The sequence below is a fragment of the Rufibacter hautae genome (assembly GCF_008271695.1).
Classification (GTDB): Bacteria; Bacteroidota; Bacteroidia; order Cytophagales; family Hymenobacteraceae; genus Nibribacter; species Nibribacter hautae.
Map to the genome: position 1 here is coordinate 346030 of NZ_VKKY01000001.1, position 57671 is coordinate 403700.

Below are 57671 nucleotides of genomic sequence, written 5' to 3' on the forward strand. Positions count from 1 at the left end.
CCATTGCCGTGGGCGATGAGGTCACGCTGGAACCCGAGGGCGGCGAACAGCAGGGCGTCATCACCGAGATCGCGCCGCGGCGCAACTACATAATCCGGAAATCAACGCACAAGGCGCACCACGCGCACATTGTGGCCTCCAACCTGGACCAAGCCTTTCTGGTGGTCACGCTGGTCTCGCCGCGCACGTCCTTCGGGTTTATTGACCGTTTTCTGGTCACCGCCGAGGCCTACGACATTCCGGCCACGCTGCTCTTCAACAAACTGGATCTGTATGACACAGAAGCGCAGGACTACATGAAACAGGTGATGCAGCTCTATAGCCAGATCGGCTACCCTTGCTACGCACTCTCGGCGCATTCTGGCCAAGGTTTGCCCCAGGTGCAGAATTTGTTGGCAGAGAAGGTTTCGCTGTTCACGGGCCACTCGGGCGTAGGCAAAAGCACCCTGGTGAACGCCCTGGTCCCTGATCTGGATATTAAGACCTCGGAGATATCGGCGTTCTCAGACAAAGGCGTGCACACCACCACTTTCGCGGAGATGTTTGAGGTGAACCCCGGCACTTACCTTATTGACACTCCGGGTATCAAAGAGCTGGGTGTGGTGGAGATGAAGCGCGAGGAGATTGCCCATTACTTCCCCGAGATGCGTGAGCGCCTGAACAAATGCAAATACAACAATTGCGTGCACCTAAACGAGCCGGGCTGCGCCGTGCAGGAAGCCGTGAAGAAAGGCAAAATCGCGCTACCCCGTTACGAAAGCTACCTCAGCCTGCTGCAGGACGACGACTCGCACCGATAAAAGAAGTCCTGAGTGCTGAGTCTTGAGTTCTGAGTTTGGTTAATCGTTTTGGTCCTCTTTTGAGGAAAGAAGCCCCTAAACACCTCGCTTAAGTCATTCAGACTTTCTACTCCCCTGGTGCGCTTCCAGCAAGTCCAGAATCTCCAGGAAATGTCCCTGCATGGGAATGTAGGCGCGGCTGGGTGCAGGGCTCTGCAGGTCATCCCGCAAGCGTGGCAAATGCAGGTATTCAATTTCTGTGATTTCTTCCTGCTGCACTTTGAAACCGGTCACTGGCAGATTGGTCTTGTAAAGGAAAATGCCCACGTGCTCGCGGTCCAGCAGGTTTGCCTTTTCGTCCTGTCCGTCTACCGAGGTAACGGTGACCAGTTCCAGTTCATCGGGCCACACCGAGATACCTAATTCCTCCGACAGCTCTCGTAAGGCACAGCTTTCATAGGTTTCCTCCGGGCTCAAGTGCCCGCCAATACTCACGTCCCACAGCGAGGGAAATAAATCCTTGCCTGCGCTGCGCCGATGGCAGAGATAGCCTTTCTCGGGATGCAGCACATAGATTTGGGAGGTGCGGTGCCAGTGTCCCTGAACGTGGACTTCCCGCCGAGGCAGATTCTGGTGCAAAGGTTGGTTCAGGTTGTCAAAAATGGCGAGGTATTCCATGAGGTATATGCCGGGTTACTAACTGATAAAGGGTAATCCTAACCAAAGAGCATTTACGCTTTCCTTAGCCTTGGCAGTCTTGCCGTTTCAGGCTTGGTTTTCTGGAAAAGGCCATAAAACGTAAACAACAGGAGCGGTCATGCGCATCGGCCAAAGGCCACGAAATTTACGTATCTTTGCGGGACGGGCGGCAGGCATTTTCTGTCGTGCGGTCCGTGGTTCATTTTAAAACGCATATTTATTTCTATGAAAACCGCAGAAATCCATACCGCTAAAGGTGTCATGAAAGTAGAGTTCTACGACCAGGATGCCCCTAAAACCGTTGAGAACTTCACCAAACTGGCCAAAGAAGGTTTCTATGATGGTCTGTCCTTCCACCGCGTGCTGCCTGATTTCGTGATCCAGGGCGGCTGCCCTAACTCACGCGAAGGCTCCAAAGGCATGGCCGGCACCGGCGGACCAGGTTACAAAATCGACTGTGAACTCACCGGCGGCAACCAGTACCACGACCGTGGTGTGTTGTCTATGGCGCACGCGGGCCGCAACACCGGCGGATCTCAGTTCTTCATCTGCCACAGCCGCAACAACACCGCCCACCTGGACCGCAACCACACCTGCTTCGGGAAAGTAGTGGAAGGACTAGACGTGATCGATGACATTCGCCAAGGTGATAGAATCGAGAAAATCGTGGTAAACGAGGCGTAATATGGTTAATTGTCGATTGTTGATTGTTAACTGTTAAAACGATCAGCAATTAACAATCAGCAATCAAGACTCCGTTTTGCGGCTGCTTTTCTGAAAACAGCCGCAAAACGGAGTTTCTATTTATACCCCCAGATGACTCAGCACGAAGGCGGTGAGGAAACCCAGCACGGTGATGATGCCGGTGAAATCATGGGTCACCTCAAAGGCCTCGGGGATCATGGTATCGGTGATCATGGCCAGAATGGCACCCGCAGCCAGCGCCGTAGTCGCCGCGATGATGTTAGGAGATAGGTTACTGAAAACGGTATAGCCCAGCAGCGCCGCCACCCCGGAGATCAACGCGATGCCGCCCCACACCCCGAAGATGTACGCTTTGGACCGCTGTGCCTTCTTCATGCCTACGGCGCTGGAAAGTCCCTCGGGCACGTTAGACAGGAAAACCGCCGCCACTACCGCAAAACTCACCTTACTGCCCGAGATCATACTGATACCAATGGCGATGGACTCCGGCACGCCGTCAATGAGCGCCCCAATGGCCAGGGCCAGGCCGCTGCCTTCATCCTCGGCCTCAGACACCTGCTGGTCTCCAGAGCGTTTCCGGTTATGGGCACCCCGCTTTTTCAAGAGCCAGTTAGCGGCCGTGTACACCACTGCCCCCGATAAGAACCCGATGGCCGCGGCATCGAAACCGCCCTGCTGAAAGGCTTCGTCCATGAGGTCAAACGCCAGCGCCGAGATCAACACGCCTGCCCCGAAGGCCATGATGCTGGAAGAAACTCGCACAGAGACCTTCGCGAAATACCCAATGCCCGCTCCTAAGAGCAAAGCCGCACCACCCAGCAACCCCCACAAGGTTGCCTGTAACCAGATTGGCATAGTTCTTCTGTTTAGCTTGATTCAATGGCCACCGCACCACCGGCGGACTAGACTTCGTACGGGTGACTTCCAGGATGGTTGAAGCAGAACATGAAACGGCTTTCGCGCAAGATATTCATATTTACCACAACTGAATACGGGCTGCCAGAAACCAGAAAGCCGAAGCAAATTGCCCCGGCTTTTTGGTTTCTCATTTATGGCCTGTTTTCAGGAAAACGGTTTAAAAACGGTCATTGTCATCGTCCTCATCTTCATCCGTGAGGGAGAAGCTGCCGCCCGAGAACATGCTGCTGAGCAGGTCTTTGAACTGAAGTCCGGCGGTGAGGCGGTTGCGGGAAATAAGGCTGTACTCGGCCAGGCCGTGTAGGCAGAACTCCATCCAGAAAAGGTGCTCAGCTTCGCTTTTAGGCGTAGGCTGAAACTTGTTCACCACCTCAGAAAGGCCCGGCACTTGGTTCAAAACGCGTTTGTACTCGGCGTCTGAGGCGTCGTTGAGCAGATCCAGGGTATGGCCGTCTGAGAACCAGCCAGATACTTTTTTATACGGGTCTTTTTCTTTCTGCTTCTTGAACTTGTCTGGGTCTGGGAAGTAGTTGAGAAACTGCGTTCTAATGGCTTTGCCCATCAGGCGATAGGCCACGCCGCCAGCTCCCTCTTGCTCGCCCTCGTACACCAGTTCCACCTTGCCCGTCACGGCCGGCACGGCGGCCAAAAAATCCGCGATGCGCACGTGGGTACTGGCCTCGGCGTTGAGCAGCACGCGCCGTTCAGCGGCACTTACCACACTCTCGTAGGCCGAGATGGTCAGACGCGCCGAGACCCCGCTTTTGGCGTCTACGTACTCGCTCTCACGGGCCTCAAAGGCAATCTGCTCTACCAGGTCATGGATGAGCTCGTGGCCTTTCACGCGCTCCTGCTGCACCCCGGTGATGCGGGCTTCCTGCTTGGTGATGCTTTTCCCAATCTCAATGGATTTAGGATAATGCGTGATGATCTGAGAGTCGATCCGGTCTTTGAGCGGCGTCACAATGGAACCACGGTTGGTGTAGTCCTCGGGGTTGGCGGTGAACACAAACTGAATGTCCAGCGGCAGCCTGATCTTGAAACCCCTGATCTGGATATCGCCCTCCTGCAGGATGTTGAACAGCGACACTTGGATACGGGCCTGCAAATCGGGTAACTCGTTGATCACGAAAATGCCGCGGTGCGCCCTCGGGATCAACCCGAAGTGGATCACGCGCTCATCTGAGTACGGCAACTTCAAGGTAGCCGCTTTGATAGGGTCGGCGTCGCCGATGAGGTCCGCCACGGATACGTCTGGGGTGGCCAGCTTCTCGGTGTAGCGCTCATCGCGGTGCAGCCAGGCAATGGCGGTCTCGTCGCCGTGGTGCGCGATTTGGTCCAGGGCGTAGCGCGAGAGCGGCTGCAAGGGATCATCGTTCAGCTCAGAACCGGCCACCACGGGCACGTACTCATTCAAGAGCTGTACCAAAAGCCGGGCGATTCTGGTTTTGGCCTGACCGCGCAAGCCCAGCAGGTTGATATGATGACGGCTGAGGATGGCGCGCTGCAGGTCTGGGATCACGGTCTCCTCGTACCCGAAGATACCGGGAAACACTTCCTCGCCGCTGCTCAGCTTTTTGATAAGGTTGGCGCGCAGTTCTTCTTTCACACTTTGCGGCTCGTAGCCGGCGGCCTTGAGCTGGCCCAGGGTCTTGATTTTTTGCAGTTGCTCTGCAGGTATATCTGAATAAAGCATGGGTTAAATTGCTGGTGGTTTGGGATGGTTGGCTGCTTTGGGCCTGTTCTGTGAAAAACAGCCGCAAAACAGAAAGTTTATGTGTAGGTTTATCTTTTAACTGTATCGTTTGTGAAAACTTATTCCCTTCTCTATGCGGTGAGCGCGTTGCTGGCCGTTCTTGGCGCCGCCCTCCGGATCACGCATGTGTTGGACCGCCCATATTTCTATGGATTGATAGCCATCTGTATCGTTCTGGGCACCATTGGCAACGTGCTGCGCCACAAAGACCTGAAACGGAAATAACCTACCTACGCGGCGGCGGCTGTTTTAGGTCTGTTTTCTTACAAACTGCCCCAAAACGGGTTAATGGAGAATTCGCTCCGCGCCTGGTTTCTACAGCCGTTTCTTCTTGTTGCGGCCGTAGTCACGGAACACCAGGTCGCCCAGGCCTTTGAGACTGCTGTAATACGCCTGCCCGTTGTTCACCTGGGTAAACTCCTCCACAAACTGCTGCAGGTACGGGTCTGAGGCAATCATGAACGTGGTGATGGGAATACCAATTCTTCGGCACTGAGCCGCCAGGTTCAGGGTTTTGTTCACCACTTTCCGGTCCAGCCCGAAACTGTTCTTGTAGTACTTCAATCCTTCTTTGAGGCAGGTGGGTTTGCCGTCGGTGATCATGAAGATCTGCTTGTTGGCGGTTTTGCGGCGGCGCAATAGGTCCATGGCCAGTTCCAGCCCAGCGACGGTGTTGGTGTGGTACGGCCCCACCATGAGGTACGGTAGGTCTTTCACCGTGATCTGCCAGGCATCGTTCCCAAACACGATAATGTCCAGGTTGTCTTTGGGGTACTTGAGTTTCACCAGTTCGGCCAGGGCCATGGCTACTTTCTTGGCGGGCGTGATGCGGTCCTCGCCGTACAGAATCATGGAGTGCGAAATGTCAATCATGAGCACGGTGCTGGTCAGGCTCTTGTGCTCGCGCTCGGTCACCTCCAAATCCTGCTCGGTGAGAAAGAAATCATCGCCGATGCCGTGCTCAATCTGGGCGTTCCGGATGGACTCGGTGAGCTCTATCTGCTCGGGCGCATCCCCGAAACGGAACTCGCGCCGATCGGCGGAGGGTTCATCGCCAATGCCGGTCTTGGGCGTGGTGTGGTTGCCTTTGCCGCCTTTCTTCAGCTTCCCGAAGATCTCCTCCAGGGCGCTTTTCCTGATCTTCTGCTCGCCTTTGGCCTGTAGTTTGAACTGCCCATCGGGGCCTTTGTCATCTATGTAGCCGTTTTTCTTGAGGTCCTCAAAGAAATCGCCCAGCCCGTAAGAATCATCGGTGAGGTTGTAGCGCTTGTCCAGTTCGCTCATCCAGGACATCGCCTCGGCTACGTCGCCGGCGGTAAGGGTAATCAACTGAAGGAAAATCTGGAGCAAGGATTCAAACCCCTTGTCCTTGGGTTCCTCCGGCACGAAATCAGTAAATCTATATCCGGCTGCCATGTGCTTCTAAGTATATTTCCTTTAACAACGTGTAAACGAAAATGTTTCTTGTGAAAGGTAACCTTCTAAAATGAAAGGAGTAAACCTTACTAATTAGTCCAATGAAATTACTCTTATAATACCATTTTTATTACCATTATGCGTGCTATCTGGAAAAATACGATTCTGGCGGAAAGCGATACCACTATAGAAATAGAGGGGAACCACTATTTTCCGCCCTCCTCTCTGCGCTGGGAGTACTTCAAACCCAGCGACCGGCACTCTGTTTGCTCCTGGAAAGGAGAGGCTTCTTATTACAACGTGCAAGTAGGCCACTTTGAGAACCCAGACGCCGCCTGGACCTATCCGCAGCCTGCTGACAAAGCCAAAGACATTGGGGGGTTCATCGCTTTCTGGAAAGGCGTACAGATAGTAGGCAAAAACTAACCACCTTGCCTTCTTAACCTTCTAAGTTTTATTTGATAGTGAATGGGAAACAGAAACGCCCCGCAGCAGTGCGGGGCGTTTCTGTTTTGTTTTATGGAAAAGAGGCCGAAAACGGCGCTTCTTAGCTGTCAATCCACTTGAACTTGTACTGCAGTTCTGGTACGCGCAGGCGGTCTGCCACGCGGCGCAAACGGTTAGGAAGGGCCATCAAATAATCACGGGCGCGCTCCCCAGCCTCGTTCAGGCCGGTCATGCTGGAGATTTTCCACTCTCTGATGAGGGTTTCCATGATCTCCACGTAGTCTGATGAGGTGTACACGCCAATGCGCTGGGCGGCATCGGTGAAGTGCCCGAAGGTCTGTCCCTGGTCAATACCCAACTCGCGCAGGTAGTGGGCCGGCATCACAATCTTCTTGCGCATCATGTCCTCAAAAGCGATCATCATCTCTGACGGATCCACCTCGAAGATCTTTTTCACGAAGGTTTTGTAGGCCTTGGCGTGGCGTCCCTCATCGGCGGCGATGTAGTTACAGATTCTTGACAGCGTGGTCTCGCCGGCTTGCTTGGCCAGAGCGCCTACGCGGCGGTGCGATACGTTGGTGGCCGTTTCCTGGAACGAGGTGTACACGAAGCTGCGGTACGGATCATCATCGGTCTGGATGTCCATGCCGTCGGCGATGAGGTATTGGGTAGAGGCTTCCATCTGGCGCATGTCAATCCGGCCCGACAGGTACAGGTAGCGGTTGAGCAGGTCGCCGTGGCGGTTCTCCTCTGAGGTCCAGCCGCGGTTCCACTTCATCCAGGAACTGTTAGGGTTGGTGTTCACCTCCTTGATGCTCATGATCCAGCTCTCATAGGTAGGCAGCGCCTCCTCGGTGATGGTATCGCCAATAAGCACCGCCAGCAGGTCATAGGAAAGTCCCCGGGCACGCTCCTTAAGGTCCCGCACTTCGTCAAAGAAAGAATCAAAGCGGGCGTCCGGCAGAAAGTCCGCAGGTTGCCAGCTGTCTTCCACGGTTTTGAGGAACTCTGGCAAGGCGGTGTCCAGGAATTTCTCCACATATATCATCACCTCTGAACGGGTGGCTAAGGCCTTTGAAATCATACACTAGTTAGATATGGAAGAACAAATATATTACTTTTTCAGAAACTGCGGGGCAACGGCTTTTAATCTACAGCCAGTCAAGATCGCCTTTTAAAACTAATGCTTACGTAAAACCGGGTCTAGGGTGTCAGTATTTACCTCTTACTGGGAAAACAGCCCGTTTTTTTTATCTTTGAATATACCAATCTGCCCCTATGCCCTTGCCTTTGTTGAAGAAAGTGCTCCCCGCCCACGCGCGGCTCACGTTGAGAAAGCTCTACTGGCTTTCCAGGAGCTGGCTTTACGCGGGCCGCAAGGTGTACTGCCTGCTCTGCGAAGGCTCCTTCCGCACGTTTCTGCCCTTCGGGACCGAGCGCCGGCCACAGGCCCTTTGCCCCCGCTGCCATACCGTGGAGCGGCACCGCCTTTTGTGGCTGTTTTTGCAGGAAAAGGTGAAAATTACGGAAAAGCCGCTGGAGGTTTTGCACATGGCGCCGGAGCCCAGGATGCAGACGCGCTTGAAAGGCCTGCTGAACCTGCGCTACCGCAGCGCCGACCTTACCTCGCCGGTGGCCATGGACCACGTAGACATTCAGGCCCTGCCCTACCCCGATGGCCTCTTTGACCTGATTCTCTGCTCCCACGTGTTGGCGCACGTGCCCGATGACGCGAAGGCCCTGCAGGAACTCCGCCGGGTGCTTAAACCCGATGGGCAACTGCTGCTCCAGGCCCGCCTGCACCCCCACGCCCAGACGCTGGAAAACCCCCAGGCCCTCACGCCTCAGCAGCGCCTGCAAGCCTACGGTCAAGCCGATAGGTTCCGGAACTTCGGCCAGGATTTCGGGCAGCGAGTAGCCGCGCAGGGGTTCTCCGTGGAGGCCATGGAGTACGCGCTCTCCCGCACGCCTGAGGAACAGACCCGCCTGGGGCTGGGCAAGAAAGAAATCATCTTTGTCGCGACGCCGCTGGTCCATGAGGCTAAGTAAAAGGGTCAGCCAGATCTTACCGGTACTCGCGCCGCTCCTGCTCAAAACAGTGGGCCCTTTGAAGCACTTCGCCTGGCGCCTCCGGCCCAAACCGGCTTTGCCCGTTGCTGAACCCACCCCTGACATGATCCCGCAGCCGCTGGAAGGCTACACCGACAAGCTGTTCTATCTCCCCGGCGAGACTATGTCTTTCCACCTCAAGGCCCTTCACCAAGGAAACCAACTCCTGCTACAACGGTACGTCTCTGATGAAACATGGGAGGAAATTACCACCCATACTTTTGCTGCGATTCTTCAAAAAGAGGCATTAAACGAAGCCCAGGAAGGCTGCCATTGGACCATCGGCTGGGCCTTTGAACTACCTTCTACTGCTGCCCCGGGCTACTACCGCGCTTTGCTCACCAACCTAGCCCTGGAAAGTACCTCCGAAATCCATTTTCTGGTGGGTTCGTCTTCGCCTTCTTCCAAAGTAGCGGTGCTGGTTCCCGTGACTACCTGGCTCGCGTACAATGCCTACGGCGGACAGTCGCTGTACCGGAACGCCTTGGGCGATGGCTATGCGCCCTTTGTTTCTGCCCTGCGGCCCAACACCGCCCTTTCCTACGCCTGCACCCAACCGCTGCAGCACAACCTCCGGATAGAGGCCAACATTTTCCACTGGTTTTCCCGCCACTACGGCGCAGACCTTTACCCCGATTTCTACCTGGAAGCTCACCCTGATCTTTTCCGAGATCACCAGATCCTGGTGCTGTCCTATCATGCCGAGTATTTCTCGGAGAAGATGTATGCCGGGCTGAGGGATCTGGTTTTCGGGCAGAGGAAATCTTTGCTGGCACTAGGCGGAAACCAGGTGTACTGGCAGGCAAGATGGCACCAGAACTTCACGCAATTGGAGTGCCGGAAAGACGGCTCCTTTTTCAAAAACGAGCCCAAAAGAGGTACTCTCTGGCGGCACACTCCCCAACCCGAGGCGCAATTGCTGGGCGCCCAATTCTCTGAACCCGGCATGGGCACCTTCGCGCCGTACCAGGTTCTGCAGCCGGAGCACTGGTTATTCACCGGACTTCAGTTGAAGAAAGGAGATCTTTTCGGAGAGAAGGGCTTGGACAGCCTTCCCATCTGCGGTGACGAAACCGACAAAACCACCTGGAGCACCCCTGCCCATGCCGTGGTACTGGCCAAAGGCCTGAACAAAGCATCTGGGAAACAGCCTACCACGTACCAGGGAAAAGAGGGTACCTTGGACGGTACCGGCGGCGGCGAAATCACCTTCACCGAGTTCTCCGCAGAGCATGCCGTCCTGAACACCGGGTCCATCCACAGCGGCTCTGGTTTGGGCACAGACCAGGTTTTCACAGCCTTGGTTCAGAACTTTATGCAGCGGTATGCCCGTACTTCCAGCGATGGTACCAGCGCCGGATAAACTGCAGGGGGACTTTCTTCTGGGTAAGGACTTGCAGAAATCTATACGTCAGCGTCATGCCTTGTTCCTCTTCCAATAACCGCAAAAGCTGGGTAGCCTCCGAGTAATTGGCCGTGAGATACGCATGCCGCGCCTCGTACCGTATCCTTGCCTGAAGCGCCTCTTTTTCCCGGGGAGTTCTAACCAATTTCTGCGCCTTCTGGATGACCTTCACCGTGGAGGCCAGTTGCTTGTCGCCTTTCTGGTACACCTGGCGGGACAGGGAGCGCGGATGCATCCGGCGCTGGCACAAAGGCCGGTCCAGAAAATGGTACTGCCAATATCTGGATGACCTTACCCAGAAATCAAAGTCTTCATAGGCCAGCGAGGGATCATATCCGTGCAACTCCTCCAGCACCTGCCGCCGCATCATCATGGTAGGCGGACAGATAAAATAGCGGCCCAGCACCTCGGAAAAGACCTCACCTTGGGCAGGCAACGGAGTTAGGCTTCCCTCGGCGGAACGGGTGTAGAAAAAGCCCAGGGAGGCACCCTGTTCGTCAATGAGTTCGGCATCGGTGTAGACCACGCCGTAGGAGGCGGGCAACTGTTGAAACGCCGCCACCTGCCGGGCTACCCGCTCGGGATGCAGTACGTCATCGGTGGCAAAATCAATGATGAAATCGCCCTGGCTCAGTTGCAGCGCTTCGTTGAACGAGGCGCAATTGCCCAGATTCCGTTTGTGCTTGAGAAATCTGATCTGCGGATGCCGGCGCACGTACTTTTCAATAATTTCTACACTGTTATCGGTACTAAGATCATCTACCACCAGCACTTCTAGGTGCGGGTACGTCTGGGCAAGAACAGAATCCAGCGCCTCGTGCAGGAACGCCGCGTGGTTGTAGCAAAGGCAGATAATGGAAACCAGGGGTGAGGTCATGCTAAAGAAAAATAGGACCTAAACAGGTACAGGTGAAACGCCAGGTACAACCCATAGCGGAGGGCGTGCGCCATGGGTAAACCGTCTAACCCTAAAAGGGGCATGAGCCAGGCTACCAACCCAACGTACACCACCCCCGAGATGAGTTGCGTACAGATGTAGAGTTTCACCCGGGCTTGTACCGTAATGATGTACGAGAGCACCCAAGCCGTCATCTTCAGGAAATCACCCAAAAGTTGGTAGTCCATCAGGTCGCGGGCGGCCAGAAAATCCTCGTTGAACAGAAGCTGGATAAAGAAATCACGCTGCCACCAAAACACCAGCAGCCCTAACCCCACGGCTGGCACCAACAGGTAAAAAACACTTTTCACGTACTCTTTCAAGGCTTCGGGCTGGGGCAGCAACGCCGCGATCCTGGGGTAATACACCATGCCCAGAACGGAGATATACACCATGGTATAGCTATCAGAAATCTTCACCACCGACTGCCAGAGCCCCGTTTCCACCAACGAAAACTGCTCAATGGCCATCTCGCGCACCACAAAGTCCACCAGTTTGGCGCCCACCAAAGTAGACAAGGCCATGACCAGGAACTTGCCCAGGTCACGCAGCACCGATGGCTCCATTTTCACCTGCCAAGTCGGGACTAATCCTTTGTGGAACACCACAGCCATGCCTACCAAACCGGTTATAGATTGCCCTACCAGGAACAGCACCAGCGCCTGAGACAGCTTTACTTTCCCTACCGCACCCCACATAACGCCAACGCTGATCACGCTGGTCAACAGGCTTAGCCACACATATGGCCGCAAAGCCTGCCGGGCCAGCAGCACCGATAACCAGAAAAGCTGCAGCAGAAGCAGTACAAATAGCCCCAAGAGAAGCCAAAGGTTTCCGAATCCGGTTTGGGTTAGGAGGTCATCGGCGAAGCGCTCCAGAAAGAAAGTGGGAAACAGGAAAATAGCGCCCGCCGCGCCCAAAAAGGTGAGCACATTCAAGAATAATCCGGCCCAGAAATAGGCTCGGTAAGCCTGGCTTTTCACTTCATGCTGCGCCAGGTGGCGGATGAGGCCCACATTTACGCCGCTGTTGGGCAAGGTGGTCAGCAAGGCGATGAGGTTTTGGAAATGGGCCAGCAACGTGATGCCGTGCGGACCGTAGTACACGGCAAATAACTTATTGACCAGGAGCGAACTGCCTGCCCGGGCCACCGTGGAAAGCCCCGACCATACCGAATTACCCAAAAATTGCCGCAAGTGCTGCTTTCGCGCCATGGTGCAAACTACGAAGAAATTACCGCAATCTGCCTCAGGCCGATAATTGCCTCTGTTTGCCTAAGGTAGTTTCAAGGCAGATTTCTGGAAAACACCCCCGAAACAAGGCTATACTAAACCTCGTCCGTCTACCTGAAGAACTGCTGAATCTGCTCTACCACATACATCTGCTCCGGCTCGGTCATCCCTGGGAAAAGCGGCAAACTAAGGCTGTTGGCAGCCAGTTCCTCGGTGAGCGGGAAGTCTCCCGGGCGGTATCCCAGCTGTTCGTAGGCAGCTTGCAGATGCGGCGGCACGGGATAGTGGATCAGCGTCTGGATGCCTTTTTCCCGTAGAAACTGCTGCAGGGCATTGCGCTGGTGCGTACGAATCACGTACAGGTGGTAAATATGGTCGGTGTCTGGGGACGAGGTGACTGGTAACAGAATATCCCCTACCTCACTTAAGGATCGGTGGTAAATGGCCGCCAGCCTTTTCCGCTCCGCATTCAACGTATTCAAAGCCGCTAACTTCACCGACAACACAGCCGCTTGCAGAGAATCCAACCTTGAGTTGATGCCCGCCTGGGCGTATTCATAACGTTTCGATTGACCGTAATTATGGTATTGCCGCACCCAACTGGCCAGGTCAATATCATGGGTGACCACCGCTCCCCCATCGCCTACGGCACCCAGATTCTTGGTAGGGTAGAAACTGGTCGCGTTAATTTTCCCGAAGGTACCTACCGGTTTTCCCTTATAGAGCGCGCCCTGCGCCTGCGCGAAATCCTCCACCAAATACAGGCCATGTTTTTGGCAGAGGCTCAGCAGGCCCTCCAATTCGCAACTCTGGCCATAGAGATGGATAGGCAGGATGGCTTTGGTATGGGCGGTGAGCACGGGTAAAACGGAAGCCGCCGTAAGGTTATAGCTTTGGCCGTCTGGCTCAGCGAATACGGGTTTGGCGCCAACCTGCTGCACCGCGTTGATGGTGGCAATATAGCCATTGGCGGGTACCACCACCTCGTGGCCCGGTCCAATCCCCAAGGCGCGCAAACAAAGCACCAGCGCATCGTATCCATTGCCCACCCCAACCACTTCTCCCCCGCCTAGAAACCGGCTAAACTCCTGTTCAAACGAAGTCACCGAAGGACCTAAAATGAGTTGGTTCTTCCGAAGTTCGGTGACCAGCGCATTTTCCACTTGCTGCTGCAGACCTGCTGGGAAATCACGGAAGGTAAAGAAGGGTACTTTAATCACAAATAGTTTTCTAGTTCCTAAAAAGTTTTCAGCAATGTTATAATCACAGAAAGAACTACAGTTCCTTCTTAAAATCAAAGTTCAGACTCTCTTTGCCGCCAATACTTTTCTTAAACCGCATTAGGTCTACGTTTGGACTATCACCAAGCATTGAAGTACCTAAATCAACTAACCTAAATTTGTTCTGCCGGGCAAAATCATAAATCCCTTCAGTTAGCATAATAGCCGGACTATAATCATTATATTCCTTTAAACTTGCCGGATAAAAATTGTACAACACTTCTGAGTTCACCCTCACAGCAATTGAAATGGAGATAAGATTATCTCCATCTTTTACAGAAAATATGGAGTAGCGCTCTGGCATTTGTTCCACCTGCTTTTCAAGAGTCTTCAGGGAAAGCGATATTGAATGTTGCTTTTCCTGCCTGCATTGAACTAAAAAGGAATAAGCCTGAGGCAGAAATTGAAGCGGCTCCTGTTTAAAGCCAAATTCTTGGCGGTGACACTTTTGCAGGCGCCTGTTTGCCGAAGGAGAGATAATGTTATTGAAATTACTATTTGAAACAGGCAGGTAATGGTTTATTTTAGATGTAGTTACAGAGTAGCCTATACGCAATAAAGAATTAATGGAGACTGCCGCGGACTCGGGATCATAGATTAAGGGAGGGAATGCCAGTTTTATAGCATCCACTTTTGCCAACCGCAAATCTGATTCTACTTGCAATAAAAAGTCAAACAACAAATCAGAATCTGCTTTGACTTGGTGTTGAATTCCTCCAAAAGGGGCTCTACAAGGATTCGTAACTTCTTTATTGTCCATGAATAACGGTAAGTGAATTACGGTCTGCTTGGACTTCTCATTCCAAAGAGAATAGGATCCATAAAAGGCACATGGCTGTAAGCTTAAGAATTCATGTTTGAGGTAATGATACGTATCAAAAGCTGGATTATCAACTTGATATGAGATATCTTTCAGTAAAGAATATCGCTTGCCCCAGTTAGTTAACACCTTTTTCACTTTTGTTCTGATGGGTTTTCAAATAAACCAACAATCAATTGAAGGCTCTGAACTCATTGTAATCCCTTATATAATCTGCTTCATCATAATCAGTGGATGCAAGACATAGCAACACTGCCCCTTGGTCAAGGTAAATTCTTGACCAATGCATTATTGGCACAAACAATCCGATCTTAGGGTTATCAAGGTTGAATACTTCCACTTGCCCAGCTAAATTTTCCACTTCAATAGTGGCTGAGGCTTGTAGAATAACTAACACCATCTCTGTTTGATAATGGGCATGCTGCCCTCGGGTGATATTGGGAGGGGTTCCATGGACCCAAAAAACCCTTTTTAATTCAAATGGAAGCCATTGTTCTTTTTGGGTAGTGACTAAAAAACCAGAACTTTCGTTTCCAATACTATCAAAATCAAACAAATAAGGAACTTTCACCTAAAGTCTACTATTTTTTCTCGCAATATATCAAATTAAACACAGACCCTTCATAATCGTTAACTACCAGTTGCAAATTCATACTAGCTGTAAACACAGCCATAATGCTACTGCTACTTGATATTTGCTTCTGATATAGTTGGTTCAAGGAACTACTGTCATTCCAAAGTTAACACCAGTGGCCAAATTATCACAATGTTGCTACAAACAATTTTGCTACAAAATGACAGATTATTGGTTTGAAATACTATGAGGTACTATTGGTAGACAATCCATTTGTTAGTTAATTTTGTTTTTTGATTAACCAGATTCAAGAAAGTTCCTTAACAAGCCAATGCCTAAAGGCATATATTCAATCTACTGTCAGCATTTTTACATCTGGTAAACCATTTTGGAAAGCACTGTTCAACCTCCTCTTCGCAAATCAAAAAATATTTTTTTTGAAAATATTAATGGTCTGAGATTCGTAGGTTTTTTACTGGTATATATTCCTCATGCATTTCCTTATCTGCTTACAGATTCAAAGATTAAAAGTGTAATCCTCAATTTTATATTAGATAGCGTCTTTAAACAAGGAAATGGTGTTTCGCTATTTTTTGTAATTAGCGGTTTTTTTGTCACACTTAAACTATTGAAGGAATTAGACAAGACAGCCTCTATTAACTTAAAAAGATTCTACCTATACAGAATCACTAGAATATGGCCCTTATACTTTGCTTTTTTGTTCTTCTCCTTTGTAGTTTATCCATATGCGGTTTCTATTTATCAGCATCCTACTAATTATTGTTCCAGACCTACTCTGTATTTTCTGTTCCTTAGCAATTTTGATGTTATAAGAATTGCGCATACGTGCAAAGGTTATCATGTTCCTTTTACTTTAATAACCTGGTCAGTAGGTGTTCAGGAGCAATTTTATTTTTTATTTCCATTTTTTTTCAAGTGGCTACCCAAAAAAGCACTTCCTCTCCTGCTTGGGTTTGTTGTAATGGCAAGCATCATTTTCAAGATTATTTATATAGAGGATGAGGTAAAGGTCTATTACCACACCATAAGTATATCCGCTGATATAGCAATGGGAGCTTTAGGCGCCTATTTCATCTATACCAAACCTAGCTTTAGGTATAGTTTCAACAGAATGAGCCCACAAACCTTTTACATGCTTGTTGGACTAGGTATGCTATTTTTTCTTACCCAAAGTCTGTTTAATAACTTTATCTATGCAATTATTCTCCGCAAATTACTACTAACTTCATTCTACACATTAGTAATATTAATTCTTACACACCACCCAAAAGGGAAGAGCTTTTCATTTAAACCGGCATTTATAAACTTTTGGGGAACATACACTTACGGTCTGTACTTTTTTCACCTAATATTCTTAACCTTAATTGATGTAATCCTGAGGATATTCGGAATTGATACCAACAATGTCCCTGTAATTTTGGCAATTGGTTTATTGGCGCTATTGTTTAGTATGGCCGGCAGCTATATTAGCTTTCATTACTTTGAATCTAAATTCTTAAAATTAAGATCACTCTTTCTTAAGAAGTAAACTGCTCAATCCAGTGCTTTTAGTCCAAAAAGCACCCTTGCCTGCCATAGCCAGTCAGCCACTGTGTCTATTTTCGCCTTGTTTTCCCTGAAATGGCTTAAAAACAGAAAGAGCGCCTTTTCTGAATCGTTTCGTAATTTTGCCGGCCATGGAGGATACCTACCGCACCATCGCCGCGCCCGTAGAAGGATTGTACAAAGAGAAAGGCAGCAAGTTCATCGCCAAGGCGTATCCGGTGCGCACGGAGGAGGAGATCAGGGAAATTCTGGCCAGTCTGCGGAAGGAATACTTTGATGCCCGCCACCACTGCTACGCTTACTTACTGGGCGCCGACAAAGCCACGTACCGCGCCAACGACGATGGTGAGCCCAACCACTCGGCCGGCGACCCAATTCTGGGGCAGATCAGGTCTTTGGGGCTCAGCAACGTGCTGGTGGTGGTGATCCGGTACTTCGGGGGGGTGAAACTGGGGGTAGGCGGATTGATCCATGCCTACAAGACGGCTACCGCCGAGGCTTTGGAAGGCGCCCAGGTCATAGAACGCCACGAGACTGCATTGCTCACGGTGCAGTTTGGGTACGGACAGATGAACGAGATCATGAAAGTGGTCAAAGACTTTGACTTGCCCGTACGGCAGCAGGATTTCCACCTGGATTGCCGCCTCACGGTGGAGGTACGCACCAGTCTGGCCGCCCAGATAGAAGTTCTGCTACAGAAAGCCGGCGGTACGCTGGAGGCCTAGAACGCCCCCCTTCCGCAGCTCGCTGTTTTCAACCTGTTTTGGCTAAAACAGCACCGAAACAGACTTATCCGTACCTTGCCGGTTTACGTATCAAATCCAGCTTACCGCACTCGCTTAAGACCTCAACACCCAGAAACCCACATGCGCATTCTTCCTAAGTCAAAGTCCAAAAAATCCAAACAGCCCACCAAAAGCATTCTGGACAGAAGCGTAGGCCAGAAACCAGGCTCGCTGACCATCTCGGCGGAGGCCTTGGCACCCCGGCTTTTCCTGATGTCTTTTAATGAGCAGATGCACGAGGCGCGGGAGTTTACGGATTATGAGGCGCTGCTGCAGGAGTTCAAGCAAACCCCGGAAGCCCGCCACTGGATTGACGTGCGCGGGTACGGCAGCGTGGCCCTGCTGGAGCAGATCATGAAGGATTTCCATATCCATCCGCTGCAGATGGAGGACGTGATCAATGATTACCAGCGCCCCAAGTTGGAGGAAGACCACAACCGGCTGTTCATTGTCTCCAGGATGGTCCAGTTCACGCCAGACCACAAGATTGACGATGACCAGCTCTCTATTTTCACCGGCCCCAACTACGTGATCACTTTCCAGAGCGACTACGAAGACTGCCTGGAACCGCTCCGGGACCGCATCAAGGCCGGGAAAGGCGCCATCCGGAAGAAATCCGCGATTTACCTGGCGTACGCCATCATGGATGTGGTGCTGGACCATTACTTTCCGGCCATGGCCCAACTGGGAGAATACGCCGAGGAACTGGAAGACTGCCTTTTCCTGAAGCCCAGCAAACAACTCCTGAGCCAGATCCTGGACCTGAAGCGCGAGGTGGTGAAGATACGGCGCATTGTCTGGCCCGAGCGGGATAAGATAAGTGAGATCCTGCGCATGGACGAGCAGCTTATTCCGCAGGACCTCAAGATTTATTTCAAAGACATCTACGACCACGCCGTGCAGCTCATGGACCTGGTAGACAACTACAAAGAAACCACCAGCAGCCTCACAGACCTGTACCTCTCTAACGTGAGCAACCGCATGAACGAGGTCATGAAAGTGCTCACCATCATCTCCACCATCTTCATCCCGCTGAGTTTCATTGTGGGGTTGTACGGCATGAACTTCTCGCGCGAGAACCCCAAAGGCGGCATCAACCCGTTGAACATGCCTGAACTGTACCAACCGTATGGCTACGTGACGCTGTTGGGGGTGATGACGGTCATCGTATCTGGCATGGTGTACTACTTCTACCGCAAAGGCTGGCTCACGAACCAGTAACCACCCAGAAAACAACTTTTGTTTAGGGCCTCTTTTCTGGAAAAGAGGCTTGAAACAAAAAAAGGCTATGCCCCAGGGGAGCATAGCCTCACATATGAAAAACGGGTAATTTATCTTTTAGCTACTAAGTCTTTCTGCGCTACTAAATCAACGTTCAGGTCAAACTCGTTGCTGATGGCTTTGTCGCCCAGGTTGTCAAAGAAAGAACCTGAACCGTATTTGATGTCATATTTGGTTCTGTCCACTTTGATGTTGGCTTTGGCTTTGATCTGGTTGCCAGCGTGCGCGATGGTAGCTGGGAACTGGATAGGGTTCTTGATGCCTTTGATGGTCAAGTCACCGTTCACCAGGTACTGGCCTTTGGTTTTGGTAGGGGTTACTTTGGTGATCACCAGGGTAGCCTTCGGATATTTGGCAGTCCCGAAGAAATCGTCAGACTTCAAGTGACCTACCAGGTTGCCGTTCATTTTGGCATCGGTGATGTCAGTGCAGACAATAGAAGACATGTCAATGTCAAAAGAACCACCCAAAATGTTTTTTCCATCGCTGGTCAATTGACCATTGGCGATATTGATCACGCCAGAGTGCTCTCCGGTTACTTTGGTGCCTTTCCAGGCAACCTTAGATTGGTTTGTCACCACTTTGTACGCTACGCCTTTACCTGCAAAAGCGAATGTTACCAACGCTACCAGCGCCAATAATACTGTGTTTCTTAGCTTCATTTCTTTTTGACTTACTGTTTAAGTGCTGCAAATGTATACACAATTAATGTATATACATATGTTTTGGTTCAAATTTTTTCAACTTTTTCTATTTCCCGCTTGAAATGGAAAAAACAGCCCTAAAACAGCAGCTGAAAGCACGTTAGAACCCCGGAGATCACCGGCCCTGCACCACCGTTTTCTGCAGCAGCTTGTTGTAGGTAGAGAAAACCGTGTACTGGTTCTGTACCTCGTTGTAGCGCACCGTTACCGGGTAGCTGGTATTGATGGGGTCATCGCCCAAGGGTTGGGCCTGCACATCAAACAAGTAGGCTTTGCGCGGACCCGTCTCCCAGATCACGTACAGTTTGCGGTCTCCTCCGAAATGGAAATACTGCACCTCTTTGGCAGAGGAAGTCACAAAGCGGCGATCCAGGAGCAATTTCCCGTCTTGCCCAAACAAGGCCACGCGGCCCGGGTCTGAGCGCGCGATGATAAACGACTTCCCTCCCTCCTCGGGTACCAGCTTGAACGTGCTGCGCCGATCTGGGCGCAGGAGTTGCTCACGGCGCGTCACCTCGCCGGTCAGGTCAAAGGTGATGACCTCGCCGCCCTGCGTCACCGTGGTGAAGAGCGACCGCCGGAAAGAAATACCCAGCTTAGGAAAAAGCCCCGAGCGGAGACTTGCGTTCAGGTTGATGGGGAATCCCGGGTAAGGCTCGCCCTGCGTCCCGAAGGCGTAAATGAAGCCGTTTTCCAGGGTCACCAGCACCACGTTGCGGCCGTTCACCTTCACGTGCTGCGGCGGCGCGGCCAGCCGGCCATCCAGGCGCATGGGGTTCCAGCCAGATTGCAGGTTGCCTTGCATGTCCAGGATGAAAAGATTGCCCAGGTTGTCATCGGCGGCCAGCCGGTAATCGCCGGTTTTGTCGTAGTCAAACACGGTGAGCCGCTGCAGCCGGAGGGAGTCTCCCAGGATAAAAGGAAAGTTCTCCTCCTCCTTGCCGCTCTTGTCAATGCAGTGCAGGCTGTTAGACGTGGCGAAGAAGTATTTCAGGCGCTTGTCCTGGCCGTAAGGCAGTTGGAGCACCGGCCCCATGATGCGGGAGTTGAGCGTATCGCTCCAATTGCGGCGGCCGCGGTCGGCGCCCACGCCATACAGCACCAAGGCCGAGTCCTGCACCACTATCTCGTTGCTGTTGTCTACCACAAACTTGGTGAGGAACGGCGTAGAAATGAGGCGGCTGTTGAAGTCAAAGGTCTCTTCCCGCCGAATGCCCTGGTCGGCCAATACGGTCTTCACCCTTGACTCTTCCTGGTGGCGCAAAAGGAAACTGGTGTAGTACTGGTTCTCGGCGGCGCCGAACTGCAGGCTGAAGTAGTTGAATTTCTTGATGATGGAACTGTTGCGGAGCAGACTCACCTGCTGCTCGGGGCTCATGGAGCGCAAAAGCAGGTTCCAGGCGTGGCTGGTGTTGATGAACAGCCCGATGTTGTCCGTTTGCTGTGACTCGTTGAGCAAAGGCTCCATCGCCGCCGATTTGCTCCAGACCTTCCCCTCTTCCACCTCGGTGAGCAGCGCGCGCATGGTGGCCACGTCATCGGTGAACAGGATGTAGTTCTGCAGGGTGGTGTAATACGTCTGCTCAAACCCCTTGAACATATCCCCGAAAAGTTGCTGCGGCAGTTCCTTGGCGGTGAGCAGCCTGATGGTGTGCTGGCCGTGCTTTTCCACGGTGCCGGCGGTCTGGCCCGGCTGCAGGCGGTTGAGCATCTGCTGGGTCATCCCCGCGTTGGACGTCTGCGCGAAGAGGATCTTCTCGGGGCTGGTTTTGGTGTCGTAGGCCTCCAGGTAGCAAAGGCCCAGTTCCCCCGCAAAAGAACCGGAGAGCGAATCCAGGAAGGAGCCTTCCGGGGTGCCGGGTTCTTTCCGGAGGGTGCTCATCTGGTTCAGGCCCAGGTGCAGGACAATGGCGGCCCGCTCCGGCAGCACCTCGCGCAGGTTGAACTTCTTCGCCTCATGTCCCTGGATGCGGCTGTATAGGGAACCCTCCACGGTCTCGGGGCGCGAGAAGCCGTTCATGAACAGCCGGTTGTTGTCCAGTTTCAGCTGCAGCATGCTGTTGCGGCAAAGGCTGCTGAGCAGGTTCACATCAGCGAGAAGGTCTTTCTTGAGGAAAACACCCAGCAGATCGGGTACGTGCTGGTAGTTGATGAAGACGTTTGCGTAGACATCGGGCTGGCTCAGGTAATTGGTGTTCTTGTAGTCCTTGGCCGGCGACTCCAGCTGCCCGCGATTAATCTTCCGGATGATCTCCTCCACCAGGACCGGGCTGGGGCTGATGACCAGGTTGTTATGGTAACTGAAATAAGAAAGGTTGTCGTTGTCGTTCTGGTGAATGATGTCGGTGATCTGGAAACCCTGGTACTCCCGTATCTCCTGCCGGTACAAACCAGACTTGGACATGTTCTCCACCAACGTGCGGATGTAGCGGTGCTGGGCCACGGTGCTCACCGGCACGTAATACACCAAGTCATACTCGGTGCGGCCCATCACGTGCATGGACACCAGCACATTCTTATTTGTGAGGAAATTACGGATTTGGGAGCGGCCAGTAGAGATACTGTCCAGTTGGGCCAACTGATCGTCCAGGCGCAGCACGAAGGGCATCTGGGACACCGTCGTCCACAAGTCTGTCTGCTGCAGATGGTCCAGGAACCGGGGGGCGTTGTTCGTTTCCACCACAAAAACGGCATTGTCGGGTACCAGCGTCCAGAGGCTCACCTTTTCGCGCGCCTCCGTCCATTTTGAGTACCCATAGAAGCCCAGCGCCAACAGCACCACCACACCGCACAGCCAGTAAATCGTCTTTTTCGGCATCCTTGAAGGGTTAGGAACACAAAAATAATGGAAAAACGTCCGCTTCAGCTTTCTATCCTTATAAAATGAAGAATGTGCGCCTGAGGACGCGGGCTGCGGGTTTTCTTTTTAACTTGCCGCTTTGTGATTGAGGGAAGGAGGGATTGAGCGAAGGAGTGAATGGGTTTTTAACCTCTTTTCCTGAAAACCCTGCAAAAACAGCTAACCCCCTTCCCTCTTAATTTCTGATCTATGCGCGTAGTGATTCAGCGGGTGAGTGAGGCATCTGTGACCATTGAAGGGAACATAAACGGACAGATTGCCCAGGGCCTGTTGGTGCTGGCCGGCTTCACCACGGCAGACACCCCCGAGGACCTTTCCTGGACCGCCAAGAAGATTGTGCAGCTCCGGATTTTCTCCGATGCCGAGGACAAGATGAACCTGAGCGTGCAGGACGTAAACGGCAGCATTCTGCTCATCAGCCAGTTCACACTGTACGCCCTCACCAAGAAAGGCAACCGTCCCTCCTACATCAACGCGGCCCCGCCGGCCGTGGCCATCCCGCTGTACGAGCAGTTCCACCAGCTCCTGGAAAAGGAACTAGGCAAACCCATCCCCACCGGCATCTTCGGGGCCGACATGAAAGTGGCCCTCGTGAACGACGGCCCCGTGACCATCACCATTGACTCGCAGAACCGGGAGTAGTTTGATTGCTGGTTGTTGATTGTTTTTCGACTTTCGTTTTCAACCTGTTTTCACAAAAACGGCCGCAAAACAAATCAGCCGCAATCAACAATTTCATCCAATCTCTGCATGAACAACAATCAACAATGAACAATCAACAATCAAAAAAATGACCTTAGAAGAAGCACAACAAGCGGTAGATACCTGGATCAAAGACGTGGGCGTGCGGTATTTCTCCGAGCTGACGAACCTGGCCATTCTCACCGAGGAGGTGGGCGAAGTGGCCCGCATCATCGCGCGGCGGTACGGCGACCAGTCGTTCAAGAAAAGCGATGAGGAGGTGGACCTGGGCGCGGAGATGGCCGATGTGCTGTTCGTGCTCATCGCGCTGGCGAACCAGACTGGCGTGAACCTCACCGAGGCCTTCGCCAAAGGCATGGAGAAACGCACTTCCCGCGACAAAGACCGGCACCAAAACAACCCCAAACTGCGGTAGACATCCCCCTTAAAAGAAATGCGCTTCGGGCCTGCTTACCACAAAACAGGCCCAAAGCGCATTTTGCTTTAGCATATATTATCTACTCAGCAGCCACCAAGATATCGCCTTGGAGTACGGGCACCACGGTGTAGACATCTTCCTGCAGACAGAACTCTGTGTCTTTGAGGATGTCCAGGCGTTTCATACGCTGCACGTGCGAGGCGTTGGCCAGGAAGCCCATCTTGTCTTCTTTGGCCGTGTTGTACAGGTGCCAGGCGGCTTGGGTGGCATCGTGGTCAAAGGTGAACTCACCTTGCAGGCGATCGGCCAGTGCGCCGGCAAATAGGGTGTCTTCCAAATTGAAAAGGCCTTTCCAGCCGGCGCAGACGACCACCACGTCTTTCCCGGCTTTGCGCAGGTAATCCGCGACGGCGCCCACGTTGAGGAAAGCCCCGGCCAGCACTTCATCGGCGGAACTGGACAGGCGCATGGCTTTGGTGCCGTTGGTGGTGGTGATGGCCAGGAACCGGCCGGTGCGGTCTTCCTCCAGGTAATGGAACGGGGAATTGCCCAAATCGAAACCATCGGCTTTGAGGCCATCGCGCTCAGCGGCGACTAGGTACCCTTTCTCTCTGTAGGCCAAACAGGCTTCCAGCTCACTGACGGGCGTAATGTGGGTTACCCCGTGCGACAAGGCGGTGACCATGCTGGAGGTGGCCCGCAGCACATCTACTACCACGGCAATCTTGCCGGTTAAATTATACAGGTGCAACAGCTCGGGGCTGAAACAGACATCTATGGAAGGCATACGAATTAGTTCTGGGTCTTGGGTTCTGAGTCCTGAGTCAATAAAAAATTTGGCGTTTAGCGGCTGCTTTGGGTAAAACAGCCGCTAAACGCCAAGGGAAGGTTCTGGGTCTTGAGCCTAAAAAATTCACGTTCTCCACTCAGGACTCTGGACTCAAGACTCAGAACTCTTTTAAACAGTTGGTTTGTAGAAAGGCAGTTTCACTACCTGGGCTTTGAGCTGCTTGTTGCGCACTTTGATGAAGATCTCGGTGCCGGGCGTAGTGTACTCGTTTAGGAGGTAGCCCAAGCCCACGCCTTTGCCCAGTGACGGTGACATGGTACCTGAAGTCACTTCCCCGATGGTAGCGCCCTCGGCGTTCACGATCTCGTAGTGGCTGCGCGGAATGCCCTGCTCCATCATCTCAAACCCGATGAGTTTGCGGCTCACGCCTTGCTCTTTCTGGGCTTTGAGGTTCTGGGCGTTGGTGAAGTCTTTGTTGAATTTGGTGATCCAGCCCAGGCCGGCTTCCAATGGCGAAGTTGAGTCGGTGATGTCGTTGCCGTAGAGGCAGTAGCCCATCTCCAAGCGTAACGTATCGCGGGCGCCTAGGCCAATGGGTTTGATCCCGAACTCGGCGCCGGCTTCCATGATCTTTTGGAAAACCTCTTTGGCGCTCTCGTTGGGCACGTAGATCTCGAATCCGCCGGCGCCGGTGTACCCGGTGGCCGAGATGATCACGTCTGGCTGACCGGCGAAGGTGCCTTTGTCAAAGGTGTAGTACACCATGTTCTTCAGGTCCACCGGAGTCAAAGACTGCAAAGCCTCGGCGGCTTTGGGGCCCTGTACCGCGAAGAGAGACATCTCATCAGAGATATTCTTGAGCTCGGCACCGTTGGTGTTGAATTGGCTGATCCAGCTCCAGTCTTTCTCAATGTTGGAGGCGTTTACCACCAACATGTATTCTTCGGGGGCCAGACAGTACACAAGCAAATCGTCCACAATCCCGCCCTCGGCGTTGGGCAAGCAGGAGTACTGGATTTTGCCCGGCGTCAGTTTGGAGGCATCGTTGGTGGTCACGCGCTGGATCAGGTCCAGGGCGTTGGGGCCGGAAACCAGAAACTCGCCCATGTGTGATACGTCAAAGATACCCACGGCCTTGCGTACGGTGTGGTGCTCGTCTAAGTCAGAGCTGTAGCGTACGGGCATGTTGTAACCGGCAAAAGGCACCATTTTAGCGCCCAGTGCTTCGTGCACATCATTCAGGGCTATTTTCTTCAATTCCATGTATAATTGGTTTAGGAAACGCGGTAAAAGAAAGACAAAAGTAGGAAAATTAAGGCGGGTTTCTAAACCATGTCGGCTCCTTTGCCTTTAAGCCCAGGCAACCGGAGCATCGTCCTGTTTCGGGCCTTTTTCCCTTAAAACAAGGCTAAAACAGCGGGCAGCCTTCAACATCCGCTTTATGGCAACTGCTCTCATCTTTCAAAACCCAGGGGCTTGGGACCCGTATTGCCCTTCTTTGCCTTGCCCCTGCCGGTTTTGCCTGCCTTCTCTGTTTCTAACGCAGATGCCACCCTTTTTCAGGCCTGGCGGGAAGCTTGCACCCAGAAATCTTTAGCGGGGTAAATACCGCAAAAAATATACTTTTGTACAGCCGGCATTCCCCTTAGAGAAAGGCACGGCTGTTTCTGTATTTATCTTGGGAGGTGGCCGCCATCTCTCCTAGCGCACCTTACATGAATCTAACAACCAAGCTCTTCGCCGGCTTCGTTCTCATTTCCTTCCTCTTCACCACGGTGGCCATTGTCAATTACCGCCTTTCTGAGGATGTGATCTCCAACTCCGCGTTCGTGTCAGATTCCCAGAACATCACCCGCACGTCGGCCTCGCTGCAGAGAAGCATCATTGACATGGAAACGGGCATGCGGGGTTACCTGCTCACCGGCAACCGCACCTTCCTGGAACCCTATTTTTCGGCGGCGGCGCTTATCCCGGGCCAGTTCACCCTGCTCAAGAAACTCATGAAAGACAAGCCCGAGCAGCTAAAACGGGTGAAGGAGATTGAAGACCTGCACCAAAAATGGCGCGAGGAGTTTGCCGAGCTGCTGATCTCTGAGAAAGACAAGGAAAACAAATCTGGGGACCCTTACCGTGGGATAAACAAACTGGAGCATGGTTTTCTGGTGCTCAACGAAGAGGGCAAACGCATCACCGACCAGATGCGGGTGTATTTCAAGGCCTTTAACACCATTGAGTACCAGGTGCGCGAAACCCGCAACGACCGGTTGACGGAGAGTATCGCGAATACGCGCCAGATCTCTACCACCTTGACCGTAATCTCGGTGATGCTGGGCTTGGCCTGGGCCTATTACATCACCCGCCTTATCTCGGGCCGCATCCTTAAGATGGTGAACCTCGCCGACCGGATCTCGCACGGCGAATACAAAACCCAGATTGAGGACGATGCCAACGACGAACTCACCCGCCTAACAGAGTCCCTGAACCGGATGTCCACCACCATTGACACCACCATCACGGAGCTGGAAAGCAAAAACAAGGAACTGGACCAGTTCGCCTACGTGGTATCGCATGACCTCAAAGCCCCGCTGCGCGGCATAGAGAACGCCTCGCGCTGGGTGGAGGAAGACATGGGCAAGGAACTTCCCGCCCACATCCGGGAATACCTCTTGATGATGCGTGTGCGGGTGCACCGCATGGAGAACCTTATCAACGGTATTCTGGCGCTGGCCCGCATTGGCCGTTCGCACCTGGAGGAAGGCATGATAGATGTGCAAGCACTGCTGTTTGAGGTCATAGACATGCTTAACCCGCCCCAAGGGTTCAAGATACATCTGCCAGACCGCCTGCCTGTGGTGGAGGGCGCCAAGGTGGAACTGCAGCAGGTTTTCTCCAACCTGCTCAGCAACGCCATCAAGTACCACCACCACACCACCGGCAACATCACGGTCACCCACCAGCGGCTGGAAGACGCCCATGAGTTCTCGGTGATGGATGATGGCCCCGGCATAGAAGAAGAGTACCATGACCGCATTTTTGTGCTGTTCCAGACCTTGCAGGAGCGCGATGCCGTGGAGAGCACCGGGGTGGGCCTGGCCATTGTGAAAAAGATCATTGAGCGCCGCGGAGGCACCATTAAGGTCTCCTCCACCCTGGGCCAGGGCGCTACCTTTACCTTCACCTGGCCCCTTCTTACCTTGGACCACACCTAATTAGGTCCTATCTTTGAAGAATTACCAATATCAAAAGCGTAACTATGAGTGAATTGCAACCGAGTATTTTGTTAGTGGAAGACGATTACCTTGATGCCATGAGCGTGGAGCGGGAACTGCGGAAAATCAAGGTGATGGTGCCGCTACACAAAGCCAAAAACGGACGCGAGGCCCTGGCCTTGCTACGGGGGGAGCCTGGCACACCTAAGTTAAACCCATTGCCCAATATTATTCTGCTGGATATCAACATGCCCAAAATGAACGGAATTGAGTTTCTGGAAGAACTCCGCAGCGACCCGATTCTCTCTGACATGAACGTGTTCATCATGACCACCTCCAACGAAGACTCAGACCGGTTTGCGGCCCAGAACCTGCGCGTGAACGGCTACATTGTGAAACCCCTCACCTTTGACACCTTCAACGATGGCGCCTCAAGCCTGGACAGCTTCAGCCTATTCCTGGACCTCTTGAAACTGAAACCCCAGTAGTATTTTTCTATAAAGCCCCCAAAGCCGCGAGGCGTTTTGGTCCCGATTCTAAGAAAACGGCTCCAAAACGCCTCGCGGCTTTTTTACAGGTATCTGACGGAATAAAGGCTACAGCACTTCCTCTACCAGAAACGGTTCCGCGTCGGGCAGCAGCTTGAAGGTCAGGCGGTGGTGCGGCGAGACGCCGTGCTCCCTGATGGCGTTTCTGTGCGCTTTGGTGGGGTAACCTGCATTCTGCTCCCATTTGTACTGCGGATGAGTGGCGGCCAGGGCACACATGAGGTCGTCGCGGTGCGTTTTAGCCAAAATAGACGCCGCCGCGATGTTGAAGAACCGGCTGTCGCCTTTGACCATGCAGGCGTGCGGCACCTTTTTGTAGGGGTTGAACCGGTTGCCGTCTACCAGCAGGTATTCCGGCACGATGTTCAGCAGGTCGGTGGCGCGGTGCATGGCCAGGAACGAGGCGTTCAGGATGTTGATCTCGTCTATCTCCTGCGGACTCACCTCGGCCACGGCCCAATAAATGGCCTCACGGCAGATCTCCTCCCGCAGTTGGTCCCGCTGTTTGGCCGTCAGCAGTTTTGAATCGGTGAGCAAAGGATGGGAATAATCCAGAGGGAGCACCACGGCACCAGCCACCACAGGTCCGGCCAGGCACCCGCGCCCGGCTTCGTCCAGGCCTACTTCTAACAATTTGCCGCTATGGTTTGCGATGAGCATCTTAAGACGTTTTTATCAATTCTCAATACAAAACAGGCAAAGAAGGCAAATAATTCGCGCAAAGTATAGCTCCTTTTAGATATATCTCATTAAATTAAGCGGTCTATTCCCCGTGAAGTCTTTCATTCACACGCGCTCAAGACGTCTTTTCACCGCCTTCGCCCACCCCAAACAAAATACAAATGATGACTCCTGAAACCCAGCAACCGCACGAGATCCTAGATAGCCCCGATTTTAAAAAACTGGTCAAGAAACGCTGGTCCGTTTCTCTGGTGCTCACCTTTACCATGCTGCTGGTGTACTTCGGGTTTCTGCTCACGGTGGCGTTCAACAAGCAGGTGCTGGCCACCAGAATTGGGGAGTACACCACGCTGGCCATTCCCATCGGGCTGGGCATTATCCTGTTTGCCTGGGTGCTCACGGGCATCTATGTTTTCTGGGCCAACAGCGACTATGACACCTCGGTGCAGAACCTGAAAAACAAAATCCAATAGCCGTCCCATCTCCAACCTGACACGCAAAACTACCATGTTCTTGTCTCTTCTGCTTCTATTACAGGCGCCCAGCACCTCCACGCTGGGCACGGCCAACCCGGTTTCCATTGCCATGTTCTTTCTGTTTGTGGCCGTGACGCTTTACATCACCTACTGGGCCGCCAAAAAGACCAAAACGGGCTCTGAGTTTTACGCCGCGGGCCGCAACATCTCGGGTTTCCAGAACGGTCTGGCCCTGGCCGGCGACTACATGAGCGCCGCCTCGTTCCTGGGCATTGCCGGGATGGTGGCCACCAAAGGCTATGACGGACTGATCTATTCCATCGGGTTTCTGGTGGGCTGGCCGCTCATCATGTTCTTGATTGCCGAGCCGCTGCGCAACCTGGGCAAATACACCTTCGCCGATGTGGTGGCTTTCCGGCTAAGGCAGCGCCCCATCCGCATCGTTTCCTCAGTAGGCTCTTTGTTAACCATCGCGTTTTACCTAATCGCCCAGATGGTGGGCGCCGGCGGATTGATCAAAACGCTCTTCGGGCTGGATTATGAGATTGCCGTGGTGGTGGTGGGCTGCGTGATGACGCTGTACGTGCTCTTTGGCGGCATGATCGCTACTACCTGGGTGCAGATCATCAAAGCCGTTTTGCTGCTGAGCGGCGCCACTGTGCTGGTGCTGCTGTCGCTGGCCAAATTCGGGTTCAGCCCGGCCAATCTGCTGGAAACGGTTAGCAGGCAGTACGGCCAGGAAATGCTGTCACCCGGCGGATACATCACCAACCCGTTTGACGCGCTTTCCTTGGGCTTGGCACTGATGCTGGGAACCGCCGGCCTGCCGCACATTTTGATGCGTTTCTACACCGTGCCCGATGCCAAAGCCGCCCGTAAATCGGTGTTCGTGGCTACGGGGTTCATTGGGTATTTCTATCTTTTGACCTTTCTGATCGGGTTCTCGGCCATGGCGTTGGTGGGCAAACCCGCTATTGAAGGCATTGACAAAGGCGGCAACATGGCGGCTCTTTTGCTTGCCGAACAGACCGGCGGCACCGCTTTTCTGGGCTTCATTGCCGCGGTGGCTTTCGCCACCATTCTGGCCGTGGTGGCGGGCTTGACCTTGTCCGGTGCTTCCAGTATTTCGCATGACCTGTACGTGCACGTGTTCAAGAATGGCGTGTCCAACGAGAAGGGCGAGATGAAAGTGGCCCGGCGCGCCACCATCGCCTTGGGCATCCTCTCTATTGTGCTGGGCCTGGTGTTCAAAGGCCAGAATGTGGCGTTCATGGTGGGCCTGGCGTTCTCCATTGCGGCTAGCGCCAACTTCCCGGCCCTGCTCATGTCCATCATCTGGAAACGGTTCACCACCAAGGGTGCGGTTTGGAGCATCGCCACCGGTGCGGCCCTTTCTCTGATTTTGATCGTGCTCAGCCCCACCATCATGGTAGACATCATGGGGTATGACGAGGCGATTTTCCCCTTGAAGAACCCGGCGCTGGTGTCTATGTCCGGCGCTTTCTTGATGGGCATTGTTGTGTCACTGCTGCAACCCGAGGAGTCGGCCGCGCTCAAGTTCGAGTCTGAGAAGCTTCGCACGTACCTGGGTGTGGGCGCGGAGTAAGGCTTTACATCTGCCTCAGTTACCGAAGTGTTTCAGGGATGATTCCCGGAAAACGGGTCCAAAACGCATCTTCGGCTATTCGGCTGGGTTGCTACTTTTCGGGCCTGTTTTCCTGAAATCAAGCTCAAAACATCTGGCTCCTGCCCACAATGGAATGCTTTTCTTGGCCCCTTCGGCAGAAATTCTAACTTTAAGACCTCAAACCCATCTAGCAAACAAATGGATTACCGCATAAAATCTTTTGAAGAGTACCAGGAAACCTACCGAAAAAGCGTGGAGCAGCCCGAGGAGTTCTGGGCCGGCATCGCCGAGAATTTCACCTGGCGCCAGAAGTGGGACAAAGTACTGGACTGGAATTTTGAGGAGCCCGATGTGAAGTGGTTCGTGAACGGCAAACTCAACATCACCGAGAACTGTTTAGACCGCCATTTGGAGAAACGGGGCAATAAACTGGCCCTCATCTGGGAACCCAACGACCCCAAAGAGCGCTACATCCGGTTCACGTACCGCGAGTTGCACGAGAAAGTCTGTCAGATGGCCAACATCCTCAAGCGCAACGGTGTGCAGAAAGGCGACCGCGTTTGCATCTACATGCCCATGATCCCGGAGTTGGCGTTCTCGGTGCTGGCCTGCGCCCGCATCGGGGCGGTGCATTCGGTAATCTTCGCCGGGTTCTCGCACACGGCCATGGCCGACCGCATCAACGACGCCCAGGCCAAGGTGGTGCTTACCTCCGATGGATTGAACCGAGGTCCCAAGCAGATTCCCGTGAAACGCGTGGTAGACGAGGCGTTGGAAACCTGCCCCAGCGTACAGAAAGTGGTGGTGGTGGAACGCGTGAACTGGGCCGTGAACATGGTGGAAGGCCGCGATGTCTGGTACCACGAGGAACTGCAGCACGTGGACAAAAACTGCCCAGCCGAGGAGATGGACGCCGAAGACATGCTCTTCATCCTCTACACCTCCGGCTCTACCGGCCAACCCAAAGGCGTGGTGCACACCTGCGGCGGCTATATGGTCTACACCGATTATACCTTCCGGAACGTGTTCCAGTACGACGAGAGCGACATCTACTGGTGCACCGCCGACATTGGCTGGATTACGGGTCACTCCTACCTGTTGTACGGTCCGCTGTTATCTGGCGCCACTACGCTCATGTTTGAGGGCGTGCCCACGTTCCCAGATCCGGGCCGGTTCTGGCAGGTGATTGACAAATTCGGGGTGAATATATTTTATACCGCGCCTACTGCCATCCGCTCATTGATGGCGGCTGGTCTGGACCACGTATTGTCCTACAGCCTGGATTCTCTCAAAGTACTGGGGTCGGTGGGCGAACCCATCAACGAAGAAGCCTGGCACTGGTACCACATCCACGTGGGCAAAGAGCGCTGCCCGGTAGTTGACACCTGGTGGCAAACCGAGACCGCTGGCATCATGCTGTCTTCGCTGGCCGGCGTGACACCCATGAAACCAAGCCACGCGGGCTTCCCGATGCCGGGCGTACAACCGTTGTTGCTGGACCAGCACGGCGAGGAAATCACCGAGAACGAAGTGGAAGGTTACCTCTGCATGAAGTTTCCGTGGCCCGGCATCATCAGAACCACCTACGGCGATCACGAGCGGTGCCGCCAAAGCTATTTCAGCGCCTACAAGGGACTCTATTTCACCGGAGACGGTGCCAAGCGCGATGCCAACGGCCTGTGGCGTATCATCGGGCGGGTGGATGACGTGATTAACGTATCGGGGCACCGGTTTGGCACCGCCGAGATTGAGAACGCCATCAACCAGAACAAACACATTGTGGAAAGCGCCGTGGTGGGGTATCCGCATGACGTGAAAGGCCAGGGCATCTACGCGTTTGTGGTGTGTGGCGAAGAAGCCCCTGCCAACAGCGAGAACCTGCGCGCTGAGGTCATTGAAACGGTGGTGGACCAGATCGGGAAAATCGCGAAGCCAGACAAGATTCAGATTGTGAGCGGCCTGCCCAAAACCAGATCGGGCAAGATCATGCGCCGCATCCTCCGGAAAGTGGCCGAGGGCGACACCTCCAACCTGGGCGACACCAGCACGCTGCTGGACCCACCCATCGTAGATGAGATTATCCAGGGGGCTTTATAGCCCCCTTTTTTATGCTTCTGCCTTTTAGGCCTGGTTTTTGAAAATCCAGTAAAAAACAATTCTCCGGCTGCGCTGTTTTGGAGGGAAAGCAAAAGGCCTCAACCTTTTAGGCTGGGATGGGGTAATGAAAAGGGGCTCACGGTAAGAGCCTTTCTTAAGACTAACCAAGGAAACCATGAACTTAGATATCCAACACGATGAGGAAGCCCAGCAATTCACTGCCCTGCTGGAAAAAGAAGATATAGGGGAGTTGGCCTACGCGCTAGACCAGGAGACCATTGACTTTCAGCACACCTATATTGAGGAAGAATACCGGGGCAAAGGCTACGCCGATAAACTCATCAAACACGGCATTGACTACGCGGTATCCAAAGGTCTGGAGGTGCGCGCCTCCTGTCCGGCGGTGGCCAAATACCTGGAAAGGAATCCATTGTAGCCTTCGGGTTTCACCTGCTTTAGGCAAACCTTCAGACCTAGGATTTGGAATAGAAAACAGAAACGGCCAGCGTCATGCTGGCCGTTTCTGTTTCAGGCCCTTTTTACTTAAATCAGCCCGAAAACGAAAAAGAGCCTGTGCCGAGGCACAGACTCTTCTCTCTACAAACAAACCTTAGGTCTTTGCTCAGGACTTAGGTATTTTCAAGGTCCAGCCCACGTCAATGAGGTTAGGGTCCTTGATCTTATCTAAGTTAGCCTGGTGTATTTTGTGCCACTGTGAAGCATCGCCGTAAAAATTCTTGGCGATTTTTGAAAGGGAGTCACCGCTCTTTACCGTGTAGGTATCAAAGGCGGGTTGGGTAGCCGCAGCCGGTTGGGCCGCCACAGGGGCTGCGGGGGCAACTGGCTTGGCAGCGGGCTGAGCAACTGGCTTTTGCACCGGCTTCTCTTCCCCTTTTTTAAGAAAATCAAATAGTCCCATAGTTGTATTTTTCGATTTGTGATCAGGTCCCTTGTTAGGTATCCAACTGGTATACAGGCTAATTCTTACGGGCCAACTTTAGATTAGTTTGTTTATTTTCTTATAACTGTGCACAAAATGGCACGTATGAAAAACGTGTTTGCCCACGGCAAATACGTACACCCCAGAACCTAAACTTAAAACTATGAAAATGAAAATCACATCTCCGGCTACCCGTTTGTTCACCTTGGTTTGCTTGGTCTGGCTCAGCGCCTTCTCTTTCAGCTGTAACAAAAAGGGCGCGGAAGGCGGCAACACACAGATGATCTCGGGCGCCACCAGCAAAATCTGGAAAGCCAGCAAAGAAACCACCGCCTCCGGCGACAAAGACAAACTCACCTCTACCGAGAAACAGGAGCAGATCCAGTTCTTCGCCAACGGCAACTTCACCCAGACCTCTGATGCGCAATCTGCGAACGGTACCTGGACCTACAGCGCGCCCAACAAGACCCTGAGCCTGACCTACGCCAACAACAACGTCAGCGAGAACTTCACCGTGTCTGAACTGGACGACGATGACATGAAACTGCAGGCCCCTGATGGCTCCACGCTTACCTTGAAAGCCGAGTAAAGCTTTTTTTGCTTTTAGCTTCTGCCCGCCCAAAGAACTTGGGCGGGCTCTTTTTTGCCGTTTAGAAAGCCCAAACCAGTGATTACCCCAAAGCAGATTTGTGCCCCATTTTTCAAAAACGTATCATTAACGCAAGAACCTAAACTTCTACGCTGCCCCACATGAAATTCCGCCTGCACTTGTTTGAACTGGAAGACCAGCCCTGGTTTCCGCATGTGGTGCGGCAGGGCATGATGGATGTGCTACGGTTCATGATTACGGCGCTGGGCATCTACAAACCCGTGGTCCCGCTTCTGCGGAAAGCCCTGGCCCACACGGGGCAAACGCAACTGGTAGATTTGTGCTCCGGTGCCGGCGGCGGCATCCAGCAAGTCTGGCAGGAACTGGAGAAACAGGCCGGCCAGCGGTTCACCATCACCCTCACCGATAAATACCCCAACCTGGAGGCGTACGCGTTCCTAGCCGACCAGACAAACGGCGGCCTCCGGTTTGAGCAGCAGCCCGTAGACGCCACCGCCGTTCCGCCCGTCCTGAAAGGCTTCCGGACGGTTTTCTCGGCTTTTCACCATTTCAGGCCCGAAACGGCCACCGCTATTCTGGAGGATGCGGTGCGGCAGAACCAGGGGATTGGCGTGTTTGAGGGCGCCGGAAAACGCTGGCACGAGCTGCTGTTGGTTTGGTTTGTGTTCCCCTGGGCCATTCTGCTGTTCACGCCCTTCATCAGGCCGTTTACCTGGCGCCGGCTTTTCTTCACGTATCTGGTTCCGTTGATTCCGCTGGGCACCATGTGGGACGGCACGGTGTCTTTGCTGCGCCTGTACACACCGGCGCACTTGGAGAAAATGGTGGCCGCCATCCATGCGCCGCATTATACCTGGCACATTGGGCGGGCCCGGCACTGGAGCGGCACCGGCGTCTTGTATTTAGTAGGCTATCCATCGTAAATTACCCCTATGAACTCCTCCTGGTCCGATGCCTGGCGCCTGCTCCGCATTCCGTTTTCCTTGTTCCTGATGCCGATTTTCTGGTTCGCGCTGAGTGCCGCACCGGAGGTGTCTGCCGGGCGGGCGGTGGCGGTTTTCCTTATTCTGCATCTGTTGGTGTACCCGGCCAGCAATGGCTACAACTCCTACTATGACCGCGATGAGGGCAGCATCGGGGGCCTGAAACACCCGCCCAAAGTCACGCAGACGCTGTACTGGCTCGTGCTGATTTTCGATGTACTGGCGGTGGCGTTATCCGCCCTGCTGTCCTGGCTTTTTGCGGGCATGGTGCTGCTGTATCTGTTGGTGTCCAAGGCCTACAGTTATGAAGGCATCCGGTTGAAGAAATACCCTCTCCTGAGCACAGTGGTAGTGGTTATTTTCCAGGGGGCTTTCACGTTTGCCATGGTGCAGGTGGGCAGCGGCGTTCCCGAGGACCGGATTCTAAGCACGAACAACCTGTTGCTGGCGCTGGTCAGTTCCCTGTTTCTGTGCGGCTCCTATCCGCTCACCCAAGTGTACCAACACGAGGAAGATTCCCGCCGTGGCGACGAGACCCTGAGCTTGAAACTGGGGCTATGGGGCACGTTTATCTTTGCCGGTCTCAGTTTGCTGGTGGCCGCGGGCGTGCTCTTCTACACCTATTGGCGCCGCGACGAACCCTGGCACATGCTGTTTTTCCTTTTGGGCACAGGACCGGTCTTGCTGGTTTTCAGCCGATGGCTTTATCAGGTGAAACAAAGTCTCGCGGCGGCCAATTATGAGAACACCATGCGCATGAACAAGGTATCTTCTCTGTGCATGAGTTTCTCTTTCTTCATTATTTTGCTCTGGCAGCTCTGGCGCGGCTAAATGAAGGGAACTATGGCCTGCGCGGCACGTACATCGTTTTTAGGCCAAATCTCTGAAAACATGCTGAAAATCTATTGGGTAGCGGTACTGGCCTTTTTGTTCAGTTGCCAATCTTCGCCGTCAGAAGAAACTGCCACATCCACCTCCACTGGCTCTTCCGGCACCCCTGCCAAGAAAACCGCCGCCAGCGGTTCTGCGCAACCGGTGCAACACATTGTACAGCGTACCCATCCGTTCTCCTCGCCTGAGAAGCCAGATTTCTTTCGGCTGGCCCTGCACGGCAATTCCATCGCCAAAGGCGAAGTCGAATTCACCATCACCACCCAGGACGGCACCACCATTTACGAGGAAAATTTCCCGGCCGCGGATCTGGAGGCCAGCATGGTCTATGAGATGGAAAACGCAACTGCCACCCCAGCCGAACGCGAGAACTACATCCTCAAACGCATGGAGGGTTTTGTGGAGAATGCCGATTTTGTGGAACCCGCCATCGCCCCTAACGCCCCTGTAGAGGCCTCCTTCGTGAATGAGACCACCTGGAAACGCATCCAGGCCAATCCCAAAGCCATCGGGTTTAAGTACATGCTGGGCAAAGAAGATGGCCGCCTGTTGGTCTATGACGCTGCCCAGAAGAAAGCCGTGCGTTACGGCAGCTTCGGGGGATAGAAGAACGACTAGAGGAAAGTAATAAATTTCACTCCTGTTTGGGGTTTATTTCCTGAAAACAGGCCCGAAACAGGAAAGCCGATAAACGAAGAAGGCCCCGCAGATTTCTCTGCGGGGCCTTCTTGTTGTAAAGTATGGCTAAGACTAGCTGTTCATGGAAATCAGGAACTCGTCGTTGTCTTTGGTGCCTTTCATGCGGTCTTTCAGGAACTCCATGGCCTCCACGGAATTCATGTCTGACATAAACTTGCGCAGGATCCAAACACGGCTGAGTTCGTCGCGGTCCATGAGCAGGTCCTCGCGGCGAGTACCGGAAGCCGGCACGTCGATGGCTGGGTACACGCGCTTGTTGGCCAATTTGCGGTCCAGTTGAAGTTCCATGTTACCGGTTCCTTTGAATTCTTCAAAGATCACCTCGTCCATTTTAGAACCAGTGTCAATCAGCGCGGTAGCGATGATGGTCAGTGAGCCGCCGTTCTCCACGTTACGGGCCGCCCCGAAGAAACGCTTAGGTTTGTGCAGCGCGTTGGCATCCACCCCACCCGATAGGATTTTACCGGAAGACGGAACCACGGTGTTATAAGCACGGGCCAGACGAGTGATGGAATCTAACAGAATAACCACATCGTGCCCGCACTCTACCATGCGCTTGGCTTTGTCCAACACAATGCTGGAGATCTTCACGTGGCGCTCGGCTTGCTCGTCAAAAGTAGAGGCAATTACCTCTGCTTTCACGCTGCGGGCCATGTCGGTTACCTCTTCCGGGCGCTCGTCAATCAACAAGATCATCAAGTACACCTCGGGGTGATTCTCAGTAATAGCGTTCGCGATCTCTTTCAGCAACACCGTTTTACCGGTTTTCGGCTGAGCCACGATCAAACCACGCTGTCCTTTTCCTATTGGGGCGAACAGGTCCATGATGCGGGTAGAATATTGGCTGGAACGCGTGGTCAGTTTCAGGCGCTCTTCCGGGAAAAGAGGCGTTAAATGCTGGAACGGAATCCGGTCTCTAATCTCCTCTGTCGTACGGCCGTTCACGGAGTCTACCTTCAGCAACGCGAAATATTTCTCGCCTTCTTTCGGGGCCCGCACGGTGCCTTTCACGCTGTCACCGGTCTTCAAACCGAACAATTTGATCTGCGACGGAGACACGTAGATATCATCTGGGCTGGCCAGGTAATGGTAGTGCGCCGAGCGCAGGAACCCGTACCCGTCTTGCATCAATTCCAATACACCTTCATTGGCGATAACGCCGTCAAACTCACGGTAATTGACGTTGTTGGTGTTTTGCTGCGGCCGGTTCTGATTCTGGTTCTGATTGGGCTCGCGGCGGTTCTGCCAGTTAGGGTTGTTATTATTGCTGTTTTCGCGATTGTTGTTATTCTCGCGTGGCTCGCGGTTCACGTTCCCGTTCTCTCTGGGTTCGCGCTGCTCGCGTGGCTCTCTGGTAGTATTCTCTCTCGGTTCGCGGGCCTGGAATTCTCTGGGCTCACGTTGCTCTCTGGGCTCCCGCTGTTCGCGCGGCGCATTGTTTTCTCTTGGCTCCCGTTGCTCACGTGGTTCACGCGGCTGGAATTCACGCGGCTGCATGCGGCTCTCACGGGGCTCAGGGCGGTTTTCCCGAGGGGCGCTGTTCTCACGAGGCGTAGTATTCTCACGCGGCTCACGGGTTTCGCGAGGCTCAGGGCGCGTAGCTGGTTCGCGGTTCTCTTCGCGCAGGGCGCTAGGGGTGCGTACGCGTTCTTCCCGCGCGGTAGCCGGTGCACGCTCTGCTCTGGCCGGACGCTCTGGGGCAGTTCTGGCCGGGCGGCGGGCCGGAGCTGGGGCAGGTGCTTCTTCCACGGCAGCTAAAATCGGTTCTTCTGCCACAGGGGCAGCCACAGGGGCGGGCGCGTCAGCTACCAGGGCCTCAGGGGCAGCGGCTTCAGCTACGGCAACCGGGGCATCGGCGGTTTCGTCTGCCTTGCGCGATGATTTTTTATATTTTTTGGGGAGATTCTCAAGGGGGGTAACGGCCTGCTGATCCAGGATTTTGTAGATCAGGTCTTGCTTGCTGAGCTTCTTGAAGTTCGTGACGCCGAGGTTCTCAGCAATCTCTTTGAGTTCTGAAAGAAGAGAATCTTTCAACTCGTCAATGTTGTACATAAATTGAATGAATTAGCTATTCGGTTTAAATGCATAGCAGTTGCAGAGCGCAACGGGCAGACGGATAAAAACAGGAAAAAACTTGGTGTGTAAGAGTAATGAAGAACCCGGATGACGGTCGTTCAGAAAATGTACTGCAATGTTAGACAGCCTTGTTCTATTTTACAAGCAGTACGAGAAAATTAATATATAAAGTTACACAAATTTTCATAAAAAAGTGCCCTTTGCCGCTGCCTATCCAAAATATTCTATTTTTGCGTACAGATAACCAGACGCACCATGTTACAGATACCCGTTTTACGCGAGCAAACCGATCTTGTTCTTGCTGGCTTGCAGAAAAGAAACTATCCAAATGCCGCCCAGGAAGTAGAGGCTTTGCTGGACCTGGACCAGAAACGCCGGTCCCTGCAAACCGAGCGCGATGAGCTCCTGGGCCGCGCCAACGCCTTGGCCAAGGAAATTGGCGGCCTCATGAAAAGCGGCCAGAAAGAGCAGGCCGAAGCCCTCAAAACCGAAACCGCCGACCTTAAATTGCGCACCAAGTCTCTGGACGAGGAAGTGCAGAACCTGGAGCAGGCCCTGCAGCAGGCGCTCTATAAGCTGCCCAATATTCCGCACAGCAGCGTGCCCGCCGGCCGTTCTGCCGAGGACAACGAGGTGGTGTTGGAACATGGTACTATCCCAACTTTGCCCGAGAACGCCCAGCCGCACTGGGAACTCATCAAGCAATATGACATCATTGACTTTGAACTGGGCATTAAGATCACCGGGGCAGGTTTTCCGGTATACAAAGGCCAGGGGGCCCGTTTGCAGCGCGCACTCATCAATTTCTTTTTAGACGAAGCCCTCAAAGCCGGCTACACCGAGGTGCAGCCGCCTATTGTGGTAAATGAAGCCTCCGGCTACGGCACCGGCCAACTTCCTGACAAAGAAGGCCAGATGTACCACGCCACCGCAGACAACCTTTACCTGATCCCTACGGCCGAGGTGCCTATCACCAACCTCTACCGCGACGAGATCATAGACGGCGGCAAACTGCCCATCAAGAACGTAGGCTATACCCCCTGCTTCCGCCGCGAGGCCGGCTCCTGGGGTGCCGATGTGCGCGGCCTTAACCGCCTGCACCAGTTTGACAAAGTAGAGATCGTGCAAATTCAGGCACCGGAAAAATCCTACCAGGCGCTGGAGGAGATGAGCCAGTACATCCAGGGGCTGCTCCAGAAACTGGAACTGCCCTACCGCGTGCTCCGTCTCTGCGGCGGCGACATGGGCTTCACCTCTGCCCTCACTTATGACATGGAAGTGTACTCTGCGGCCCAAGGCCGATGGCTGGAAGTAAGCTCTGTCTCCAACTTTGAAACCTACCAGGCCAACCGCCTGAAACTGCGTCAACGCACCGAAGGCGGCAAGCCGCAATTGCTGCACACGTTGAACGGTAGCGCTCTTGCTCTTCCTCGTATTGTAGCGGCGTTATTGGAAAACAACCAGACGCCGGAAGGCATCAGGTTACCGAAGGCGTTGCAGGCTTTCACTGGGTTTGAAATGATTACCAAATAGGAAAGTTCTTTTAGAAGGTTCTTCCTCTGGATTCATGAAGCGTTTCAGGCTTGTTTTGGAAAAAACAGGTTTGAAACGCTTTTTGGTATTATGAGTTTGGAGGGAGGACTTTATTCTGCACGCGTAGTCTGTTTGTGCTGGCGTAGCGCCGTAGTTTTCGTGGGTTCATGAGCTTTATTGTTGCATTGCGGGGCTCCGAGCGCTCACGGCCGCGAGGCCCCGCCTTCCGGCCTCGCGCTGCGCCAGCTTCCTTTGCTCCCTGCGGTCGCAATGCCTGCGGCACCGGAACCTGACAAGGCGCTCAACCGAAAGGCTGGAATTGGTGAGCTAGGTCAAAGCCTTTGTTTTTTGAAACAGCGGTCCCGCCTGATCTTTGCCAAGGAGGGAGCTATCGGGACGTTTTTATTCCCCTCCTCGGAGGGGTAGGGGTGGGTTAACTTTACCTGGTTCAAGTCTGTGACTTGGACCCAAAATGACCGGCAGTTTGCAACTGCCGTGAGCATAGAATTTTCTAGAAGCAGAAGCTTGCATTCACACAAGCAAACCATTGTAGGGGCAATCCCTTGTGGTTGCCCTTTTCCATACACGACATATTATTAACTACAACCTACCCATTCCCGGCCAGGGCAGCATCCAACTCTTCTGGGGAGGGGTTCTTCATGGGGGTTTGCTCGCCTACTACCACCATGGGGAAACGCACTTTACCGCGGTTCATGTCTTTGATGGTTTGCATGCCCTCGTCGCTTTGCTCTACGTTGATGTAGTCATACGCCACGTCATGCATTTTGAAATAGTCTTGGATGGCAATGGTTTTCTTGCACCAATCGGCACCGTAGAGAATGGGTTTGGCGGCCATAACATAGAGGTTGGTTTGCCATTTTCTACGTCATTTCCCGAAATCAGGCTAAAATTACCTCTTCCTTCAGAGACTTAAATTGTGCGATCCACTAGGGGTAACTGGAAGTCGAAGTTGATTTCACGCATGCAGCGGAAGTGCCCCTCTGGGCATTTGGAGTAACCTATTTTGGAGCAGGGGCGGCAATACAGGTTCTTTACCTCCATCGTCTCAAAGTCCTGGGTGTAGGGGTACATCCCGAAGGCAGGCACGGTGTTTCCCCAGATGCTGTAGATCTTTTTCTGGAAGGCCGCCGCGATGTGCATTAAACCGGTATCGTGGCTGAAGACGGCCTGCGCCTGCCGCACCAGCGAGGCCGATCCGTTGAGGTTGTACTTTCCGCAGGCGTTGTAGATGACCGTTCGGTTCTCGGGCCGGGGGAACTCGCGGGAGAAGTAGGGTTCCGAGCTGAAAAACACCTCCATCATGCGGGCAATAGGCATATCCTCTTTGCCTCCCAACAGCACAACGGGTCCGTTGATTTTCTCGCACAGTTCAATCAGGCGGTCCACCGGAAGGCGTTTGGTATAATGCTGGGCCCCGATGGCCAGGGCGTAATAGCCTTTCTGGTGAGACTCCGGCAAAGTACTCAGGTCTACCTCGTCCTTCTCCGGGATAAAATAATCCAGCCCTTTTCCGTCGTTGTGCACGCCCAAAGGAGCTGCGGTAGCCAGGTAACGGTCCACGATGTGTACATCGGGCATCCGGTTGATCTTGAATTTCACCAAAAGCCACTTCTGATAATTGAGTTTATCGAAGCTTCGGGCGGGTCGGCCCAGGCGGGATTTCAGAACGCGGGTGCGCAGGTTGTTGTGCAGGTCCAGAATTAGGTCATACCGCTCGGCTTTCAACTGCAGCAGCAACTCCTTTAGGGAATTCTCCAGGCAGAACACCTTGTCCACGTACGGGTTGCTGGAGATGATATTCCGGAAGGCAGCCTTGGTGCAGAAATGAACCTCTGCCCCCGGCACCTGCTCTTTCACGCACCGGATAACCGGCGTGGTGAGCACAATATCGCCAATGGAAGAGAACCGGATGATGAGGATTTTTTTCAAGCGCAGTCAGTTTAACCCATCGGCAAAGGTACGGGTCTTGCGGGAGATTTCCCGCGGGTGAGAAAGGAGGCTTTGGTCCTTATCCTTTCACCGCTGTTTTCTGTAAAAGGCCACTAAAACGGCGACCAGAGAAAGCGCTACTGCGAGATAAGAAAGATAATCTGATTTGCTGGATTGTGGTTCTTCCTCTTCCCGGTGATTGTTGCGGTAAGCGTTGAGCAAAGCGTACTCGTTGATCCAGTTTTTAAGCAAGAATGGTTGAATCTGCCGATAACTGGCTTCTACTTCTCTAAGCAATTTATCTTCATCATAAGTCATTCCACTAAGCACATCTTGCGTTACTGGTACAACAGGCGTGAACGTCGGCAATTCTGTTAGATTCCTTGACATACCGCAACTATTATTGATAAGGAACTCTACATATGAATTAGCGCTCGTTGGTTGAGTATAAAAAATTGTTACTCCTAAAGGCCACTTCTTTATAAATCCCAAAGACTCATATCTGAGATCAGCACTTAAATAGACTGTGTCAGTACTTACCTTACCCTTAAAAACGTCTAAGACTTTTATGATAGTAGTATGATTTTTTGCCCCAATTACTTCCCCAATAAAAATGGCATCACTTTCCTGAATATACTGCTGAACAATTGGCAGCCAATTTTTTTCATTTGGCCTGACACAGCTTGAAGAAAAAGCGTTGAAAGTTAACCCTAAGAAAAAAACCACGAAGATCAATCTGGTCATAAAATTCAGTTTGAAAAGTTTATTGCAACAAGATGAACCAGATATCTACTTTCCATAAATCAACAAAACTCACTATGGCGCGGAAGTTACTTCCGCGCCATAGTTACATAAATTTGCCTTTCCGATTTAAAGCCCTTTTCTGAAAAACACATCAAAAAAGCCTGTGACGTTCATCACAGGCTTTTCCGTTGGTTAGGTGACAATACTACAACCCGTACTTATCAATCAAATACACCAAAGCCGCCATGGAGGCGCCGCCAAGTTCCAGTTCGCGGCGGTTTACTTTGTCGAAGGTGTCGTTGGCGGTGTGGTGGATGTCAAAGTAGCGCTGGGAATCTGGCCGGAACCCGATGAGGGCCACGCGGTCATCCTTGAGCGGACCGATATCGGCGCCGCCGCCTTCGCGGTCAATGTCGTGCAGGCCGTAGGGAGCAAGCAGTTGTCTCCAGGCGAAGGCTTTCTGGTAAGCAACCTCAGTAGTGGTGGCAATTCCGAAGCCGCGAGGCGTGAATCCGCCGGCATCTGACTCAATGGCGGCAATGTGTTTCTCGCCCTGCTTTTTGGCGACCTCGGCGTACTTGGTGCCACCGCGCAGGCCGTTTTCCTCGTTCATGTACATCACCGCCCTGATGGTGCGCTTGGGTTTGTAGCCCATGGCGCGCATCAGGCGCAAGACTTCCATAGACTGGACGCAACCGGTGCCGTCATCGTGGGCACCCTCTCCTATGTCCCAGCTATCCAGGTGGCCGCCTACCACAATAATCTCGTCGGGTTTCTCGGTGCCTTTAATCTCACCAATGACGTTGTAGCTGAGCACATCGGGCAGCCACTGCGGGTTTATGCGCAGGTGAAACTGCAGTTTCTGGTCTTCTTTCAGCAATTTGGCCAATAAATCGGCGCCTTTGGTGCTGATGGCCACGGCTGGGATTCTAGGAGCATCCTCGGCGTAGCGAAGACCGCCGGTATGCGGGAAATCATCGTTGTTGGAGGCCATGGAGCGTACCACCACGCCTACTGCGCCCAGTCGCCCGGCCTCGGATGGTCCGCTGGAGCGTTGGTCTACGGCGCCGCGGTAGGCATGCCCCGTAATGATGTGGGTTTGGTCGAAGCCGCGGTTGAAGAACACGATCTTGCCCTGCACCTTTTTCTTGCCCAGTTTCTTCAGCTCGTCCAGGCTGTTGACTTCTATAACCTCAGCGGTGAGTCCGGTAGCAGGCGTTGCCACTGAGCCGCCCAGGGCCAGCACGTTGACCTCGCGGGTGGGCGTAATTTTGGAGTTCACGATGGCCGCGTATTCTTTCTCGCCCCGTACCCAGTGCGGCACCATTACTTCCTGCAGATACACCCGGTCCAGCCCCATTTTTTCCATTTCCTGGCGGGCCCACTCCACGGCGGCCGCGGCCTGCGGAGAGCCGCTCAGGCGGGCGCCAATGCGGCTGGTGAGGTAGCGCAGTTGGTCATAACTCTGTCCCTGGGTAAGCGCCACATCGTAAATCTTGCGGATGTGCAGGGAATCCTGGTTCTGGGCACCGGCTGCCAACGGCAGACTGAGGGCCGCCGCCAGGGTAATCTGTTTGAGAAAGCGAAGCATGTTGGTTCGTTTGTTTGGGATAGGTTCTGAGCCGCGATTTACAACGCAGCCCGCAGAAACCGAAATAGTGCGCCGATTTTTTGAGAGCGTGTTTGGCTGCTAGCAGGGCTATTTGGTTTCAAGGATCTTTTTCAAATCTGCCGCGGAAACGGTAAGCAGGCCAACCGGGGGGAGACGCTCGGTGAGGGTGCGCCAGTTAGCATCGGCTTTGAAAACGGGCTCCAGGATTTTGATGGCCTCGTCTACTTTTCCGGTGTTGGCCAGCGTGATCCCGTGCCAGTACTGCATTTCCAGGTTGTTGGGCTGCAGTTGCTCGGCAGCGCTGTATTCTTTCATGGCCAGCGCCATGTCGTTTTTCTCCACGGCCAGGTCGCCGTTGTTCATGTGCTCATAGGCGCGCTGCACGGTAAGCAGGCGGCGCAGTTCCCGTAAGGGCAGTTCGTGGTCATCTACCCGCAGGTCCACCAACCGTTCGTTCCAGGGTTCTTTTTTGCTTTTGCCGGGTACCACCAACAGCGCCGCCGATTGTCTTCCCCTGATGTCCCCGCCCTGGGCTTCGGCGGCGTCCAGCACAGCCAGCATCCGCTCGGCCAACGGCAGGTGTGAGTTCTGCTCAAAGGCCTTGGCCATGGCCGGCCACACGGTCTCGTTCAGCATCATGTTGGCTTGTACCGAGAAGTCTTTGCCGGTGATGTGCCCGGCGTAGGTAATGCATTTCTTACCGGTATGGGTGGCCACGCCGCCTTTCGCATCCAGGATGGCTACTTGGCGCACCTCGCGGCCCGGATCATTGGCGAGCAAGAGCTTCAGGGTTTCCTCCGCGGTTTTGCCTTGTTTCATCAAAGCTAGTCCGCGCAGCCCGAAGGATTTGTTCGTGAACGATTGGGTAGCTACCACGCCCACCCCGGCTTCGCCCCAACTCACAGACGTGCCTACTGAGAACCAGTGGCTTTGCACGGCAACGGCCATCTCGCCGGTTTTTGGGTCGCGGGCCACAATGGAATAGGTGTGCGCCAGTGGTTCCTGCGGTTTATAGACCTGGGCCGCGGCTGGCTGGGTCAATGCCAGGGCGCCTAGCCCTAGTAGTATCAAAAGCTTTTTCATGTGGTCTTATCTGGTGATTTGCCCCGTAAGTTACGCAAAATTGGCCTCTTTCCGGTGGTACTGCTTCGCCGGATAAAACCTTGGTTCCTGCCGGCTACTCCTTTTTCACCGGCACTGCCTAAATCGCCAAACCTTCAAAAATTTACAGGTTGGCACTTTTATCTAATCTCGTTTAGGGGCTGTTTTTGTAGGAACAGGGCATAAACGGGCTCATTTTTGTACGGCTTCCAAACCTGCGCTTAGTTCCTTACATTTAGAGGCACAAACCAACCTACACAAACTACTTCCCCTTTATGATTAAACATTTACCCAAGCTCTTCTTCCTGTCTTTGCTGGCCCTGGGGCAGGCGCAGGCGCAAAAATTGCCCATGGCGCAGTTCAACCAGATGAAGGCACGCAGCATTGGCCCGGGCGTGATGAGCGGCCGGGTGACGGCCATTGACGCGGTGGTGAGTAACCCCGATATTATGTACGTGGGCGCGGCCTCGGGTGGCGTCTGGAAAAGCGAGAACGGCGGCACCACCTTCACCCCGGTCTTTGACGAGCAGCCCAACATCAACATCGGGTCTATTGCGGTGCAGCAGAGCAACCCCAGCGTGGTGTGGGTGGGTACCGGCGAGGGCAATCCGCGCAACTCGGTGAACATGGGCAACGGCATCTACAAAAGCATTGATGGTGGCCGTACCTGGAAACACATGGGCTTGGACAAGACCTTCAACATCCACCGCATTATCATTGACCCTTCCAACCCAGACGTGGTGTACGCGGGCGTGATTGGTTTGCCTTTCGGCGATCACCCGGAGCGCGGCTTGTACAAGACCACCAACGGCGGCCAGAGCTGGGAGCGCGTGCTGTTCACGAATGAGAAATCGGGCGTGGCCGAGATGTTTATGGATGCCAGCAATCCGAATAAGTTGGTAGTGGCCATGTGGGAACACCGCCGCACGGGCTGGGACTTTAAATCGGGAGGCCCCGGATCTGGATTATACATCACTTATGACGGAGGGAAGACCTGGCGCAAGAAAGGTGCCGCAGATGGGTTGCCGGCCGGTGATTTCGGGCGTTTGGGGCTGGCGCAGAGCCGCAGCATGCCCAGCCGCATCTACGCCATGGTAGAGGCCACCAAAAACGGGCTGTACCGCTCAGACGATGGCGGCGAGAAATGGACCAAGGTGACCGAGGATCCTTCCATCGTGACCAACCGCGCATTCTACTTCAACGAGATCTACGTGGACCCCAAGAACGAAAACCGCATTTACATGCTCTACCAACCGGTGTCGGTGAGCGAAGACGGCGGCAAGACGTTCAACGTGACCGCTTCCATGGATGCCGTACACGCCGACCACCAAGCCTTCTGGATTCATCCGGAGAACCCGAACTTGATTCTGGACGGGAACGACGGCGGTCTGGCCATCAGCCGAGACCGGGGCAAGACCTGGAGTTTCCCCGAGGTGCTTCCGCTGGGGCAGTTTTACCACGTGAACGTAGACAATGCCGTGCCTTACAACGTGTATGGCGGCTTGCAGGACAACGGCTCCTGGACGGGTCCGGCGTACACGTTCACCCGCGGCGGCCTGCGCAATTATTATTGGTTATCGGTGCAAGGCGGAGACGGCTTTGACGTGGTACCAGATCCGGAGGATCCAAACTTCGGGTACGCGATGTCACAGGGCGGCAGCCTGGCCCGGTACGACAAAACCACTGGCCGCTCTTACATTGCCAAGCCCACCGCGCCTGACCTCAAAACCAAACTGCGCTTTAACTGGAACGCAGCCATCGCGCTGGACCCGTTCAACAAAGGCGGCATTTTCTACGCGAGCCAGTTCCTGCACCAGTCTGCCGATAAAGGCCTAACCTGGAAAACCATCTCGCCAGATCTTACCCGCAACAACCCCGCGCAACAGAAACAGATAGAGAGTGGTGGCCTTAGTCTGGACATCACCTCCGCCGAGAACCACAACACCATTCTCACCATCGCGCCTAGCACGCTTCAACAAGGCGTGATTTGGATAGGTACCGATGACGGCCACGTGCAGCTCACCCGCGACGGCGGCAAAACCTGGTCGAACCTGCGCGACCGCCTGCCCGGTTTACCCGCCGAGGCCTGGATTCCGCAGATCACCGCTTCGCGCCACCGCGCAGGCGAGGCCTTTGTGGTGGCCAACCATTACCGTTTCGGGAAGGATTTCAGCGCCTACGTGTACCGCACGGTAGACTTCGGAAAAACTTGGACCCGCCTGGTAGATGATAAGAAAGTACGCGGCTACGCCCTTGCCTTTTTGCAGGATCCTACGCAACCCAACCTGATGTTCACCGGCACTGAGCACGGCCTGTGGGTGAGCATCAACGAGGGCAAAGACTGGACCCAGTGGACCCAAGGTTTGCCATCCGTGCCGGTCATGGACCTAGCCATTCAGGAGCGGGAGGCGGATCTGGTCATCGGGACCTTTGGCCGCGCTTTGTATGTGCTGGATAACATCAAACCCTTGCGCCAGTTAGCCGCTGATAATGGGAAAACGCTGCAAAAACCGTTTGCCGTGTTTGAACCGTCAGAAGCTTACCTCGCTTCCTATGCCACGGCCCCCGGCTACGGCTCCGAGGCCGACAACCTGTACCAGGCTCCCAACAAGCCCACTGGCGCTACGGTCACTTTTTACATCAAACCCAAAGCCACTACGCCAGCCCCGGCCAGTGGTAAAAAGCCGGCACCTAAAAAGAAAAAGGCTGCCACCGAGCTGAACAAAGAAACCGGTGAGCGCATGGCCACTTCCCTGCCCGCCCGTGACAGCGCCTCGGTGCCGGCCGTGGCCCACGTGAAGGCAGATTCCTTGCAGCTCCGCATCTTTGACGCAGACAACAAACTCATCAGGACCCTGCGCCAAAAGCCAGACTCCACTTTAGGGTTCCAGCGGATGAACTGGAACCTGACCGAGCGCGGAATTCGGCAACCAAGCGGTGGACGTGGCCAGCGGGGTGGCAGCGGAGAGCCATCGGGCAATCCTGTGCTACCCGGCACGTACAAACTAGTGATGCAATACGCGGGCAGCAAAGACTCTACTTTCTTGACCGTGAAGCCAGACCCGCGTTTCCCGTTCCAGAAGGAGAACGTGATGGCCCGCCGGCAATTGGGCGAGCGCCTGAACAAGCAGACGCAGCAACTGAACGAGGTGCTGGACCGCCTGCAGGAAGCCTCTGAGGCCACCGAGGCCATCAATACCCAACTGAAACTCGCCAGCGGCAAAGAGAAAGCCGAGTTGCAGCGCAGCACCAAAGCCATGCAGGATTCCATCAAGTCTTACCGCGACATGATCCAGGGGCAGGGCCTCACCCGCCAGGGCTACGGCCGTCCGGCCCAGCTCACGGCGGTGTCCAAACTGCAGGAAGCGCGCTCTTACGTGAACGGTCGCACTGAGCCCATCACCCAAACCGAGACCCAACTGGTAGAGCAGTCAGAAACCCTCACCCAGGAAGCCGTAGGCAAGGTCAACACCTTCTTCTCCACGGTTTGGGCCGGTTACAAGCAGAAAGTCCAGTCGGCGGCGCTCAGCGTCTTCAAGGACAAAGACAGCAAAGTGGTGCTTTAAACCTATTTTCTAAAAAATGACCTTAAAAAGCCCCGCTGTTTCCGGCAGCGGGGCTTTTTTGTAGCCCAGGGCTTTCGCATCAGGCCAATCTGAAGGAGGTTCTTTTCCTGAGAAATGCCGCTGTCAAGTTCTCTATCGCCCTGCAGGGCTCCTAAATTTAACACACCAGAAAAGCGGTTAAAAGCTGTTTTTCTGTATATTGACTCAAGATCATTCTTCCACCTACGCCATGAAAATAACCGCCGCCGCCGAACTTCAAGACCTGGCCATTTTCAGGCAAGTCCCTTTAGAGCAACTCTCCTGGCTGCTGGAGCACGGCCACTTACAGGAGCTTCTGCCCGGACAGACACTTTTTGAGAAGGGAGACCCCGCTGAGAATATGTACGTGGTGCTGGAAGGTCAGGTAGACGTGCAGTTGGTGGAAAGCGGGAGACTGCAACAAGTATTCTCGTTCCATAAAGGGGAAATCACCGGCGTGATGCCGCTTTCCAGGCTAACCCATACCAAAGGCCAGGGCGTAGCAACCAAGCCTACGCTGCTGCTGGTGCTGCACAAAAGCAACTTCCTGGAACTGGAGCGGAACAACCCCGATTTGCTGCAGGTGCTGGTGAGCATCATGACGGATCGGGTGCGGGATTTCACCCAGATGCAGCAGTTCAACGAGAAACTCATGGCGTTAGGTAAGTTATCGGCGGGCTTGGCCCACGAACTCAACAACCCTTCTGCCGCCATCGTGCGGAGCTCCGCCGAGTTGCTGCGCATCCACCACAACGTTCCGCAGAAATTCAAGCGCGTGATGATGATGCACCTGAGCCCCGCCCAGGTAGACCAGGTGGTGGAATTCACCTTCGCCAAAATTCAGAACTGCAAGCTGAGCAACCATTCCATGCTGGAAAGAAGCCGCCAGGAAGACGAGTTGCTGGAATGGCTGGAAGACCGCCAGCTAGAAAACACCTATGCCCTGGCCGATACTTTTGTGGAGACGGGCCTGGGCCTGGAGGACCTGGACCACGTGGAAAAAATCCTGGAAGGCCAAAACCTGAGCGAGGTGCTGGAATGGGTGGCCAACGCCCTCAGCACCGAGCGCGTGATCAATGACATCCAGGTGGCCTCGCAGCGGATTTTTGAGCTGGTGAGCGCCGTGAAAACCTACTCGCACATGGACCAGTCGCAAGCCAAGCAGCAGGTTCCCTTACCCGCCGGCATCCAGAGCACCTTAACCATGCTGGGCCACAAATTAAAGGAAAAGCGCATCCAGGTGCAGGAAACCTATGCCCCCAATTTACCGGCCGTCTCGGTGTATCCCGGTGAGCTGAACCAGGTCTGGACCAACCTGCTAGACAATGCCATTGACGCCGCCCCAGACCAGGGAACCATTGCCATCAAGGCCTGGCCAGAAGGGACTAAAGTCAAGGTGAGCATCACTGATAACGGCACCGGTATTCCCCAGGAAGCCATGAGCCGCATCTTTGATCCGTTTTTCACCACCAAGCCCGTAGGCAAAGGCAGCGGCCTGGGGCTGGACATCGTGCGGAAGATCATCCAGCACCATGATGCTGAGATCTTTGTGGAATCGGTTCCTAGCCAAACCACCTTCACCGTGCAACTGCCGCTGTGAGGCCCTCCGTTTTACCTCTTCTTTTGAGAAATCACCCATGAAACAACCCATTATTTTTGCGTTAGACGATGACACCCAGGTGCTCAAGGCCCTGGTGCGGGACATCCGGCAACAGTTCCGGAAAGACTACAAAGTCCTGAGCACCACCTCGGCCCTGGAAGCATTGGAAAGCCTGAAAACGCTTAAAAACCAAAGCGAGACCATTGCCCTGTTTGTCTGTGACCAGCGCATGCCCGAGATGCCCGGCGTGGATTTCATGGAGCAGGCCATTAAAATATACCCAGATGCCAAACGGGTGCTCTTAACCGCGTATTCAGACACCGAGGCCGCCATCAAAGCCATTAACGCGGTAGGCCTCAACTACTATCTTCTCAAGCCTTGGGACCCGCCCGAAGAGCGGCTTTACCCGGTGTTGCAGGATTTGCTGGATGAATGGCAGGCCACCTTTATACCGGAGTACATTGGCCTGCGGGTCATCGGGAACCAGTGGTCCCCTAAATCGCACCACCTCAAGGATTTTCTGGGTGCCAACCTGTTCCCTTTCCAATGGCTGAACGTGGACGAGCAGAACCAGGCCATGGAGCTGTTGCGCCTGAACAACCTGAATGAGAGCCAACTGCCCGTGGTGTTCTTTGAAGACGGTTCCTTTCTCTGCCAACCGGAGATTCCGTCCATCGCGCAGAAACTGGGCCTGAAATCCAACGCCATCAATCCCTTGTATGACGTGGTCTTGATTGGGGCCGGCCCGGCCGGATTGGCGGGCGCGGTGTATGGGGCCTCGGAAGGCCTGCGCACCTTGCTCATTGACAAACGCGCCCCTGGCGGACAGGCGGGCAGCAGTTCCCGCATCGAGAATTACCTGGGTTTCCCCAATGGGCTCAGCGGCAGCGACCTGGCGCACCGTGCCATTGCGCAGGCCACCCGCCTGGGTACCGAGTTCCTTTCGCCGCAGGAAGTGGTGGAAATCAGGTTGCAGGATCAATACAAGATTCTGCGCCTAGCCAACGGTAGCGAGATCAGCAGCCGGAGCATTATCATTACCACGGGCGTGGACTACCGGAAATTGGAGGCCCCGGGCATAGAAGAATTCACGGGGGCTGGGGTGTATTACGGTGCCGCCATGACCGAAGCGCATGCGTTCAAGGACAAACAGGTCTACATTGTAGGAGGCGGCAACTCGGCGGGCCAAGCGGCCATGCACCTGTCCAAGTACGCGGCCCAGGTGTACATCATCATCCGGAAGCCCGACCTAAGCAGCACCATGTCGCAGTACCTGATCACCCAGATCCAGGGAACACCCAACATCCAGCTCCTGCCGTTCACCCAGGTAACGGAGGCCCACGGCGACCAACGGCTTACCCACTTGGTGTTGAGCAACGACCAGGAGACCTTATCCCGGACCGTACTCGCCGATGCCCTGTTCATCTTCATCGGGGCCAAACCTTACACTGACTGGATCAAGCTGGACATCATCAAGAACTCCAAAGGCTGCGTGGAAACCGGCCGCGATCTGCAGAAGTACCCACTCTTCCAGAAAACCTGGAAACTGCCCCGCGACCCGTACCTGCTGGAGACCTGCGTGCCGGGTATTTTTGCCGCCGGCGATGTTAGAGCTGGTGCCATGAATCGCGTGGCCTCTGCGGTAGGCGAAGGCGCCATGGCCATCAAATACGTGCACGAATACCTCGCTGAAACCTAAGATCTACTCTACATATGGAACCCAAAACCTGCTCGCACCTGCCCTCCCCAGAGCACCTGAAACCGGCCGCTTCCCACGTATGCGCCCAATGCGTAGCCATGGGTAGCACCTGGGTACACCTGCGCCTCTGCCAGACCTGCGGCGAAACTCACTGCTGTGACTCTTCCCCTAACAAGCACGCAACCAAACATTACCTGGAAACGAAACACCCGGTAGTGACCTCAGCAGAACTCAGCGAAAGCTGGGCCTGGTGCTTTGAGGATCAGCTTTTCATGCCTTTGCTGGATCCGGTTTCTAAGGTTTAATTATTATGGTGCGTTATCGTAAAAATAGGCCTAAACCGTAGCGGCGTTACCCTGTAACGCCGTGGTTCTCCACTGAGAGTATGTTTCTTTTTTATTGAACCGAATTTGCAACTGGAACCTTAGAAGAATTGCCCTTGCGACGTGCCTTTGCAAATAGATGCTATCCCGTTTCATGGGCACACGGCGTTACAGGGTAACGCCGCTACATTTTTTGCGCTTGGTAGAATTTATCTTCTTGCCACTTGGCGGGGTTTGACAAAATGTAGTTTTCTATGAGAAGCAATTCGCGCTGGTTTCTGATGATGCGGTCATGGAATCTCGGCTGCCAGCCGAAGGGCTCGGCACGCAAGCTTCTGATCATTTTGGTACAAACAGACTTATAAAAGCCGATAACTCGGGAAATAGAACCCGCTTTTGGTGATAAGGCGGCCATATATTCATTTTTCATTGTAGCGCCATCACAAGTCAAGGCCACTTCGTTTCCCAAATCCGAACCATCACTTATCATTCCTTCTAACCCAATAATGCCATGTACATGGTTGGGCATGACCACAAACTCTCCAAGAAAGAGACGGGGCCAGTGCTGTTCTAGTTCAAGCCAAACCGTATGTACCACCCGACCTTCGGCAGACAAGACCATTTCCTCATTAACTACCTCACCAAAGAAGGGTTGGCGGCCTTGCGTGCAGATGGTGATGAAATACAGCCCCTCCCACCTATAATCATAGCCAGCGAGCCGGCGGTTATTTTTGCTGAAGCTATCATATTTAGACATGAGAAGAAACATTGGGTGCATCCTTTAAACGAAATGGCTAACAAGCTGTTTTTAGCATCATTCCTAGAAATGAGCCTAAAAACAAAATGTAGCGTCGTTACCCTGTAACGCAGTGGTCCTACGCAGCATAACCGCCGGCAATCTCTAGAACCGTTCTCTGCAAAAGGAACAGTTCTTGTTGCTCAGGAGGAAGGTATTTGCTGGTGGAGGCGTTTCAGTTTCATAGGACCACGGCGTTACAGGGTAACGCCGCTACAAACAAAAATCCCCATCAACCTGCATTGGCTGATGGGGATTTCCTTTATTCTACGTAGCAGCTTAACTGGCCACGGTTTTTCTTTCAATCTCTCTAAGGTTCTCCATTTTCTTGTTGCGCAGGAAGCCGTTGATGTCCTCAAAGTGCTCGCGTACGCGCTTGTTCCCAAACTCAAATACCTTGGTGGCCAGGCCATCCAGGAAGTCACGGTCGTGGGAAACCAAGATCAGGGTTCCGTCAAAGGCTTTGAGGGCGTCTTTCAGGATGTCTTTGGTCTTGATGTCCAGGTGGTTCGTGGGCTCATCCAGGATAAGCAGGTTCACAGGTTGTAGCAGAAGTTTGATCATGGCCAGACGGGTTTTCTCGCCGCCCGAGAGCATTTTCACTTTCTTCTCCACGGTATCGCCGCTGAACATGAAGGCCCCCAGAATATCTTTGATGCGGGTACGCATGTCGCCCACGGCAATCTGGTCAATGGTCTGGAACACAGAAAGGTCCTCGTCTAGCAAGGAAGCCTGGTTCTGCGCAAAATACCCGATCATGGAATTGTGGCCCAGTTGCAGTTTTCCCTCGTAGTCAATCTCGCCCATGATGGCCTTGATGAGCGTGGATTTCCCCTCGCCGTTCTTGCCTACAAACGCTACTTTCTCGCCACGTTCAATGGTCATGGAGGCATCTTTGAACACGGTGTGGTCGCCGTACTTCTTGGTGAGTTCCTCTACAATCACAGGGTAGTTACCAGAGCGCGGGGCCGGCGGGAATTTCAGGTTCAACGCCGAGGTATCCACCTCGTCTACCTGGATGATCTCAATCTTCTCCAGCATCTTCACGCGGGACTGCACCTGCAGCGTTTTGGAGTACGTTCCCTTGAAACGCTCAATAAACGCGGTGATGTCGGCGATCTCCTTTTGCTGGTCATCAAACTGGCGCTGTTGCTGCTCGCGGCGCTCTTTGCGCAGTTGCAGGTATTGGGTGTACGGCACCTTATAATCGTAGATGCGGCCCATGGTCACCTCAATGGTGCGGTTGGTGATGTTGTCCACAAAGGTCTTGTCGTGGGAAATCACGATCACGGCTTTGGCGTTGTTCACCAGGAAATCCTCCAACCACTGCACAGACTCAATGTCCAAGTGGTTCGTGGGCTCATCCAGTAAAATCAAATCTGGTTTCTGCAGCAGGATCTTGGCCAGTTCAATGCGCATGCGCCATCCGCCGGAGAACTCGCTGGTGGAGCGGGTGAAATCTGCGCGCAGGAAACCCAGGCCCAAAAGGGTTTTCTCTACCTCGGCATCAAAGTTGATTTCCTCAATAGAGTAGTATTTCTCGCTCAGCTCAGAGACATCCTCAATGAGCTTCATGTATTCGTCAGACTCGTAGTCGGTGCGGGTTTCCAGCTGGGTGTTCAGCTCGTCCATCTGCTTTTTCATCTCCAGGATTTTCCCGAAGGCTTTGGACGCTTCCTCAAACACGGTGCTCTCGTCTTTGGTGAGCAGGTGCTGCGGCAGGTACGCGATCACGGCGTCTTTGGGCGCCGACACTTTGCCCCTGGTGGGCTTGTTGGCCCCGGCAATGATCTTGAGAAGGGTGGATTTTCCGGCGCCGTTCTTCCCCATGAGGGCGATGCGGTCGGTTTCGTTGATGTTGAAGGTAACGTTACTGAAAAGAGCCGAGCCGTTAAATTCAACGGCGACCGAGTCAACTGAAATCATGGTGCGTTTTACAATTAGAAAACAAAGATACTAGTATTTCCCCGATTAGGCTGAATTTCAAAAGCATCAGCGGCGCCAAGTGCCGCGGGCAAACCCATCGGGGAAGAAATCACCTAACACCACCCGCCCCAGATTTGCTCCATTTCCAGCCTGTTTTTAGAAAATCAGGCGGAAAGTATTAATTTGATGATAATTTATGTTGACCAGATGGCGCGGCGCTGCAACCTATTAGGCCTGAGCTGGGTCGTGTAATAAAGCCAAAGCAATGCGTATGAAGAATATCCTCTACCCTCTTCTGTTTATACTCCTGACCATGAGTTGCACCCCAACAGACGAGATCTCCCCTGAACCAGATCAGAATGCCTATAGGCCCCCTACGTTGGTTCCTTCACAGGTCTTTGGCCAGTGGAAGCTGGCGAAGATGATCCAGCGGACCCAAATAGCCGGCCAACCTGATCATTCATATCCCCTACCTTATGAGGAAATCCTGCACCTGAACCCGGACAGTTCCGTCATCAGGTACCGGAACGGAGCGAAGGCGACAGGGTCTTTCTCTATCAAAACCTACCCAAACATCACAGAATGGCACGTTTTAATTAAGCTTGATGATCCTTCGGTGGCCTTCCACACCTTCGGGAATTATAACTGGGGATTTGGCCAGGGAAAGGGATTGTGGAACGGGGAAGCGGAGTACCTGCTGTTAGACTACTCGGCCTCGGATGGTCCTACCGCTTATTACCAGAAAGTGACGGAGACGAAGTAGATTCCTTTGTAATGCTGTAAGTACCTATTCGGGGCCTGTTTTTCTAAAAACAGGCCCCAAACGTTTTTTGCCCGGGCATAAGGAAACCAGCCGCAGGAAGCAGCAGCTAACCCAAAAATTTGTACCTTTTCCAAAAAGAAGACTTCGTTTACGGTAAAACCTGGCGGCGGGCACACGCATGGAATGGTTTTTGCCGTTGTGCAGCTATGAAAATCCCGAATAAGAATATACTAAGAACCTCGGCCAGTCTGCTTTTGGCGGGCTTTACGGTGTTTCCGGCGCTGGCGCAGGATGACCCGGTCTCTTCCGTCTCTGAATTTGACCAGAGCTACGTGAACTGGCACAACCTGGACCCCACGCAGGACAAAATCCAGGGCACGGGCGTGAACAGGGCCTACAAAGAATTGCTTGCCAACAAAAAGCCGAAGAAAACCATTGTGGTGGCGGTCATTGACAGCGGCATTGACATTAACCACGAAGACCTGAAAGGCCGCATCTGGACGAACAAGAAAGAAGTAGCCGGCAACGGCCAGGACGATGACCAGAACGGCTACGTAGACGACGTGCACGGCTGGGGTTTCCTGGGCAATGCCAAAGGCGAGAACATCCGGTACGAAACCTATGAGTACGTGCGCCAACTGCGCCGCCTGGCGCCTACCTACCAGAAAGTGAACGCCATCTCTGAGGTGCCGCCGGCCCAACAGCCCGAGTACAAGCTCTACCTGCAAAGCAAAGCCCTCTACGACCAAGAACTGGCCAAATACCAGCAGACCCGGCAAACCCTGGCCACTTTTGAGAAGGTTCTCATCCAGGTACAGAACGTACTCGCCGATCACCTCAAAACGAAGGAATACACCCTGCAGGACGTGCAGCGCATCACTTCGCCCGACCAGAACGTGATGAACGCCAAAAACTGGCTTCTTAGCAAATACAGCCAGGGCCTTACGGTAGAGGCTTTCCTGAAATACAAAGAGCACACCGATACGTTCCTGGACAAGCACCTGAACCTGGACTTCAACC

52 protein-coding genes (2 of these 52 only partly in view) are annotated in these 57671 nt (G+C 53.6%); 28 read left to right on the plus strand and 24 right to left on the minus strand.

All coding sequences use genetic code 11. The features are described from left to right. On the plus strand, positions 1–800 hold the 3' portion of the coding sequence (gene rsgA, locus FOA19_RS01425; protein WP_149089018.1) for a ribosome small subunit-dependent GTPase A. 124 nt of this gene lie to the left of the window's left edge; the window shows 800 of its 924 coding nt (coding positions 125–924); the start codon falls outside the window, past its left edge; it ends in the stop codon at positions 798–800. Positions 801–893: 93 nt separating this feature from the next. Here rsgA and FOA19_RS01430 read toward each other — a convergent pair whose 3' ends face one another. Continuing rightward, positions 894–1457, minus strand: a complete 564-nt coding sequence (locus tag FOA19_RS01430) for an NUDIX hydrolase (protein ID WP_149089019.1) — start codon at positions 1455–1457, stop codon at positions 894–896. Positions 1458–1703: 246 nt separating this feature from the next. On the opposite strand from FOA19_RS01430, the gene FOA19_RS01435 reads away from it, so the two are divergent. After that, positions 1704–2162 (plus strand): peptidylprolyl isomerase, encoded by a 459-nt coding sequence (locus FOA19_RS01435; protein WP_149089020.1) that lies wholly within the window; start codon positions 1704–1706, stop codon positions 2160–2162. Between the two features lie 120 nt (positions 2163–2282). On the opposite strand, the gene FOA19_RS01440 is transcribed toward FOA19_RS01435, so the two are convergent. Continuing rightward, entirely contained in the window at positions 2283–3038 is a 756-nt protein-coding gene (locus FOA19_RS01440) for a ZIP family metal transporter (RefSeq protein ID WP_149089021.1), read from the minus strand. 220 nt (positions 3039–3258) lie between these two features. Beyond that, the gene (locus FOA19_RS01445; protein ID WP_149089022.1) at positions 3259–4797 is read right to left on the minus strand and encodes a sigma 54-interacting transcriptional regulator; all 1539 of its coding nucleotides are present in this window, start codon (positions 4795–4797) and stop codon (positions 3259–3261) included. 111 nt (positions 4798–4908) lie between these two features. Here FOA19_RS01445 and FOA19_RS23260 point away from each other — a divergent pair, with 111 nt between their 5' ends. Then, positions 4909–5082, plus strand: coding sequence for a hypothetical protein (locus tag FOA19_RS23260; protein WP_190300244.1), 174 nt, complete (start codon positions 4909–4911; stop codon positions 5080–5082). A 90-nt stretch (positions 5083–5172) separates the two neighbouring features. Here the strand turns inward: FOA19_RS23260 and FOA19_RS01450 are convergent, their stop codons facing one another. Continuing rightward, a complete protein-coding gene (locus tag FOA19_RS01450) occupies positions 5173–6273 on the minus strand; it encodes a vWA domain-containing protein (RefSeq protein WP_149089023.1) in 1101 nt (366 codons plus the stop codon). Positions 6274–6411: 138 nt separating this feature from the next. Here FOA19_RS01450 and FOA19_RS01455 point away from each other — a divergent pair, with 138 nt between their 5' ends. Beyond that, on the plus strand, positions 6412–6699 hold the full coding sequence (locus FOA19_RS01455) for a DUF427 domain-containing protein (RefSeq protein ID WP_149089024.1): 288 nt from the start codon (positions 6412–6414) through the stop codon (positions 6697–6699). Positions 6700–6820: 121 nt separating this feature from the next. Here the strand turns inward: FOA19_RS01455 and FOA19_RS01460 are convergent, their stop codons facing one another. Continuing rightward, the gene (locus tag FOA19_RS01460; protein ID WP_149089025.1) at positions 6821–7804 is read right to left on the minus strand and encodes an acyl-ACP desaturase; all 984 of its coding nucleotides are present in this window, start codon (positions 7802–7804) and stop codon (positions 6821–6823) included. Positions 7805–7998: 194 nt separating this feature from the next. Here FOA19_RS01460 and FOA19_RS01465 point away from each other — a divergent pair, with 194 nt between their 5' ends. After that, on the plus strand, positions 7999–8769 hold the full coding sequence (locus tag FOA19_RS01465) for a class I SAM-dependent methyltransferase (protein ID WP_149089026.1): 771 nt from the start codon (positions 7999–8001) through the stop codon (positions 8767–8769). Then, positions 8756–10192 (plus strand): N,N-dimethylformamidase beta subunit family domain-containing protein, encoded by a 1437-nt coding sequence (locus FOA19_RS01470; protein WP_149089027.1) that lies wholly within the window; start codon positions 8756–8758, stop codon positions 10190–10192. Before FOA19_RS01465 ends, FOA19_RS01470 begins: the two co-directional genes overlap by 14 nt. Here the strand turns inward: FOA19_RS01470 and FOA19_RS01475 are convergent. The 5 genes from FOA19_RS01475 to FOA19_RS01495 all read right to left on the minus strand — a co-directional run bounded on the left by FOA19_RS01475 (position 10143) and on the right by FOA19_RS01495 (position 15074). Next, complete coding sequence (locus FOA19_RS01475; protein ID WP_149089028.1) at positions 10143–11111, minus strand: glycosyltransferase family 2 protein; 969 nt, start codon at positions 11109–11111, stop codon at positions 10143–10145. The two genes, FOA19_RS01470 and FOA19_RS01475, sit on opposite strands and share 50 nt — an antisense overlap. After that, positions 11108–12385, minus strand: a complete 1278-nt coding sequence (locus FOA19_RS01480) for an O-antigen translocase (RefSeq protein WP_149089029.1) — start codon at positions 12383–12385, stop codon at positions 11108–11110. The genes FOA19_RS01475 and FOA19_RS01480 overlap by 4 nt, the downstream gene beginning before the upstream one ends. A gap of 128 nt (positions 12386–12513) precedes the next feature. Beyond that, positions 12514–13623 (minus strand): DegT/DnrJ/EryC1/StrS family aminotransferase, encoded by a 1110-nt coding sequence (locus FOA19_RS01485; RefSeq protein ID WP_223808681.1) that lies wholly within the window; start codon positions 13621–13623, stop codon positions 12514–12516. Between the two features lie 55 nt (positions 13624–13678). Continuing rightward, the gene (locus FOA19_RS01490) at positions 13679–14641 is read right to left on the minus strand and encodes a GNAT family N-acetyltransferase (protein WP_149089030.1); all 963 of its coding nucleotides are present in this window, start codon (positions 14639–14641) and stop codon (positions 13679–13681) included. Between the two features lie 34 nt (positions 14642–14675). Continuing rightward, positions 14676–15074: a sugar 3,4-ketoisomerase gene (locus FOA19_RS01495; protein ID WP_149089031.1), complete on the minus strand. Its 399-nt coding sequence runs from the start codon at positions 15072–15074 to the stop codon at positions 14676–14678. Between the two features lie 391 nt (positions 15075–15465). Here FOA19_RS01495 and FOA19_RS01500 point away from each other — a divergent pair, with 391 nt between their 5' ends. The 3 genes from FOA19_RS01500 (at position 15466) to corA (ending at position 18649) form a co-directional block, all read left to right on the plus strand. Further along, the gene (locus tag FOA19_RS01500) at positions 15466–16626 is read left to right on the plus strand and encodes an acyltransferase family protein (protein ID WP_190300245.1); all 1161 of its coding nucleotides are present in this window, start codon (positions 15466–15468) and stop codon (positions 16624–16626) included. A 148-nt stretch (positions 16627–16774) separates the two neighbouring features. Next, entirely contained in the window at positions 16775–17368 is a 594-nt protein-coding gene (locus tag FOA19_RS01505) for an IMPACT family protein (RefSeq protein WP_149089033.1), read from the plus strand. A gap of 141 nt (positions 17369–17509) precedes the next feature. Beyond that, entirely contained in the window at positions 17510–18649 is a 1140-nt protein-coding gene (gene corA / locus FOA19_RS01510) for a magnesium/cobalt transporter CorA (RefSeq protein WP_149089034.1), read from the plus strand. A 110-nt stretch (positions 18650–18759) separates the two neighbouring features. Here corA and FOA19_RS01515 read toward each other — a convergent pair whose 3' ends face one another. Beyond that, a complete protein-coding gene (locus tag FOA19_RS01515) occupies positions 18760–19371 on the minus strand; it encodes a YceI family protein (RefSeq protein WP_149089035.1) in 612 nt (203 codons plus the stop codon). Positions 19372–19528: 157 nt separating this feature from the next. Further along, positions 19529–22231, minus strand: a complete 2703-nt coding sequence (locus tag FOA19_RS01520; RefSeq protein WP_149089036.1) for a hypothetical protein — start codon at positions 22229–22231, stop codon at positions 19529–19531. Positions 22232–22462: 231 nt separating this feature from the next. Between FOA19_RS01520 and dtd the strand changes: the two genes are divergently transcribed. Both dtd and FOA19_RS01530 read left to right on the plus strand, forming a co-directional pair. After that, complete coding sequence (gene dtd, locus FOA19_RS01525; protein WP_149089037.1) at positions 22463–22915, plus strand: D-aminoacyl-tRNA deacylase; 453 nt, start codon at positions 22463–22465, stop codon at positions 22913–22915. Between the two features lie 148 nt (positions 22916–23063). Beyond that, on the plus strand, positions 23064–23390 hold the full coding sequence (locus FOA19_RS01530; RefSeq protein ID WP_062542532.1) for a nucleotide pyrophosphohydrolase: 327 nt from the start codon (positions 23064–23066) through the stop codon (positions 23388–23390). Positions 23391–23472: 82 nt separating this feature from the next. Here FOA19_RS01530 and FOA19_RS01535 read toward each other — a convergent pair whose 3' ends face one another. Further along, a complete protein-coding gene (locus tag FOA19_RS01535) occupies positions 23473–24180 on the minus strand; it encodes a 2-phosphosulfolactate phosphatase (protein ID WP_149089038.1) in 708 nt (235 codons plus the stop codon). A gap of 171 nt (positions 24181–24351) precedes the next feature. Further along, complete coding sequence (gene gcvT, locus FOA19_RS01540) at positions 24352–25446, minus strand: glycine cleavage system aminomethyltransferase GcvT (protein ID WP_149089039.1); 1095 nt, start codon at positions 25444–25446, stop codon at positions 24352–24354. Between the two features lie 452 nt (positions 25447–25898). Between gcvT and FOA19_RS01545 the strand changes: the two genes are divergently transcribed. Then, positions 25899–27392 (plus strand): CHASE3 domain-containing protein, encoded by a 1494-nt coding sequence (locus FOA19_RS01545; RefSeq protein WP_149089040.1) that lies wholly within the window; start codon positions 25899–25901, stop codon positions 27390–27392. Positions 27393–27436: 44 nt separating this feature from the next. Continuing rightward, the gene (locus FOA19_RS01550) at positions 27437–27880 is read left to right on the plus strand and encodes a response regulator (protein WP_149089041.1); all 444 of its coding nucleotides are present in this window, start codon (positions 27437–27439) and stop codon (positions 27878–27880) included. Positions 27881–27988: 108 nt separating this feature from the next. Here the strand turns inward: FOA19_RS01550 and FOA19_RS01555 are convergent, their stop codons facing one another. Then, the gene (locus tag FOA19_RS01555) at positions 27989–28600 is read right to left on the minus strand and encodes a ribonuclease HII (protein ID WP_149089042.1); all 612 of its coding nucleotides are present in this window, start codon (positions 28598–28600) and stop codon (positions 27989–27991) included. A 182-nt stretch (positions 28601–28782) separates the two neighbouring features. Between FOA19_RS01555 and FOA19_RS01560 the strand changes: the two genes are divergently transcribed. The 4 genes from FOA19_RS01560 to FOA19_RS01575 all read left to right on the plus strand — a co-directional run bounded on the left by FOA19_RS01560 (position 28783) and on the right by FOA19_RS01575 (position 33257). Then, entirely contained in the window at positions 28783–29094 is a 312-nt protein-coding gene (locus FOA19_RS01560) for a DUF485 domain-containing protein (RefSeq protein ID WP_149089043.1), read from the plus strand. A gap of 34 nt (positions 29095–29128) precedes the next feature. After that, a complete protein-coding gene (locus FOA19_RS01565) occupies positions 29129–30703 on the plus strand; it encodes a sodium:solute symporter family transporter (RefSeq protein ID WP_149089044.1) in 1575 nt (524 codons plus the stop codon). Positions 30704–30922: 219 nt separating this feature from the next. Then, positions 30923–32821 carry an acetate--CoA ligase gene (gene acs / locus FOA19_RS01570; RefSeq protein ID WP_149089045.1) on the plus strand — a complete coding sequence of 633 codons (1899 nt, stop codon included), beginning with the start codon at positions 30923–30925 and terminating at the stop codon, positions 32819–32821. A gap of 175 nt (positions 32822–32996) precedes the next feature. Next, a complete protein-coding gene (locus FOA19_RS01575; protein ID WP_149089046.1) occupies positions 32997–33257 on the plus strand; it encodes a GNAT family N-acetyltransferase in 261 nt (86 codons plus the stop codon). A 186-nt stretch (positions 33258–33443) separates the two neighbouring features. Here the strand turns inward: FOA19_RS01575 and FOA19_RS23665 are convergent, their stop codons facing one another. Next, positions 33444–33740, minus strand: coding sequence for a LysM peptidoglycan-binding domain-containing protein (locus FOA19_RS23665; RefSeq protein ID WP_149089047.1), 297 nt, complete (start codon positions 33738–33740; stop codon positions 33444–33446). Positions 33741–33930: 190 nt separating this feature from the next. On the opposite strand from FOA19_RS23665, the gene FOA19_RS01585 reads away from it, so the two are divergent. The 4 genes from FOA19_RS01585 (at position 33931) to FOA19_RS01600 (ending at position 36851) form a co-directional block, all read left to right on the plus strand. Further along, complete coding sequence (locus FOA19_RS01585; protein WP_190300246.1) at positions 33931–34350, plus strand: lipocalin-like domain-containing protein; 420 nt, start codon at positions 33931–33933, stop codon at positions 34348–34350. A 161-nt stretch (positions 34351–34511) separates the two neighbouring features. Continuing rightward, a complete protein-coding gene (locus tag FOA19_RS01590) occupies positions 34512–35294 on the plus strand; it encodes a class I SAM-dependent methyltransferase (RefSeq protein WP_149089049.1) in 783 nt (260 codons plus the stop codon). Positions 35295–35303: 9 nt separating this feature from the next. Beyond that, a complete protein-coding gene (locus tag FOA19_RS01595) occupies positions 35304–36185 on the plus strand; it encodes a UbiA family prenyltransferase (protein WP_149089050.1) in 882 nt (293 codons plus the stop codon). 60 nt (positions 36186–36245) lie between these two features. Then, on the plus strand, positions 36246–36851 hold the full coding sequence (locus FOA19_RS01600) for a hypothetical protein (protein ID WP_149089051.1): 606 nt from the start codon (positions 36246–36248) through the stop codon (positions 36849–36851). A 144-nt stretch (positions 36852–36995) separates the two neighbouring features. Here the strand turns inward: FOA19_RS01600 and rho are convergent, their stop codons facing one another. Continuing rightward, positions 36996–38996 carry a transcription termination factor Rho gene (gene rho / locus FOA19_RS01605; protein WP_149089052.1) on the minus strand — a complete coding sequence of 667 codons (2001 nt, stop codon included), beginning with the start codon at positions 38994–38996 and terminating at the stop codon, positions 36996–36998. 279 nt (positions 38997–39275) lie between these two features. On the opposite strand from rho, the gene serS reads away from it, so the two are divergent. After that, the gene (serS, locus tag FOA19_RS01610; RefSeq protein WP_149089053.1) at positions 39276–40553 is read left to right on the plus strand and encodes a serine--tRNA ligase; all 1278 of its coding nucleotides are present in this window, start codon (positions 39276–39278) and stop codon (positions 40551–40553) included. Between the two features lie 607 nt (positions 40554–41160). Here the strand turns inward: serS and FOA19_RS01615 are convergent. From FOA19_RS01615 to FOA19_RS01635, 5 genes are all read right to left on the minus strand, one after another. Continuing rightward, positions 41161–41409 (minus strand): glutaredoxin family protein, encoded by a 249-nt coding sequence (locus tag FOA19_RS01615; protein WP_149089054.1) that lies wholly within the window; start codon positions 41407–41409, stop codon positions 41161–41163. 74 nt (positions 41410–41483) lie between these two features. Beyond that, positions 41484–42503 (minus strand): glycosyltransferase family 9 protein, encoded by a 1020-nt coding sequence (locus FOA19_RS01620; RefSeq protein ID WP_149089055.1) that lies wholly within the window; start codon positions 42501–42503, stop codon positions 41484–41486. Positions 42504–42590: 87 nt separating this feature from the next. Further along, positions 42591–43247, minus strand: a complete 657-nt coding sequence (locus tag FOA19_RS01625; protein ID WP_149089056.1) for a hypothetical protein — start codon at positions 43245–43247, stop codon at positions 42591–42593. Between the two features lie 205 nt (positions 43248–43452). Then, positions 43453–44838, minus strand: a complete 1386-nt coding sequence (locus FOA19_RS01630) for a M28 family peptidase (RefSeq protein WP_149089057.1) — start codon at positions 44836–44838, stop codon at positions 43453–43455. Between the two features lie 108 nt (positions 44839–44946). Continuing rightward, positions 44947–45942, minus strand: coding sequence for a DUF1028 domain-containing protein (locus FOA19_RS01635; protein ID WP_149089058.1), 996 nt, complete (start codon positions 45940–45942; stop codon positions 44947–44949). Between the two features lie 293 nt (positions 45943–46235). On the opposite strand from FOA19_RS01635, the gene FOA19_RS01640 reads away from it, so the two are divergent. The 4 genes from FOA19_RS01640 (at position 46236) to FOA19_RS01655 (ending at position 53148) form a co-directional block, all read left to right on the plus strand. Further along, on the plus strand, positions 46236–49526 hold the full coding sequence (locus tag FOA19_RS01640) for a VPS10 domain-containing protein (RefSeq protein ID WP_149089059.1): 3291 nt from the start codon (positions 46236–46238) through the stop codon (positions 49524–49526). Positions 49527–49755: 229 nt separating this feature from the next. Next, a complete protein-coding gene (locus FOA19_RS01645; RefSeq protein WP_149089060.1) occupies positions 49756–51144 on the plus strand; it encodes an ATP-binding protein in 1389 nt (462 codons plus the stop codon). A gap of 37 nt (positions 51145–51181) precedes the next feature. Further along, positions 51182–52843: an FAD-dependent oxidoreductase gene (locus FOA19_RS01650; protein ID WP_149089061.1), complete on the plus strand. Its 1662-nt coding sequence runs from the start codon at positions 51182–51184 to the stop codon at positions 52841–52843. Positions 52844–52857: 14 nt separating this feature from the next. Continuing rightward, positions 52858–53148 carry a UBP-type zinc finger domain-containing protein gene (locus FOA19_RS01655; protein WP_149089062.1) on the plus strand — a complete coding sequence of 97 codons (291 nt, stop codon included), beginning with the start codon at positions 52858–52860 and terminating at the stop codon, positions 53146–53148. A gap of 202 nt (positions 53149–53350) precedes the next feature. Here FOA19_RS01655 and FOA19_RS01660 read toward each other — a convergent pair whose 3' ends face one another. Both FOA19_RS01660 and FOA19_RS01665 read right to left on the minus strand, forming a co-directional pair. Beyond that, positions 53351–53923: a transposase gene (locus FOA19_RS01660; RefSeq protein ID WP_149089063.1), complete on the minus strand. Its 573-nt coding sequence runs from the start codon at positions 53921–53923 to the stop codon at positions 53351–53353. Between the two features lie 318 nt (positions 53924–54241). Next, positions 54242–55888, minus strand: coding sequence for an ABC-F family ATP-binding cassette domain-containing protein (locus FOA19_RS01665; protein WP_149089064.1), 1647 nt, complete (start codon positions 55886–55888; stop codon positions 54242–54244). 271 nt (positions 55889–56159) lie between these two features. On the opposite strand from FOA19_RS01665, the gene FOA19_RS01670 reads away from it, so the two are divergent. Next, positions 56160–56651 (plus strand): hypothetical protein, encoded by a 492-nt coding sequence (locus FOA19_RS01670; protein ID WP_149089065.1) that lies wholly within the window; start codon positions 56160–56162, stop codon positions 56649–56651. Positions 56652–56857: 206 nt separating this feature from the next. Continuing rightward, on the plus strand, positions 56858–57671 hold the beginning of the coding sequence (locus FOA19_RS01675; RefSeq protein WP_149089066.1) for a S8 family peptidase. The gene runs 854 nt beyond the window's last position; the window shows 814 of its 1668 coding nt (coding positions 1–814); it begins with the start codon at positions 56858–56860; its stop codon lies off the right edge, out of view.

Coding starts and splice junctions, on each gene's coding strand:
- FOA19_RS01430 (WP_149089019.1), bottom strand. CDS start 1,457: ATGGAATACCTCGCCATTTTTGACAACCTGAACCAACCTTTGCACCAG.
- FOA19_RS01435 (WP_149089020.1), top strand. CDS start 1,704: ATGAAAACCGCAGAAATCCATACCGCTAAAGGTGTCATGAAAGTAGAG.
- FOA19_RS01440 (WP_149089021.1), bottom strand. CDS start 3,038: ATGCCAATCTGGTTACAGGCAACCTTGTGGGGGTTGCTGGGTGGTGCG.
- FOA19_RS01445 (WP_149089022.1), bottom strand. CDS start 4,797: ATGCTTTATTCAGATATACCTGCAGAGCAACTGCAAAAAATCAAGACC.
- FOA19_RS01450 (WP_149089023.1), bottom strand. CDS start 6,273: ATGGCAGCCGGATATAGATTTACTGATTTCGTGCCGGAGGAACCCAAG.
- FOA19_RS01455 (WP_149089024.1), top strand. CDS start 6,412: ATGCGTGCTATCTGGAAAAATACGATTCTGGCGGAAAGCGATACCACT.
- FOA19_RS01460 (WP_149089025.1), bottom strand. CDS start 7,804: ATGATTTCAAAGGCCTTAGCCACCCGTTCAGAGGTGATGATATATGTG.
- FOA19_RS01465 (WP_149089026.1), top strand. CDS start 7,999: ATGCCCTTGCCTTTGTTGAAGAAAGTGCTCCCCGCCCACGCGCGGCTC.
- FOA19_RS01470 (WP_149089027.1), top strand. CDS start 8,756: ATGAGGCTAAGTAAAAGGGTCAGCCAGATCTTACCGGTACTCGCGCCG.
- FOA19_RS01475 (WP_149089028.1), bottom strand. CDS start 11,111: ATGACCTCACCCCTGGTTTCCATTATCTGCCTTTGCTACAACCACGCG.
- FOA19_RS01480 (WP_149089029.1), bottom strand. CDS start 12,385: ATGGCGCGAAAGCAGCACTTGCGGCAATTTTTGGGTAATTCGGTATGG.
- FOA19_RS01505 (WP_149089033.1), top strand. CDS start 16,775: ATGGAGGATACCTACCGCACCATCGCCGCGCCCGTAGAAGGATTGTAC.
- corA (WP_149089034.1), top strand. CDS start 17,510: ATGCGCATTCTTCCTAAGTCAAAGTCCAAAAAATCCAAACAGCCCACC.
- FOA19_RS01515 (WP_149089035.1), bottom strand. CDS start 19,371: ATGAAGCTAAGAAACACAGTATTATTGGCGCTGGTAGCGTTGGTAACA.
- FOA19_RS01520 (WP_149089036.1), bottom strand. CDS start 22,231: ATGCCGAAAAAGACGATTTACTGGCTGTGCGGTGTGGTGGTGCTGTTG.
- dtd (WP_149089037.1), top strand. CDS start 22,463: ATGCGCGTAGTGATTCAGCGGGTGAGTGAGGCATCTGTGACCATTGAA.
- FOA19_RS01530 (WP_062542532.1), top strand. CDS start 23,064: ATGACCTTAGAAGAAGCACAACAAGCGGTAGATACCTGGATCAAAGAC.
- FOA19_RS01535 (WP_149089038.1), bottom strand. CDS start 24,180: ATGCCTTCCATAGATGTCTGTTTCAGCCCCGAGCTGTTGCACCTGTAT.
- gcvT (WP_149089039.1), bottom strand. CDS start 25,446: ATGGAATTGAAGAAAATAGCCCTGAATGATGTGCACGAAGCACTGGGC.
- FOA19_RS01545 (WP_149089040.1), top strand. CDS start 25,899: ATGAATCTAACAACCAAGCTCTTCGCCGGCTTCGTTCTCATTTCCTTC.
- FOA19_RS01550 (WP_149089041.1), top strand. CDS start 27,437: ATGAGTGAATTGCAACCGAGTATTTTGTTAGTGGAAGACGATTACCTT.
- FOA19_RS01555 (WP_149089042.1), bottom strand. CDS start 28,600: ATGCTCATCGCAAACCATAGCGGCAAATTGTTAGAAGTAGGCCTGGAC.
- FOA19_RS01560 (WP_149089043.1), top strand. CDS start 28,783: ATGATGACTCCTGAAACCCAGCAACCGCACGAGATCCTAGATAGCCCC.
- FOA19_RS01565 (WP_149089044.1), top strand. CDS start 29,129: ATGTTCTTGTCTCTTCTGCTTCTATTACAGGCGCCCAGCACCTCCACG.
- acs (WP_149089045.1), top strand. CDS start 30,923: ATGGATTACCGCATAAAATCTTTTGAAGAGTACCAGGAAACCTACCGA.
- FOA19_RS01575 (WP_149089046.1), top strand. CDS start 32,997: ATGAACTTAGATATCCAACACGATGAGGAAGCCCAGCAATTCACTGCC.
- FOA19_RS23665 (WP_149089047.1), bottom strand. CDS start 33,740: ATGGGACTATTTGATTTTCTTAAAAAAGGGGAAGAGAAGCCGGTGCAA.
- FOA19_RS01585 (WP_190300246.1), top strand. CDS start 33,931: ATGAAAATCACATCTCCGGCTACCCGTTTGTTCACCTTGGTTTGCTTG.
- FOA19_RS01590 (WP_149089049.1), top strand. CDS start 34,512: ATGAAATTCCGCCTGCACTTGTTTGAACTGGAAGACCAGCCCTGGTTT.
- FOA19_RS01595 (WP_149089050.1), top strand. CDS start 35,304: ATGAACTCCTCCTGGTCCGATGCCTGGCGCCTGCTCCGCATTCCGTTT.
- FOA19_RS01600 (WP_149089051.1), top strand. CDS start 36,246: ATGCTGAAAATCTATTGGGTAGCGGTACTGGCCTTTTTGTTCAGTTGC.
- rho (WP_149089052.1), bottom strand. CDS start 38,996: ATGTACAACATTGACGAGTTGAAAGATTCTCTTCTTTCAGAACTCAAA.
- serS (WP_149089053.1), top strand. CDS start 39,276: ATGTTACAGATACCCGTTTTACGCGAGCAAACCGATCTTGTTCTTGCT.
- FOA19_RS01615 (WP_149089054.1), bottom strand. CDS start 41,409: ATGGCCGCCAAACCCATTCTCTACGGTGCCGATTGGTGCAAGAAAACC.
- FOA19_RS01625 (WP_149089056.1), bottom strand. CDS start 43,247: ATGACCAGATTGATCTTCGTGGTTTTTTTCTTAGGGTTAACTTTCAAC.
- FOA19_RS01630 (WP_149089057.1), bottom strand. CDS start 44,838: ATGCTTCGCTTTCTCAAACAGATTACCCTGGCGGCGGCCCTCAGTCTG.
- FOA19_RS01635 (WP_149089058.1), bottom strand. CDS start 45,942: ATGAAAAAGCTTTTGATACTACTAGGGCTAGGCGCCCTGGCATTGACC.
- FOA19_RS01640 (WP_149089059.1), top strand. CDS start 46,236: ATGATTAAACATTTACCCAAGCTCTTCTTCCTGTCTTTGCTGGCCCTG.
- FOA19_RS01645 (WP_149089060.1), top strand. CDS start 49,756: ATGAAAATAACCGCCGCCGCCGAACTTCAAGACCTGGCCATTTTCAGG.
- FOA19_RS01650 (WP_149089061.1), top strand. CDS start 51,182: ATGAAACAACCCATTATTTTTGCGTTAGACGATGACACCCAGGTGCTC.
- FOA19_RS01655 (WP_149089062.1), top strand. CDS start 52,858: ATGGAACCCAAAACCTGCTCGCACCTGCCCTCCCCAGAGCACCTGAAA.
- FOA19_RS01660 (WP_149089063.1), bottom strand. CDS start 53,923: ATGTCTAAATATGATAGCTTCAGCAAAAATAACCGCCGGCTCGCTGGC.
- FOA19_RS01665 (WP_149089064.1), bottom strand. CDS start 55,888: ATGATTTCAGTTGACTCGGTCGCCGTTGAATTTAACGGCTCGGCTCTT.
- FOA19_RS01670 (WP_149089065.1), top strand. CDS start 56,160: ATGAAGAATATCCTCTACCCTCTTCTGTTTATACTCCTGACCATGAGT.